Genomic DNA, 50,731 nt, shown 5'->3' on the forward strand with positions numbered 1-50,731 from the left:
TGTCCGGTCCTCGTCGTCCGTGGCTCGGAGCGCAGCCGGCAGGGCCTCTTCGGTCGGATGGTGGTCGGGGTCGGCGACTCGACCACGGGCTCGGGCGCGGTACGGTTCGCCTTCCGGGAGGCCGAGGCGCGCGGCTGCCCCCTTGATGCCGTGCGGGCCTGGCGCCGCCCGGCCCATGAGCACGTGGACCATCCCCTTCTCGCCGACGATGCCGCCGGCGCCCGCGAGGAACGCGCCTCGGCCAACCTCACCGAGGCGCTGCACGAGGAGCTCCGGGACCACCCCGGGGTCGAGGTCCGCCGCAGGCCGGTCGAAGGCCCCGCCCACCGGGTTCTCCTGGACGCGGCAGCCGAAGCCGACCTGGTCGTCGTCGGCGCTGTGCGGCGGCGCGGCCACTTCGGTCTGCAACTCGGCCGCACCGCCCACGCCCTGCTGCACCACTCCGAGTGCCCGGTCGCCGTGGTCCCTCAGCGGGCCTGAGCGCCGTCCTGTGGGCCGCCTCGTGGGAGAGGAGGAGGGAGCGCCGCGGATGCCGGAGTGGACGTGGGAGTACGAGGGGTACGACCCTGCTGCCGAACGGTTGCGGGAAGCGCTGTGCACCCTCGGCAACGGCTACTTCGCCACCCGCGGCGCGGTGCCCGAGAGCAGAGCGGGCGTGGTGCACTGCCCGGGTACCTACGCAGCCGGCTGCTACAACCGGCTGGAGTCGACCGTGGCGGGGCAGCGGGTGGCGAACGAGGATCTGGTCAACCTGCCGAACTGGCTGCTCCTGCGGTTCCGTTGCCGTCCCGCCGACGGACCTTGGGGACCCTGGTTCTCCCCGGACACCTGCGCCCTGCTCGACCACCGGCACACTCTGGACCTGCGCCGCGGCACGCTGACCCGCACGCTTCGCTACCGGGACGACGCGGGCGTCGTGGGTGTGGAGCAGGTCCGCCTCGTCCACATGAGGCACCCTCATCTGGCCGCGCTGCGGACGGTCTTCACGGCCGAGGACTGGTCGGGAGAGATCGAGGTCGAGTCCGCCCTGGACGGCGGTGTGACCAACGGCAACGTGCACCGTTACCGGGCTCTCAACCGCCGTCACCTGACGCGGGTGGCCACAGGGGTGGAAGAGCCCGACAGGGTGTGGCTGCGCTGCCGCACCAGCGCCTCCGACATCACGATCGCCATGGCGGCCCGGACCGCCGTCCCCGGACAGCGGCCCGTCTCCCGGGGATCGCGTCCCGCCCCTCGGCGTGCCGCGCATCGCGTCGTGGTCCGCGTCGCGCCGGGCCGGGCCGTCGGCGTGGAGAAGACCGTGGCACTGCACACCTCACGCGACACGGCGATCTCCAATCCGCTCGATGCGGCCCTCGACCGGGTGACCGTGGCCCCGGACTTCCCCGCACTCATGACCTCCCACGCCGCCGCCTGGGCGCAGTTGTGGCGGCGAGCGGAGGTCGAGGTGCCCGGCGAGGCCGGTCGTGTCCTGCGCCTGCACCAGTTCCACGTCCTGCAGACACTGTCACCGCACACCGCGGAACTGGACGTGGGAGTGCCGGCCCGGGGGCTGCACGGCGAGGCGTACCGGGGCCATGTGTTCTGGGACGAGCTGTTCGTGCTGCCGTACCTGAACCTGCACTTTCCGGAGGTTTCCCGGGCCTTGCTGACGTACCGGCACCGGCGTCTGCCGCAGGCGTGCCGGGCGGCGGCCGCAGCAGGCCGGACAGGCGCGATGTACCCGTGGCAGAGCGGCAGCGACGGCCGTGAGGAGACCCAGGAACTGCATCTCAACCCCCGCTCGGGACGCTGGTTGCCGGATCACTCCCGGCTCCAGCACCACGTCGGCTCGGCCGTCGCCTACAACGTGTGGCAGTACTGCGAGGCCACCGGCGACATCGAGTTCCTCCACACCAAGGGGGCGGAGATGCTGCTGCACATCGCCCGCTTCTGGGCGGACACGGCGGAGTTCGCCCCCGGGACGGGCCGTTACCGCATCCGTGGGGTGATGGGCCCCGACGAGTACCACGACGGCTACCCGGACTCCGTCCGGCCCGGCCTGGACGACAACGCGTACACCAACGTCACCGCTGCATGGGTCCTCGGCCGTGCCCTGGACCTCGTGCGACGGCTTCCCTCGTGGCACCGGGAGGAACTGTTCGACCGCATGGGGCTGGACGGCGACGAACTCCTGAAGTGGGAGGAGGTGTCCCGACGGCTGCGCGTGCCGTACCACCAGGGCGTCATCAGTCAGTTCGAAGGCTACGGCGACCTGGCCGAGCTGGACTGGGACGGCTACCGCGAGCGGTACGACAGCATCCGGAGGCTGGACCGGATACTGGAGTCCGAGGGCGACGCGGTCAACCGGTACAAGGCGTCCAAACAGGCTGACGTCCTGATGCTCGGCTACCTCTTCTCCCCCGCGGAGCTGCGGAAGGTGTTCCGGCGCCTGGGGTACGCGATGGACGACGAGATCTGGCGCAGGACCGTCGACTACTACCTGCGGCGCACCAGCCACGGCTCCACCCTCAGCGGGCTCGTCCACGGCTGGGTCCTCGCCCGGGTCGGACGGGCCGAGGCATGGCGGTACTCCCGGGAGGCACTGGAGTCGGACATCGCCGATCTCCAGGGTGGCACGACCGGCGAAGGCATCCATCTCGGTGCCATGGCCGGGACCCTCGACATGGTTCAGCGCGGCCTGACGGGACTGGAGACCCGTGAGGACGCGCTGTGGCTGGACCCCGTGCCGCTTCCGGCGCTGTCCGAGTACGGGTTCTCACTGCGCTATCGCGGTCACTGGGGTGTCGGTGTGCGGCTGCGGAGCGGACGGTTGCGGATCGACGTGCCCGATTCGGAACAGTCACCGATCCGCGTGGTACTGGCCGACCGGGCTGTCACGGTCGCACCGGGAGAGACCTGCACGCTGGCGCTGCCGGCGGGCTGACCGCCCCGGCACGGACGGGGTGCTGCGGCCCCTGGAGGAGCACGGGATCCAGCGGCTGCCGGGCGTGCGGGGCTCCCGCTTCACCGAGGTCGTCCGCGCGGCGTCCCGACCACTCGGCGGGGTCCGGGCCCTCGGGGGTCCTTTCCCTGTGCCCGCCCGGGTCGCGCGGCCCGGCACCGCGCCGTGCAGATGCACGGCACCGGACCGCGCGACCTGATCGGACGCTCATGAGGAGAGGACCCCTTACTGGAAGGCGGCACGGATTTCCTGCTCGGTTGCGGCGTGGGACACGACGAGGAGTTCGTCGCCGGGCCTCAGCCGCATCTCGGGGGCGGGAACGGTGGGCCGGCCGTCGCGGACGACGGTCGCGACGACCGTTCCCGCGGGCAGGGCGATCCCGGTGAGCGTGTGGCCTGCGGCGCGGGACTGCGGCGTGATGACGGTTTCGATGGCGTCGACGCCCGCCTTGCTCAGGCGCAGCAGGGCGACGGTGTCGGTGGCGCCGGTGGCTTCCTCGATGAGGGAGATCAGGGGGGTGGCGGCGGGGACCGCGGTGTCCACTCCCCATCTCTGGTCGAAGAGCCACGTGTTCTCCGTGTCGTTGACCCGCGCCACGACCTTGGGAACGGCGAAGTGCCGCTTGGCGAGGAGACTGGTCACGAGGTTGTCCTCGTCGTGGCCGGTGGTGGCGATGACGAGGTCGGCGGTGAGTGCTCCGGCGCGCTCGAGGAAGGCGGGATCACAGGCGTCCCCCGCCATGAGGCGTGCGGGCACACGGCCTTCGAGTTCGGCGATCCGGTCGTCGTCGATGTCGACGAGGGTGACGTCGTTGCGGGCTGCGGCCAGGACCTGGGCGATCTGGGTGCCCAGGCGTCCTGCACCGGCGATGAGGGCTTTCATGTGCCCAGCTCCTTGCCCAGGAAGCCGCGCAGTCTGCCGAGGGAGGTGGCGGCGACAGCGAAGGTGACCAGATCTCCGGGCTCGGCCGGGGTGTTGTGCGCGGGGACGAACGAACGGCCCGCCCGGGTGACCTCGACGACGTGCACCTCGCCGTCGACGCCGAACTCGGTCAGGCGCCGCCCGGCGAGGTAGTCGGGCAGCTGCGAGCGGATCAGCAGTGTCTCACCGTTGCCGAAGGTCAGTTCGGGCGTGAGGTGGCGGTGCAGCAGCATCTGGTGGATCCGGTGCACGGTCCAGCGGACGCCGGCGATGGTGGGGATGCCGAGCTCGCCGTAGAGGTCGGCGCGGCGGGGGTCGTGGACGCGGGCCAGGACGATCGGCACCCGATAGGTCTCCTTGGCCGTCCGCGCGCTGACGATGTTGCTGTTGCCGCCCGGGGCGACGGCGACGAACGCGTCCGCGTGCTCGATACCGGCGGCCTCGAGGACCGTACGGCTGTATCCGTTGCCCTCGTGGAACCTGCCCGGGAAGCCGGTGGGCAGCAGCCTGCGGCTCCTGGCCACGCGGTCCACGACGCGTACGTCGTTGCCTTCGGCGGCGAGGCGGGCGGCGAGCAGCGACCCGACCCGCCCGCAGCCGACGATGATCACTCTCATCGTGCCTCTCCTTCGGGGACCGCGGGCCCGCGTCGGCGCAGCCATGCCTTCCTGCGCTCCTCGGCGGCCAGCACCAGCGCGCCGAGACCGGCAAGGACGGCGCCCAGTCGCCCGCGGCCAGCGGGGCGGTGTGGAACAGGGCCTGGAGCGGGGGCAGGTAGCTGATGCCCGCCATCAGGGCGATGCCGAGGCATCCGGCTGCCGGCAGCCACGGGTTGGACAGCGGGCCGACGCGCAGCAGACTCTGCCGGTCGGTGCGCACCGCGAAGGCCACGAAGAACTGGCTGAGCACGATCCCGGCGTGCACCATGGTGACCGCCTTCCGGTAGACGGGATCGTCCTCGGTGAGGTCCGCCCACGGGATGCCCGACGCGTGGATGTGCCAGAAGAACACGGCGGTCACGCCGATGGCCTGGATGCCGCCCAGGAAAAGGATGCGGCCCATGACGGCCGCGGAGAAGAGCCGTTCGCGCCGGGAGCGTGGCGGGCGGTCCATGACGTCGGGTTCCGGTGGCTCGGCCCCGAGCGCCAGAGCGGGCAGAACATCGGTGCCGAGGTCGATGGCGAGGATCTGCACCGCGCTGATCGGCACCAGCGGGAACCCGGCGAGGGTCGCGGCCACGATCGGGCCGAGTTCGCCGATGTTGCTGCTGAAGACGTAGACGAGGAACTTGCGGATGTTCTGGTAGACCGACCGGCCCAGCCGCACCGCTGCGGCGATGGAGGCGAACGAGTCGTCGAGGAGCACCGTCACCGCGGCTTCTCTGGCGACGTCGGTGCCCGAGACGCCCATCGCCACGCCGATGTCGGCGTGCTTGAGGGCCGGGGCGTCATTGGCGCCGTCGCCGGTGACGGCGACGACCTCGCCGCGCCGGTGCAGGGCGACGACGACCCGCATCTTGTCCTCGGGGCCGACCCGGCACAGCAGCAGCTCTCCCGGCCTCTCCAGGAGCAAGTCCAGGCCGTCCTCGTCCAGCGCCTCGACATCGGTACCGGTCACCACGGTGGGGGCGGGGCCGGTGACGATGCCGACCCTGCGGGCGACGGCCTCGGCGGTCAGCGGGTGGTCCCCGGTGACCATCACGATCCGGATGCGGGCCCGTCGGCAGTCGGCGACCGCGCCGCTGACCTCGGGGCGCGGCGGGTCGAGCATTCCGACGAGACCCAGCAGCGTCAGCTCCGATTCGGCCGCCTTCTGCCCGGGACGGGGGTCGGGCACCTGCCGCTGGGCCACTGCCAGGACGCGCAGCCCCTGGGAGGCCATTGCGTCGTTCGCGGCGATGACCTCGGCCCGCAGGTCGTCGGTGAGCAGGCGGCGCTCTCCCGCCCGGTCGGCGGCGCTGCAGCGCTCAAGAAGTTCCTGCGGCGCGCCCTTGGCGTATACGCGACAGCCACCGCCGGCGCTGTCCTGGTGCACGGTGCTCATGAGCTTGCGGCCGGAGCCGAAGGGGTGTTCCGCGACGCGCGGTGCTGCGGCCTCCTCGGCGGCCAGGTCGAGCCCGGCCTTCGCCGCGGCCACGAGCAGCGCCCCCTCGGTGGTGTCTCCGAGCACCCGCCAGCCCGCCCGGTTCGACGGCGGGACCAGCCGGGCGTTGCAGCACAGGGCCGCAGCCCGCAGCAGAGCGCGCACCGGCGCCGGGTCGTCCACCTCGCCGTCGGGCGCGTACCCCACCCCGGTCACGGCATGCGCCACCCCTGCGGACCACACCCGTACGACGGTCATCTCGGCCCGGGTGAGGGTGCCGGTCTTGTCCGTGCACACGACGGTGGTGGACCCCAGCGCCTCCACTGCCAGCAGTTGCTTGACCAGGGCGTGCCGCCGGGCCATCCGCCGGACCCCGATCGCCAGGGACACCGACATGGTCGCGGGCAGGCCCTCGGGGACGCGAGTGCGACCATGACGCCGAGGGCGAAGACGAAGGTCTCCACGAAAGGCTGCCTGCCCGGCAGACGTACCAGGAACAGCAGTGCCCCGATCGCCAGGGCCGTCCCCGCGACCCTGCGCGCCATCAGAGCCACCTGGCTCTGCAGCGGGGTCCGTTGGCGGTGCACTGTGGCCGTGAGCCGGAAGATCTTCCCGAACTCGGTGGCGGTGCCGGTGGCGAACACCACGGCCTTCGCGGAACCCGCCACCACGTCGGTGCCCATGAAAACGCAGTTGCGGGCTTCCAGCACCGGGCCGGCGGCCACGGGGTGGGCTGTGCGGCCGACGGCATCGCTCTCGCCCGTCAGAGCCGCGTTGTTCACGGAGACCTCGTGCGCTTCCACGAGACGGCAGTCGGCCGGCACCGCGTCCCCGGCCTCCAGGACGACGACGTCCCCGGGTACCAGCCGCTGCGAGGGCAACTCCTGTCTCTCCCCGTCGCGCAGTACCCGGCAGGTGTGTCTGACCGTCGCCTGCAACGACTCCGCCGTCCGCTCGGCGGAGTACTCCTGTGCGAAGCCGATGGCGGCGTTCAGCACCACCACGCACAGGATCGCCACGGCGAGCTGCAGGGTGCCCACGTCCCGGGGGTCCTGAAGCCCGTAGGCCAGGAAGGTGACCGCCGAGGCGACGAGCAGGACGACGGCGAAGAGATCGGTGAACTGGCCCGCCAGTTCCCGCCACAGTCGTCTGCGGCTCGCGGGCGGCAGCTCGTTGGGGCCCACACGGCCGTGCCGCGCCGCCGCGTCCGCCTGCGTCAGTCCCCGCGGGGAGGTCTCCAGCGCCGCGAAGACCTCCCCGGTCGGCAGCGTCTGAACCACGGGAGCGTCCACGGTGGTGGGGGCCGTCGGTTCGGCGGGCCCGTCCGCGGGCGTCTGCGGGGGGGGGTGGCACCCGTTGTCCGGCGTCCGGGGTCCCTCATCCTCATGGAACGATCACGCGTATCGCCGTGACCTTGCACTCGGGGCAGGAGGTGACGGTGTCGGCGTGTCCGGAGGTGAGGCGGTTGACCCCGCTCGCGGGGAACCGGATCTCCCTCGTCTCCGTTGACCACCACGGTGCCGGGCGCCCGGCCGGACGCCTCCCACTTCTCCGACACCCGGAACCCCGCTCCCCCGCGTCCGCGCAGCCCGGAGGCGGCCACCTACCTCCGAGTGAACACGGTCGGGGCTGCCCGCCGTCACGGTCCGCGGCCACACCTGCCACGCCGGCTCACCGGCGACCACGCCGGGCAGCAGCACCGGGTCGCCGGTGTCGTCCGTCACCGGGATCCGCGAAGCCGTCGGTGGTTCGCGTCCTCCCAGCTGGGCGGCGAGCGTCGGGCCCGTGCACGGTGTGGTTCCGTCGAGCGCGGCGGGACCGGCGTAGCAGTACCCCAGACAGCGGACGGCCTGCAGCGACGTCTCTCCGTCCGGTGAGGCTGCGGCCGCGGTGACACCCAGCTCCTGTTCCACCTGCGTGAGGTGCCGTCCGGCCTGCGCGGCGAAGCATGCCGTCGCCGCGCAGACACGGACGTGACGGCGCCCGTGCGGGGCGGCGAGGTCCGCATAGTAGGCGGCCGGCCCCAGCGCGGCGGCTGCGGGCAGTCCGAGGACGGCGGCGACGGCCGGAGCCCAGGTCTCGGGGCCGCCCACCGACTTCTCCCCGGTCCGGGCCAGACGCTCGACCAGACGCTCACCGGCTCTTCCACTCCGGTCGGAGAGGGCGCGGAAGGCGTCGAAACGGCCGGCGGGACGGATGGGACCCATGTCTTCATCGTGAAGCCAGGCACACAAGGCCACAATCCGGACATCGGGTCCCTCGGCCCCCGGATCCCGGGACACCGCAGGAACAGTCCGGCCGGGGACAGGAGCGACGGGTCCGGGGTGCCCCCGCCGGTGGGCGGGGGCACCCCGGACCGTGGGGCGCGCGTCCGCCGGAGGACCGGCGGACGGGGCGGCTCCCTCAGAGCAGCCAGCGGTGGCGGCCGACGAGGGGCAGGCGCGCCCAGATCCGGCCCAGGCCCCAGGTGGCGCCGGCGCCCGACGCGGCCAGGGCGATCAGGACCACGGCGTAGATCAGGTGGTAGTCGACGAACGGGTTCGTCGACATGCTCGGCGATCCGTCCGACAGGTGCCGGGCCGGCGGCCATTCCGCGGCCCACATCAGCGCCATCATGACGGTGCCGCCGACCGCGGCGAGCCGCAGGCCGACGCCCGCGGTCAGGGCGGCGCCGATGCCCAGCAGACCGAGCATGAACAGCCAGTCGGCCCACGCCGCACCGGCCCAGTCGTGGAAGACCGACTCCATCGGCCCGACGGCGACACCGCCGAGGAACCCCTGGGTCGGCGAGCCGCCCTCGACCCACGCCCGGCCGGACGCAGTGGCATAGCCGAGACCGAACGCCTTGTCCAGGAACGCCCACAGGAAGACGAAGCCCGTCAGGATCCGGAGCCCGGCCAGCACGTACGCGCCGGCCGCGGCCGACGCCACCACCGCCGCCGTGGTCGTCGGCCCGGCGGACGCGGGAGCCGTCCCGCCCGCCCGGCGCGCAGTCGGCACCCGCACTCCCGAACGCCGTGGAAAACCGTCGTGAACTGCCATGATGCTCATCCCTTCCCGGGGTGACGCGAGGTGCAGGAGGTGAACGACTCTCGTTGCACCTTCAATGTCTCGCGTCACCCGCACCCGCCGCAGGGGCTGCACGGCCCGGCCTCCGGGCCGAACGGCCCTTCTTACGAGACCAGTTGGACGGCACCGGCCTCCTCCGGCGCACGGCGGGAGGGGCACCGCCCGGGGAGTGCGTCAACGCACGGGCCCGGAGCCGGTCGGACCGCTGCCGGACGGGCAGGTCCTGGTCCGGTACGAGCAGCGCCTCATACCGGGGGCACCACGACGACGGGGCACTCGGCCCGGTGGAGCAACCCGTGCACGACGGACCCCAGCCTCATACCGGTGTGTCCGCCGCGCCCGTGGCGCCCCGCCACGACGGCCCGAGCCGTCGCCGAGACCCGTGCGAGTTCCTCAACGGGATGACCACGCAGAACCTCCTGGGTGATCCCCACATCGGGGTACCGCTCCCCCGGCCCTGCCACCGTTTCCGCGAGGAGCCGGCGCCGCTCGAGAAGACCGGCCCGCTCGTCGCCACGACCGGTCGGCCGGGCGACGTGCTCCGGCCACACCCACACGGCGTGCACGGTCGCGCCGCGCGGGCCGGCCTCCTGGGCCGCGAAGTCGACGGCCGACCGGGAACCGCTGCTGCCGTCGACTCCGACGACCAGGGGCAAAGGCGTCCGTCCGGCGTGCTCCGTCTCCCGGACGACCACCACCGGACAGCCCGCACGCGCGCTGACCGGCACGACGACCGAGTCGGCGCTGAACACGTCCTTCGGACGGGTGAGCCGACGGGACCCGACCACCACGAGACGAGCGCGTCCCGCCGCCTCCTGGCACAGCACCGCAGCGGGCATGCCGTCGAACAGGACCGCGGTCACCGCGACGTCGGGGGCAAGGGCCCTGGTCGTCTCCACGGCAGCCGACAGGGCTTCCTCGCCTTCCACCCGCAGTGCCTCGTGGCGGGGCTGGACATCCCCGTGACGCGTGGCGCGCAGGGGCGGTACGGACAGCAGAAGACGCACGTCGCCGCCCCTCGACAAGGCGGCCTGAGCGGCCCACGCGAGAGCCGGACGGGACGGGTTCTTCGGATCCACCCCGACAAGGATCTCGTTGCGGACATCCGCTACCGCCATGATTCCTCCTGCTCCGGCTCACCCGGCCGGGGCACGATCTCGACCGGGCACCGGGCGTGGTGCAGAGCAGCGTGTCCCAGCCGGCCGAGGGCCGGCCCCGAGCCCATGAACCGCCGTCGGACCCCCATCACCAGCAGGTCGGCGCGACCGGAGACGTCCATGAGCGCGGCGGCGGTCGCGGTCCCCGCGCCGGTCGCGGTGGTGACCGTGAGGGCGGGGTGGCTCCGGTGGACCACGGCAGCGAGGGCATCGGTCCTGGCCCGTCCCTGCTCCGTGATGTCGCCCGGGTCGTCGAGCGCGGTGACCATGTTCCCGACGTGGGACAGGGGGTTCCACACGTTGATGAGATGCAGCGTTCCCCCGCGCAGCTCCGCCTCGGCGGCCGCCCTCCGCACCCAGTCGGCGTCCGTCTCGTCCCGAACGGCGGCAGCGACGACTCCGGTGCCGGGCCGGTCGGTCCGGCCCCGTACGACGACCACCGGAACCGAGGAACGCGTGGCGACAGCCAGACTCACGGAGCCGAGCAGCAGAGCGGGGAAGCCCCCCAGACCTCTGCTGCCGACGACGACGGTCGCATCGGGTGCGGCCGCCTCCTGCAAAGCCGCCACCGCGTTCTTGTTGCTCAGCTCGCGCTCCACCGGCAGCCCCGGGAAGCGCTCGTGAACCGCCTCGTGCGCCTCGGCCAGATGTGTGCCCCCCGCTTCTCGCAGGCGCTCGGTCGTCTCGAACGCGGCGAAGCGGCCGAGCCGGTCCAGATCCGCCCCGAGGACGAGCCTCAGATGCTGTCCTCGCCTGTCGGCCTCGCCAGCCGCCCACAGGACCGCCTCCCGCGACGACGCGGAGCCGTCGACGCCTGCGACAACCGGTCCGAGTGCGTTGCCGTGCCGGCTTGTGGGAGTCATGGCTTCTCCTGGGACGCTCGTGCGGTGTCTGCCATGCTGTCGCTGCGGTCACCTCGGGGGGCAGGGCCTCGTACCCACCATCTTGGTGTTCACGGTGCGCTTCGGCACCTTTGTCCTCGAGGGGCCACCTCGGTTGCGCGCCGCCCGAGGCGACGACACCGTCCCCTGGGGGAGCGCCGGGTCGTCGCCGCCCCCGTCCGGGCTCATGACTCTGTTGCTCAATTGCGGAGAGTGACGCCGGCCTGTCGACGGGGCGCAGGCAACGGGCCTCGCGGGGAGGCGGTCCGGCGCCCCGGCCGGCCCCGCTCGGATGCGGTGCGTGACCCTCCCCCGAATTGAGCAGCAGCGTCGCTCATGGCGGCAAAGCGGGCGTCCCGCCGGGCGGCGACGCCCGCTCCGCGGGAACTACCGCTTCTCGTAAGGATTCTCGGGCTGCCCGACGTGCCTGACGTCGGTGGCGGCGAGCACGGGCGGCCACGCCTCGTCGGTGCCGAGCCTGCCCTTGGGGACCCAGGTGCCGGTGACGGACACCCAGCTGTCGACGGCCGGGGCGTCGGCCTCACGTATTTCGATCCTGTCAGCCCGTGCGTCGGCGGCGCAGCAGGAGACGCGGAGCCGGGTCAGATACCAGGCGCCCTCGTCGTCCTTGGTGACGAACCCGGTCATCCGGATCGTGCGGTTCTTCATCGTCCGGCCACTGTCGTACAGGGCGCGGGAGGTGAACTCGCCGAGAGCGAGATCGACCGGGTCGCCCTCGGGCAGGGCGGGGAACGTACCGATGCCCTGGGCGGCGTACCCGGCCGCCTCCCGCTCGGCGCTGTACGAGCCGAGGGCGGGCGGTGGGAAGAGCAGCAGGGCCAGCGCGGGGACGACGAGCAGCCGGGCGACGCGGGGACCACGGCTGTGGTCGTGCCCGTCTGCGTGCTCGTGCCGGTCCTCGTCGCGGCTTCCCCCGCCCACGACGACCGCACCGACGATCCCCAGCACCAGCAGCAGCACACCCGACGCGATCAGGTACGGCCGCAGTCCTTGCTGCACGTACCGCAGGTACAGCTCGCTGAACAGCGAGATCCTCAGCACCGCGCCCCCGCACAGAACCAGAACCAGCGCCGGACCGTAGCGACTCACAGCAGCCACCACCCCACGAGCACACTGCTCACCACCGCGACGACCCATGTGGCCGCCGAGAACCGCACCGCGAAGGCCCGCCCGAAGGTGCCCGCCTGCAACGCCATCAGTTTCAGGTCCACCATCGGTCCGACCACCATGAACGCCAGCCGCGCCGTCGGCGAGAACCCGCTCAGCGAAGCGGCCACGAACGCGTCGGCCTCGCTGCACACGCACAGGACCACCGCCAGGACGGCCAGCAGCAGCACCGACAGCCACTCCGACCCGGTGAAGACGTCCAGCACCGACCGGGGTACGGCGATGTTGAACGTCGCCGCGGCCGCCGCCCCGACGACCAGGAAGCCGCCCGCGTGCAGGAAGTCGTGCTGCAGCCCGGCCCCGAAATCCTGCCAACGGGACCCGGACGCCCCGGACGTCGTACGCGTTGTGGCCAGTCGCAGCCACTCCTTTCGCCCGAACCGCACCCACAGCCAGCCCATGACGACGGCGGCGGCGAGCGACGCGACGAGCCGCGCCAGCACGATGCCGGGGTTGCCCGGGAAGGCGATGGAGGTGGAGACCAGCACCACCGGATTGATGGCGGGCGCCGAGAGGAGGAAGGCGAGCGCGGCCGCCGGAGCCACCCCGCGCCGCATCAGGCTCCCGGCCACCGGCACGGACGCGCACTCGCACCCGGGCAGTACGACACCGGCGGCGCCCGCGACGGGGACGGCGAGCACCGGACTGCGCGGCAGCAGCCTGCTGAAGACCCGCTCGGACACGAAGGCCCCGATGGCCGCCGAGACCAGGGTGCCGAGCAGCAGGAACGGGATCCCCTGTACGACGACCGCCGTGAACACCGTCCACCAGGCGGCCACCGGCGGGGTGTAGAGATCGATGGCGAGCGTCGGCCCGAGAACCGAGGCGATGGTGGCGATCACGACGAGCGCGCCACCGCCCACCACCACGTACACGAGGGTGCGCACGACGAGACGCACCGCGTCCGCAGCCGAGCCCCGTCGGCTCTCCACGTATTCCTGCTTCTCCACGCTTCCGTTCCCCGCCCTCGGCGTCGTCCCGTCCCGTGCGGCCCGGTGCGTCGGGGCAGGGGGGACCGGCGGCTCCGGCGGTGACGTGCGCCGGGGAAGCCCGAGAGCCTTTGCCGCCGGCTGCCACCTGCCGACCCATGGATCAACGCTCAGATGAGTATAGATGTCGTTTTCACTCACGCTGGGCGCACCGGCTCGGCGCACGGCCGGGAGGTGAGGCGCGGGCGGCCGAACGGCCCCACTGCAGAAGGCGGCCCTGCCCTCCCTCGCGGGACGGCCCGGACCGGGCGGAGGGGCAACCGACTGCACGCTGCGCTTCCTGACGGCGGCGGGGGCAGCGGTGGCGGACGGGCCGACGGCGCGTTCGGCCCGTGGCGTCCGCCGGGCCCCACGAAAGGCATCGGCGGCTCGCCCTCGTCCCCCTTCGACCGCGGTCACGCGGAAGCGGTGACACGGCGGCGGAACACTCCGGGCGCGCCGGTCATGGACGCATCAGCGCCTGGCGCCTGCACCGCCCGGGATGTCCCGCACCACCACGTCACGCGAACGAGCCCGGCCGTGGACCGTTCAGATCCAGCCGTCGGCGTCGGCGTATCCGAGCCGGTCGGCGACCTGGATGGTGGGCGCGTCCAGCGTCTGCTTGATCAGGTCCGCACGTTCCTGCCAGCGGCCGGCCCGGGGGCGCGCGGTGGCGACCACGGGTGCGATGCCGTGGTGGACCGCGTGCCGGAACCCGTCCTCCAGCGGGATGCCGAGCCAGTCGCTCAGCCGCTCGAACGACGCGATGCGTCCGTCCGGTCCGCCGATGAGGTCCTCGAACCGCAGGGTGAGGCTGTCGGTGCGGGTGCGCTCGAGATCGTCCAGGATCGCCTGATGGCTGCTGCGCCACTGGAAGGCGCACACCCGGGGCAGCGGCGCGTCGGTGTACTGCTGCCACCCCGGCGGCAGGTCGAACTTCCACCACCAGCGGTTGTCCGGACATCGTTCGACGTAGTCGGCGATGGCCAGGGGCACGGTCATCCGCTGGGCGTGGAAACCGTTGTGCAGCCAGCCGTCGTACATGCCGTTCACCGCGGCGGCCGGGTTGCGCGTCAGGTGCAGGACGCGCAGCCGGGCTTGGGGGAACAGCGCGCGCAGGAAATCCAGCCGGTAGGCGTTGCTGGGCGTCTTGATCACGAGTGTCTTGTCGCGCAGGTCGGCCGGCTCCGCCCGGCGCCAGGGCCGGGCCAGCACGAAGGGGGGTTCCTCGACGAGGAGCCGGCCGGGCGCGCGGGGCGAGGGCGTGCCGAACGCCTCGTGGCGCAGCACGTCCCGTGGCAGGTCGTAGTACCAGGGAGAGACCGGCACGCCTTGCCGGTGCAGGTCGCGCAGCACGGTCATGGTGACCGCCGCGGGATCCCACGGGGGGATGCCCGGCGGCATGTGACGCACCCGTTCGGCCACGGTGAGCGGGTTGAACGACAGCTCCGGCCACTGCACGGCGAACCGCCACGCCACGTCGAGGGAGAACTGCTCCGGGTCGGGCAGGTCGGCCACCGTGCCGATGTCCCGCGCCAGCTCCTCGTCCAGCAGTTCCCGCGCGGCGGGCGTGAGCGCCGCCGCGTGGGACGCGTCGAGCAGGTCCGAGCCGCTGCCGCTGTCGGGGAAACCCAGCCCGGCCAGCCGCAGGAACGGATTGATCTCCGCCTGGAGGTGGACGAGTGCCCGTGAGGCACGCAGGGTCTCGGTGACCATGCTGGACCCTCCGCGCGAGCTGGAGGCGACCACCAGGACGGAGCGGACCTGCGTGGAGAACCGCCGCACGTCGCTGTGGCGCAGGGCGCGCAGCTCCGCAAGCCGCTCGTGCAGTCTGTGGAGCGTGTCGGACACATCGGTGGCGTGCGCGGGCAGGGTCATACGGGTTTCACCACGGCTTCCTGAGCGAGTAGACACACCAACGCCACTGGTCGCGGATGGAGCCGTCGGGCTGGATCTCGAACGGATGCACCTCGCGGACCTCGCGCGGCGCCTCGTAGAACAGCCTCCGGATCTCCTGGCGGTGCGCGGGCGTCGTCTCGTGGGTGTCGATCCACTGGTCGATGGACTCCCACAGCAGGTACTCCGTCATCCGCACGTCGACGAAGCCCGCGTCGACCAGCAGGGAACGGAACTCCGCCTCGCGGAACATCTGGTACAGCAGGGGCTGCTTCTTCTTGAACACGCGGTACATCCAGAAGGCGTCCTCGTCGGCGAACGGGACGATCTGGCCGACGATGAACTGCCCGCCGGGCCGCAGCACGCGGAAGATCTCCGACACCGGGCGCTCGGGCTGGGGCAGCAGGTGCAGCACCTCGCGGGTGACCACGAGATCGAAGGACGCCTCGGGATAGGGCAGGTCGTAGACGGTGCCCTGGTCCACGCGGTCCAGCCGGGTCGAGGCCAGCGCGACCATCTCCGGGGTGAGGTCCAGGCCGATCATCTCCCCGACCCTGCCCTTGAACGAGGCACCGACGACGCCGCTGCCGCAGCAGACGTCGAGCATGCGGGCGTCCGCCGGCACGTCGCACATCTCGGCGTGCTTGGCGAGCAGTTCCTCGTCGGTCAGCCAGGTGCACGAGTCGTGCCAGTTCTTCGACCGGATGCCGAACTGCCGCTGGTAGACGCCGTAGTCGATGTCCAGCTCGCGCCGCTGGTGGCGGGCGGTGCGGCTGGCGAGGCGGGCGGCGAGCCGGGCCCGTGTGGCGTCCAGGGCGCGGGCCACCACGCGGTGGCCGAAGCCCTCGTCCGCCTCCATGATCCGGGTGAATCCGGCATCCACGACGTCCTGGACGAGTTTGCTGACCTCGGGGTTCTGCAGCCGTTTCTTGGTCTGTCCGTCGAACTTGGGGCTGACCATCCGCAGGGAGACCACCGCGGTGAGCCCTTCGAGGATGTCGACCGTGGTGATCCGCTCGCCGGTGCGGGTGTCCAGCAGGTGGTGGGCCGTGGCGTACCGGTTGATCACCGCGGCGAGGGCGGCCCGGATGCCGTCCACGTGGGCGCCGCCCTGGTCGGTGCGGACCCCGTTGACGAAGCTGCGCAGTTCCTCGGTGTAGCCCTCGGTCCACTGGAAGGCGAGGTCGAACGAGACCGTCTCGCCGGTGTGGGACACCACCACCGGCTCGGGGTGGACGGCGAGGGCGTCGGTGTTGAGGTGGGCGAGGAAGGCCCGTACCCCGCCGTCGAAGCTGTACTCGGCCACCGTGCCGCTGCGCTCGTCCACCAGCCGGGCGGTGAGCCCGCTGTGCAGGAACGCGATCTCCTGGAGCCGCTCGCCGATGATCCGCGCGGAGAAGTCACAGGTGTCGAAGATCTCCGGATCGGGGCGGAAGGTGATGGTGGTGCCCCGGCGCTCCGTGGTGCCGACGTCGGTCAGTTCGGTGCGCGCCTCGCCCCGGACGTACTCCTGGGTGTGGTGGACCCCGTCGCGGCGGATGTCCACGCGCAGCGAGCGGGCCAGGGCATTGACGCAGGACAGACCGACGCCGTGCAGACCGGCGGAGTGGACGTAGGAGCTGCCGCCGAACTTTCCGCCGGCGTGCAGCGTGGTGAGCACCACCTCGCAGGCGGGCCGGCCGGTGTCCGGGTGGGGGTCGACCGGGATGCCCCGGCCGTCGTCCTCGACGGCGCAGGAGCCGTCCGCGCGCAGCGTCACCGACAGCGCACGGCAGTGGCCGGCCTCGTACTCGTCCACGGCGTTGTCGAGCAGTTCGTACACCAGGTGGTGCAGACCGTCCGCGTCGGTGGAGCCGATGTACATGGAGGGGTTGCGGCGTACGGCCTGCAGGCCGGAGAACACCACGATGGCGGAGGCGTCGTACTGCAGGTCCGCCGCCGGCGGGGCGGCGGCGAGAAGGTCGTCAGTCATCGGTCGCTCCGTGGGGCGTCGGAAGGGGGGCCGTGCCCGAGGTACCCGTCAGATTCGTCAGCGCCATGTCGAACCGGGCGGTGTGCCGCTTCTTCAGCGCGGTCAGGGTGGTGAGCCAGCTGGCCACGTCGGCGTGGCCCTCCGCGTGGGCGGAGGTGGCCAGCCTCGGATACAGCTCGCCGGCGTCCTGGAGCGCGCCGACCACCGCGGAGGCCACGTTCAGCGGCGTGTCCCCGATGTCGCTCCGTTGGCCGGGGGCGGTGGCGTCGCGGAGCACGTCCAGATGGCCGTGGACGACGCAGCGGGTGCTCTCGGCCAGCTCCGTGAAGAGCTGGCCGATCTCGGTGTGGCCCTCGACCTCGGCGATCTGGGCGAAGTAGGTGTATCGCAGGGCGGCCGTCGCCTCCGCCGCGATGGCCGACCGGAGGTCGGCGGCGAGACCGTCACTCAGATGCGCCATGGATCTCCGTACCTTGTCGGGCGGCCCGGGGGCCGGATGTGGTCCGTGTGGTTCATGTGGTTCATGTGGTCCGTGCGTTTTCCTGTGAGGCCCCCGGTGTGGTCCCCGCACGGCGGCGTTCCCGTTCTCCCGGATGCCGGGAGCGACGGGTACGGCGCCGCGGGGCCGCAGCCGGGGGACGGCCGCGGAACATACCGGTCGGATCGCCGGCCCCGCCCCCGTCACGCGCGGGAGTGCGAGGACCGGGCCGCACCGTGTGGAAGGGCAGCGGCAGGCGGGACGTGCGCACGACGCCCTAGGACGCCGCCGGGGCGGGCGGTTTGGTCCCGGCCGCCAGGATGAACAGCATGTGGTCGACGAACCGGCCGTCGGCCTCGCGGACGGCGTGCAGGGCACGGAACCCGGCCGAGGCCCCTCGGTAGACCGCGCGGATCGCCTCCCGGCGCTCCTCCTCGATGGCGCCGTTGTCCGACCAGACGTCGACGTCCTCCACGGACACGTACGAACGGGTCTCCTGCCGGTCGCAGCCCGCTTTGCGGAGCAGATCGCCCAGGTCGGCGGGGAGGAAGAAGTGCCTGCGCACGGGGTTGCGCAGCCGCAGGATCTCGAAGTACTCGTCGCGGTCCCGCTCGTCGTACGCGCACAGGTTGATGATCACGACGCGGCCGCCGGGCCGCACCACCCGGACCATCTCCTCCACCGCCGCGGGCAGGTCCATGAACTGCACGCCCTGGCGGCACACGACCAGGTCGAACTCGTCGTCCTCGAAGGGCAGGTTCTCGGCCGGTGCCACGACCAGCCGGCTGAGGTGCGGTTTTGCCTGGTCGGCCATCTCCTCGGTGACGTCGACCCCGACCACCTCGGCGACCCGCCCGGTGAAGAGGCGGGACACCAGTCCGGTGCCGCAGGCCACGTCGAGCACCCGGTCCTCCGGCCGGGGCGCGGTCATGTCCAGCAGGACGTCGCCTAGTTCACTGTCGGTGCACCAGGAACTCGACCGGTCGTAGGTGGCGGCCCGCAGGGCGAAGTGGTGGGTGACATCGTGCCGGCTGATCGTCAACGCGACTCCAAGCGGTCGACTCGTGGTGGCTCTCCCCGTGCACGGTCGAGGCGGGGGCAGAACCGGGGAGGGGCAGGCGCGGGCCGGTCTCAGAGCGGTTCGCGCCGCGCGGCGGGGGCGGTGCGGTGCACGGGTGCCCGGAGCCCGCCGCGCATCCGGGCCTTCACCCGCAGCCACCGGACGTAGGCGTCCCGGCGGAGCCGGGCGCGGTGGTTGCCGTCCTCGCGCATCGAGCGGTACTCGATGCCGGCGCGCAGCCACGCCGAACGCAGCGCGAGCTCCGTCCGACCCGGATCGGGGACGGCAGCGGCCCGCGCGTCGACGGGATAGCCGAGCGACTGTTTCACCGGTCCGGTCGCCTTGTCCACCCACAGGCGTTCGCGGGTGCTCAGACCGCGCCGGCCGGCTCCGATCCGGTCGGTGGTGACCGGTTGGCCCGCTCTGCGCCACGCGTCGGCGAGAGCGGCCGTCTGCCGTGCGGCGGCGGACGTGTGGTGCCGCAGCATGTCCGGCTCCGGTTTCTCCCCGAGGAAGTCGCAGAGCCTGCCGATCTCCTCCTGCGGACGCGAGACCAGGTCCTCGTAGCGCAGCAGGTGCACCACGCCCGGACCGTGGGCGTCGAGCGCGGCGCGCGCCGTCTCCTGCTGCGCGCGCCACAGTTGGGCCATCCGGTACGGGTGGCTTGGCCCGAAGACCGCGTGCTTCGCCGAGGAGGCGACGTCGCACGGGTCCCGGACCAGCCAGACGAACCGGGCGTCGGGGAAGACCTCCAGCACGTCCGCGACATGGGCGACCATGAACGTGCTCTTGCATCCCCAGCGCGCCTTGCCCGTGGCGGCCCTGTGCTGCTCGTAGATCGCCGCGACGATCCCGAACAGCCCTGGCCCGGCCGGCTCGGCGACGATCCGGCCGGCACGGACCGGGTGCGGCCACGGGTGGATGTGCCGGTGCAGCAGGCCGAGGGCGTCACCCACGGCCCGCGCACGGTTGTGTGCCCCTGCCAGGTCCCCGTAGGAACCGGCGAGTGGAGCGAGGTACCTCATGAAGTGCGGCGGGTGCGGAACGGTGATCCGTGAGTGCGACTCCAGGATGAGCCGCAGCAGGTTCGATCCGGACCGCTCGGTGCCGATGATCAGGACGGGGCTCTCGGCTCCGGGTGCCGTCATGCCTCACCGACGGTGGTCAGCTTCTCCATCCGCTTGGCACCGCACTCCATCAGGCTGCTGCCCGCCGCCGCGACCTCCGGGTCGGCGCACTTGTCGAGGGTGAACCGGTCTGATCCGGGGGCCAGCGGGCCGGCCGCGGAGCTGAACTCGCTCCGCCACTTCGTGCCGGCGTAGTCGGTGGAGCGCGCCTGACCGTCGTCGGGCTGCGGGTGGAAGTACTGGAAGCCCTCGGGGAAGTGGCGGAACTCCATGACCGGGCCGGGCTGGTAGGCGTCGTAGATGCGCTTGTACGCGTCCCGGCAGACCTGCTCCGGCAGACCGCTGACGTTGAGGAACTCGTCCTCGTGCAGGGCCTGTTCGACGGAGAGCCAGTTGAGGTGGTCGATCTCGGAGCGGATCAGGCCCGAGCCGATCGCCTGCTTGTAGACGGTGGTGCCGGGCATGGCCGAGAGGTACTTCACACGTGTCACGTGGTTGTAGGTCTCGGCGAACTCGACCATGTGGTTGAGCGATTCCTCGCTCTCGTTGGGCAGGCCCACGATGAGCAGGGAGCCGAACCGCACCCCGGCGTCGAACGTGGTGCGCATCGCCCGCACGGTCAGGTTCTCGCTGCTGCCCTTGCGCGCCTCGCGCAGCACGTCGGTGCCGAGCGACTCCACACCGTAGAGGATGATGTCGCAGCCGGAGTCGCGCATGGCATTGATCCTGGGGACGTCCATGTCGGCGCAGCGGGTCAGGCAGGTCCAGCGGATGTCGTGGTCCTTGATGACGTCGCAGATCTCGAGGGTCTGTTTGCGGTGCGAGCTGAACGTCAGGTCGACGAAGAAGCAGAAGTCGATCCCGTACTGGCTCTTGAGCCAGTCCATGTCCCGGTCCATCTTCTCCGGTGACTTCGCCCTGACCTGGGGAGTCGTGCGGTAGCAGAAGGAGCAGTCCATCTTGCAGCCGCGGCTGTAGGAGGAGATGATCTGCGGCTGCATGCCCATCGGGCTGTGGTACTGGGGCCACAGGTCGAGCCGCATCCTCGGCAGCGCGTCGAGGTCCATCATCTGGCCCCGCGGCCGGGTGCGCTTCGGCTCGCCCTCCGGGGTGCGGTAGCAGATGCCGCGGATGTTGGGCAGATCGCGGGACCACTTGCCGGCGGTGTAGCTCTCCATCAGTTCCAGGATGGTGAGTTCGCCCTCGCTGATGACGACGACGTCCGCGTCGGTGTTCTTCATGAACACGTGCGGCACGGAGGTGGCGAGCGAGCCGCCGACGATGATGGGCATGTCCGGCGCCGACTCCCGCACCTTCGCCATCAGTTCGCGGCAGAAGGGGAAGTTGTCCTCGAAGGTGCACACCCCCAGTACATCGGTGTCGCCGATGATCTGGTCGTACGCCGTCTTGAGCGGGTCGAGGTCGTACCGGACGTCGATGATCTTCACCGGGTAGCCGGCGTTGAACAGCACCGTGGAGATGTAGCTGGCGCCCTCGTAGGGCGAGGTGAGGAAGAATTCCCAGCCGCGCGGCATGGTGAAGGGTGACGGGCCTACGACGAGCGTGAAGCGCGGCTTCGACGGATCGGTCGGGACCGGCTCCGCGTCCTGTTCCCGCATCTGGTTCATGAAGTGGTGGTCAACCAGTTCATCGGCATTCGCGTACAGTTCAAGAGCAAGGGATTTGGGCGCCACAGGACACTCCTTCTTCGGCAGGCTTTCCTTGCGTGTTCAACCGCTGATCTGCCGGTCACCGCCGTGTGCGACGGTGTGCGATTGCGCCGCGAACTCATGCCAGAACTTGGCATACTCGTTCGCGAGATCAGCGATGATCTCGGAACAGTGCTGAGGGACGCCATCGACGAGCCTGTCCCAGGTTTGCACGACGTGAGCCTGCGCGTCGAGCAGCCTCAGCAAGGTACGACCGGTCTCCGTCGAACGCAGGGACGGGTCCTTGAGCAACCGGTGCACGAGAACGGCCGGGTTGCGGGCCCGATCGCGCAGCACACCGGGAGAGACGGGGCGGGCAGGCAACTGCTGCACGTTCGTTTCGGTGCGGCCGCGTGCCCGGGCTCCGGCACCCCGCCGCTCCCGGTCGGGCACCGGGTCGCGTCCCGAGGCCAGCCGTTCGCGCACGTCGTGAGCGGTGCCGACGGAGATGCCGGCTTCCTTGGCGACGGCCCGCAGCGGAATACCGGGGTTGGCGGCGATCAGCCGGCCGGCCCGCTCCCGCCCGGCCGCGGCGCTGATCGGGCGCACCCGGCCGTCCTGGCCGACGCGGGTGTTCAAGGGGGGAGTGTCCGCGGTCGAACGCCGGCGGATGGCGGCGACGGTCTTCGGCGACAGGCCGCTGACCCGTGCGACGGCCCGGTCCGACCAGTGCGGATGGGAGATGACGATGCGGGTGGCCGCCGCAGTCCGGTCCGACAGGGTCAGCGGCAGTCCGTGTACCGCGTTGCTCCGCACGGCGAGGACGAAGGCGTCGGCTTCCGATCCGTCGAAGAACCGGACGGCGATCTCCGACTGCCCTCGCAGCAGGGCGACCCGCAGCCGGTGCATTCCGTCGATCACCCGCAGGGTGGGCCGGTGGACGAGGATGGGAGGCAACACGGTTTCGGACGCGAGGAGAAGCTGGGTATGTTGGAGGTCTTCCCCTTCGAGGCGAGGGCAATCCTCAATGGATAACGAATCGACCGGAACCATGTGCGTCGGTTCGTCCAGTACATCGAGTTGAATTTCTGCCTCGGACGACAACGGACCTCCACTCGCGCAGCACTTGTGGACTATTCAGTTGGCGGGGGCATAGCGGAACATCCCCTTCATCAGGCAGGGTACGAGGCGCCCATCAATATCTGATCAATGGCCGATCAGTAGCGAGCGGAAGGGTAGTAAATGCGGAATGTCCTGTTCGTCTCCCTGGATACCGTCCGGGCCGATGTCGCCTACTCGGGCAAGATGCCGGGCGTGGAGTCGCTCAGGCGCCGCGGAGTCACTTTCCGTCAGGCGGTCTCGTCGGCGCCGTTCACCCCGGCCAGCCATGCGAGCGTATTCACCGGGCTGCAGCCCGCCCGGCACGGCATCCGCCACCTCCTGCGCGAGCAGCTCGCCCCGGAGGCGACCACGCTGGCCGAGCGGCTGAAGTCCGCCGGCTACGCCACGGGGGCGGTGGTCTCCTGTCCGGGGCTGAACAAGTGGTACGGAATGGACCGCGGGTTCGACCACTACGACGACGAGATCCCGCGCCTGCCCGACGGGAGCGACCCGCTGACGACCCCGGACGTCAAGAAGCGCGGGCTGGCCCTGAAACGCGCGCCGCTGGTGGTGGAGCGCGCCCTGGAGTGGCTGCGGCATCAGGACGGGCCGTTCTTCCTCTTCGCCCACTTCTTCGACGCCCACTGGCCGTACGAGCCCCCCGAGGACTTCTGTCCCGAGGCGGCCAACCCCTACGAGGGCGAGGTGGCCTACAGCGACCACTACCTCCAGGTCCTGCTGCGGGGCATGGAGGAGATGGGGCACGCTCCGGCGGACACCCTGATCGTGTGCTTCTCCGACCACGGCGAGGACCTGGCGGGGTGGTACCCGAACGACCACGCGGGTGCCCTGGGCCACCCGTACGAGGAGGGCCACGGCTGTCTGCTGTTCGACGCCACCCAGCACGTGCCGCTCGTCGTCGGCGGACCGGGGCTGCCGGCCGGCGTCGAGGTCGACGCCCAGGTACGGCTGGTGGACATCGCGCCGACCGTGCTGGACCTGCTGGGCATGGACGCGGGCGACGTCGACGGTCTGTCGCTCACCGAGTTCTTCCGCCGCGGGACGGACGGCGCCTCCCGGCCCGCGTACTGCGAGACCTACTATCCGGAGGAACGCCGGGCGGACGGGCAGTACCCCGACCTGGCTCCGCTGGCCGCGGTCCGGCTCCAGGACGACTCCTCCGGCAGCCGCAAGAAGGTGATCTGGGCGATCGGCGCGGACCCGGTCGAGCTGTACGACCTGCGGTCCGACCCGAACGAACAGCGCGGGCAGACCGTGTCCTCCGCGGTGGTCCCGAAGCCCTGACCGCGACGGGCAACCGCGTTCGACCTTGCCCGGGGCGTGGAGCAGGCCGTCCACGCCCCGGGCAAGGTCCTCCCGGACCTCGCGCCGGCGGTCGCGTCCGGCGGGGGCCACCTCGCCGGCATCGCCACACTGCGGGTGAGAAGGCACTGGCCGCCATCCGCGTCGCACGTCCCGAAGTCCGCAGGCGGGTCCGGATGCCGGCCTGCGACCGGGCTCCGGACTCCGGGGGGGGCGGGTGACCGTGGATCCGGACGGAGTGCCGGCCCTCGCCCACCCGGACAAGCAGGATGCCGCCCCGGCCCTACGGAAGACCCACGGTCACCGCCCTCCCTGACGGGCTTCGTCGACCACCGTCCGGACGACACCGGGGGTCGGCAGACCCTCATCCGGCGTGATTCCGCGGACGGCACCCACGAGGCGGCACCCACGAGTTCACGGTCCGGCCCGCCCGGCGCGGACGCCGGCTGCCCTGCCCGGTCGGCCTCGGTCGGCCTCGGTCGGCCTCGGTCGGCCTCGGTCGGCCTCGGTCGGCAGGATGATCACCGAGGCCGTTCACCAGCGTGTCCCGAAGATCCCCGCGTCGGCCTGGGCTCCCGCGGCCGAGCCGGACGGCGGAGCGGGGGACGGGACCCGGGCCTGCCCGCCCTCGGCCACCGACAGCGAACCGGGGCCCCGACTCCGCCGGCGGCCCGTCACGGAAGATCGGGGTTCAAGTGAGGAATCTCCTCGTCCGAACGCCCGGATTTCCATGCGGCGGACTTACGTAAAATGTTTCCCATACCTTCAACGGGCCCTCGGGCGATGTGGCCGAAAAGGCTTGCCAGGATTCGTGAACTGGGACGATGGTGGTGGGCGAAGCACTGTTCCCGACCCTTCGGACTCCCGTCAGCAGACCAGCGTGGAGGTGTTTTCCTCGTGACCGGCAGCAACTCGACGGCCCCATCACTTCCTTTTCATCGAGACCATTCCCCGCTCGATCCGCCCTCCATATACGCCGATTGGCGGGCCGAAGGCCCGATTCGCTCCGTCGCTCTGGCCAATGGAGAGACGGCGTGGCTGGTGACCCGCTACGAAGAAATGCGCGCGGTGCTCGGTGACACCCGTATGAGTTCCGACATCACGAAAAAGGGATTTCCCTCGCCCCGCCCCGAGGAGCCGAAGCAGAGCCTCGGCAACTTCACCCAGATGGATCCCCCGCAGTACGGCGCGGTGCGCCGGACGCTGACCAGGACCTTCATGGTCAAGAACATCGAGCGCATGCGCCCGCGCATCGTCGAGCTGACGCACGAGCTGCTCGACGGACTGGAGCGCCGGCCCCGTCCGGCCGATCTGCACGCCCACTTCGCCCGTCCGCTCCCCTCCCACCTGATCTGCGAGGTCCTCGGCATACCGCACGCCGACCGCGACCTCTTCCAGGCCAACTCCGCCACCATCGGCGACATGCGCCTGAGCGAGGGCCAGGCGTACTCCGCGCGCACCGACATCGCCGAATACCTGATGCAGTTCGTCGAGGAGAAGGAGCGCAACCCCGGTGACGACATGCTCAGCGATCTGGTCGTCAACCGCCTGCGCACAGGAGAGCTGACCAAGGAGGAGATCGCCGGCATGGCGGCCCTGCTGGTCATCAACGGGCACGAGAGCAGTGCCAGCATGATCGGCCTGAGCGTGATCACCCTGCTGCGTCACCCCGACCAGCTGCACCGGTTCGTGACGGAACCCGAGGTCGTCCCCGCGGCGATCGAGGAGCTGCTGCGCTACCTGTCGATCGTGCACGTCGGACTGCGCAGGGTGGCCACGGCCGACGTGGAGATCGGGGACGTCACCGTCCGGGAGGGGGACGGCCTGATCCTCCCGATCCACGTGGCCAACCGGGACCCCGGCGCCTTCGACGCACCGGACGAGCTGGACATCGGCCGGGAATCCCGCAACCACCTGGCCTTCGGACACGGCCTGCACAAGTGCATCGCCCAGTATCTGGCCCGCGTCGAACTGCAGATCGCGCTGCCGGCGCTCTTCCAGCGTTTCCCCGGACTGCGCCTGGCCGTTCCTCTGGAGGAGGTCTCCTTCCGTGAGGAAAACGTTGTCTACTCGGTGAACGCCCTGCCCGTCACATGGTGACGGGGTGAGCCGCCCGCTGGCGTCGGACCACGCCACGCGCGACCGACCACGACCGGGAGGAACACGGTGAGGATCGAGATCGACGAGGAGAGGTGCTGTGGCGGCGGGCAGTGCGTCGAGGCCGCTCCGGAGGTGTTCGACCAGCGGGACGATGACGGTCTGGTGCTGCTGCTCGACGCCGTGCCGCCGCCGTCGCAGCACGCCGCGGTACGGACGGCCGCGCACCTCTGCCCGACCGCGGTGATCCGGCTGATCGAGGACGACCGGCGCCCGGACGACCCACGGGAGTCCACGGCCCCACCCGTGCGCCCGCCGGACCGGCCCTGAGCCACGCACACGCGCCCCTCGCCGTCTCTTTCGCGCCGTGTGCTTCCCGAGCAACGGACAAGAGGGAAACAGATCCATGGTGACGGAACCACGCAGACCTTCGGAGGCCGGCGTTGAAGGCTGCTGAAAGCATCGAAGTCCCGGCGAAGAGCCCCGCGGGCACGGACCGAACCGTCTCCCGCCGGGTTCTCCTGGCCAGCACCATCGGCAGTGCCATCGAGTGGTACGACTTCTATCTCTATTCGACGGCTGCGGCCCTGGTGCTCGGGCCGTTGTTCTTCCCCAACCAATCACCCACGGCGGGTGTACTGGCCTCGTTCGCCACCTATGCCGCCGGATTCGTCGCCCGCCCGCTGGGCGGCATCGTCTTCGGGCATTTCGGGGACCGGATCGGCCGCAAGTCCATGCTGGTCCTGACCCTGCTCATCATGGGGACGGCCACGTTCCTCGTGGGCGTCCTGCCGACGTACGAACAGGCCGGCATCCTGGCCCCCGTCCTCCTGGTGCTGCTGCGGGTGGTGCAGGGCATCGGCCTCGGCGGCGAGTGGGGCGGCGGCGTGCTCATGAGCGGCGAGCACGCGCCCCTCCACCGCCGCGGTCTGTTCACCAGTTTCCCCGCGAGCGGTTTCCCCCTCGGACTGTTCGGCAGCACCGTGGTGTTCCAGCTGGTCTCCCAACTGCCGGAGGACCAGATGATGGCCTGGGGCTGGCGGTTGCCGTTCCTCGCCTCCGTCCTCCTGGTGGTGGTGGGCGTGTTCGTCCGGCTCAAGGTGGCGGAGTCGCCGGAGTTCGTGCGCGTCCAGCAGGCCGGGGAGCAGCGCAGGGTGCCGCTGGCCGGTGTGCTGCGGCAGGGCTGGACGCCCGTGCTGCGTGGCGCGTTCGCCTCCCTCGGACTGGCCATGACCGTCAGCATCTACTCGGTCTACCTGCTGTCCTACGCCTCCTCGGGCCCGCGTCAGGGGCACGGCACCGACGTGCTCAACGGACTGCTGATCGGCGCGCTCACGGAGGCGGTGCTGCTCCCGGTCGCCGGTCTGCTGTCCGACCGTCTGGGACGCCGTCCCCTCCTCCTCTTCGGATACGCGGTGTGCGGGCTGGTGGGTCTTGTGGCGCCGCACTGGCTGACCTCGGGCAACCAGACGCTGATCGTCCTGACCTTCGTCCTGGCCATGGGCATCGGACACGCCGCGATCTACGGGGCCATCTCGGCGCTCCTGATCGACATGTTCCCGCCCGAACACCGCTACTCCGCGCTCGCGGTGACCTACCAACTCGGCGCGACGATAGCCAGTTTCGGGCCGCTCGTGGCCGTCGCCCTCGCGGGCTCGGCACACACGGCCGTGCCGGGCATCCGGCTGCTGTGGGGGTGCCTGGCGGCGGCCGCCCTCGCGGTGGCCTTCGGCCGGATCCCACGGCCCGGTGAGGTCTCGGCCCGGTCGGCGGAGTAACCGCGGCTTCCGGCGGACGCCACGAGAAGGCTCCGCCGTCGGCCGGGAACCCGCGGGGTGGCCGGCTCGGTTCCCCGGTTCCGCGGCCTCCCGGCCGAGGGGGCCGGAAAAGACCGGACAAGCGGTAGGGGTCGCGGCCCCCATGGTAGAAAAAAGTCACTTCCCACAGGGCACGTCGCTCCCGCACAAAAACGCTTGAATGACATACGTGGAGGGAATATCCGTGACGCGCACATCCTGTTTTCCCGCAGCCGCACGAGGTACCGTTCTTCGTACGCGCAGCGCATTCGCCGTCGGCGACGGGGCTCCCCAGGAAGAAGACGACTCGTGGAACAGCACGGGCTCCTGAGCACCCGGCCCGTTCGCTCCGGTGAAGTGGCCCCGGCTCGCCGCACCTGACCGTCGGACGTCCCGGGATCAGGGTGTGGTTTCCGGCAGCAGGGCCTCGAAGAGCTCCTTGGCCTCGGCTGCCTCCGGCAGGCCGAGACCTGCGAGGAGCGTCCACGCATGTTTCAGGTGGTGCCGGGCGGAGGCTGTCTGTCCGAGACCGGACCGCACGCGCCCCAGCACCATGAGGGCGCGTGCGTGGTCGCGGACGGAGCCGATCCCGCTGCACAGGTCGACCGCCCTCGCTGCGTGCTCCGCCGCCTCCTCCGTGCGACCGACCGCCCGGAGCGTCTCGGCCAGTTGATAGAGCGTGTACGCCTCCCGATCCCGCGCGTCGAAGGCACGGCAGATCTCCAGACATTCGGTGTACCGCGCCAACGCCTCGTCGTACCGCTGCTGTTCGTGCATGGCCAGGCCCAGCACGTACAGCGCGTAGGCCTCACCGGCGTGGTCCGCGAGACCACGCAGCAGGGTGAGCGCCGTCGCGCAGGCGGAGACCGCCTCGTCCGCACGGCCGCTGCGCAGCCGCGCCAGCGCCGCGTTGACGGTGGTGTTCGCCTCGCCGGACCGGTGGCCCAGTTCACGGGCGAGGGCTATGGCCTCGTCGTAGTACGTGACGGCCTCGTCGTAGCGGTGCGCGTACTGCACGGCGAGGCCGAGGTCGTTGAGCGCCTGACGCAGGATGACGGTGTCGTGGGCCTGCCGGGCCGCCGCCGTCGCGGCTGTGGCGTGCCGCTCCGCCTCGGCCGGGGAACCGGCCTGCAGCGCCAGCGTGCTCAGCAACTGCTGCGCCCGGCCGGTGGTGCGCGGGTCGCCGACCTGTTCGGCCCTGCGCAGCAGCGCGCGGACGGCCGTCAGGAGGTGCCCGCCGCGCACGGACCGGTGGAACGGGCTGACGGCGATGAGCAGGTCGACGGCGAGGCGGAGCAACTCGGTTCGCCGCGGCGTGTGCCGGTCGGCCACACAGAGCGCGAGCGCCGCGATGTTGCCCATCTCCTCGGTGCTCCAGGCCTGTGCCGCGTGCACGTCCGGGAAACGCAGGCCGTTCGTGGGCAGCGGGCCGAGCACCTGAGCCAGGGTGTCGCCCGGCACCATGTGGCCGAAGGCGTTGCACGCCGTGGCCGACAGGAACATCAGCAGCCGACGCAGCGCGTCGTCGCCCGCCTCGGCATCCTGCGCCCGCTGCCGGGCGAAGATGCCGAGCAGGTCCTGGTAGCGGTACCGGCCGGGCCGGGGCGACTCCATCATGGCCGCGTCGACCAGCGACTCCAGCAGTTCCTCCGTCGCGGCCTCTTCCAGTCCCAGCATCGCGGCGGCCGCCGGCACCCCCGTCTCGGGCATCCGCGCCATCGCCAACAGGCCGAAGACCCGCGCCTGTTCGGCCGTGAGTTGCCGGTGACTCATCTCGAACACCGCACTGACATCGATGTCTCCGACGTGCAGTTCCGCGATCCGGGACTCCGTCTCGCGCAGACGGGCGGAGAGCGTGGCGATGGACCACAGGGGTCGGGCGGCCAGTCGGGCGGCGACGATCCGGACGGCCAACGGCAGGTAGGCGCAGGCCTTGACGAGCTTCTGGGCCTGCGCCCACTCCGCCGTCAGGCGCGACTGCCCGATCACCGCACCGAGCAGGTCGAGTGCCTCGCCGGGGGAAAAGGCCTTCAGCCCGAACTGATAGGTCAGGGGCGCTCCGAACAGGGACCGCCGGCTGGTCACGATGACTCCGCAGTCGCCCGGACCGGGCAGCAGGTCCTGGACATGGGCCGTGTCACGCGCGTTGTCCAGCACCAGGAGCACCCGCCGTTCGGAGAGCACGGACCGGAACAGCTTGCGACGTTCGTCGAGCGTGTCGGGGACCCTGTCGGCCGGAACACCGAGCGCGACGAGGAATCCGGCCAGCACCGCGGCAGGTTCGGCGGGGACGTCGTCGTTGCCGTGCAGGTTCACGACCAACTGGCCGTCCGGGTAGGCGTCACGGATGCGGTGCGCGACGTGGAACGCCAGGGCCGTCTTGCCGAGACCGCCCATGCCGTTGATCGCCACCGAGACCGCCGCCCCGCCGCGCGGCGCACTGAGCAGGTCGTACAGCTGGGCGACATCGAACACCCGTCCGGTGAAGTCCGGTAGGTCGGGAGGCAGTTGCGCGGGGACCGGCACCGCGGGACCGTCTCCCTCCCGGCACGCGAGGGCCGGGCCATGGCCGGTCTCCGGCGGCTCGTCCCCGCGCGGAAGGGCCGGACACGCCGCGCCGGACCGTCGCCCGGTGCGCCGGTCGGGGGGCGGATCCCCTTCCAGCAGCGTCGGATCGCTCTCCAGGATCCTGCGTTGCAGCGCCAGCAGGTCGGCCCCGGGGTCGATGCCCTGCTCCGTCACGAGCCTGCTTCTGAAGTCGCTGAACACGGCCAGGGCGTCCGCCTTCCTGCCCGCCGCGTACAGGGCCCGCATGAGCAGTCGGTGCGGACCCTCGTGCAGGGGGTGGGAGGCCGTCAGCTCGAACAGCGAGGGGATGATCATGTTGTGCTGTCCACCGGCGAGAGCGAGGTCGAACTGCTCCTCCTGGATGGCGTTGCGCAGTTCCTCGAGCCGCGCGCGATGCCGTTGGGCGAAGGGGCCGGGAACACCGACCAGCGGGTCGCCGCGCCACAGCTGCAGAGCCTGGTCCAGCAGCCCGACCGCCTTCTCCCGGTCGCCGGCGGCGCGGGCCCGGGTCGCCGTACGCAACAGCGACTCGGCGTGCCAGGTGTCCAGCGCCGTCTGGGGCACCTTCATCTGGTAGCCGTCCCCCACGGACACGATGATCAGTGGTCGCGTCAGGTCGGTCTCCAGCAGTCTGCGCAACTGCCAGACATAGGTCCGTACGGTCGTCACGGCGCGGGCCGGGGGCCTCTGCCCCCACAGGGCCTCGACGAGGGTGGCCATGGACACCGCGTGCCCGTGGCGCAGAAGTAATGTCGCGAGTATGGCTTGTTGTTGCGGTGGGCCCACGGGAATTTCGACGTCACCTCGATAGGCTCGAACCGCTCCCAGCAGGACGAAACGAATACCTTGCGCCATACTGCAGGCCTTCCTCATCCCCACTGCCGCGCCGGGCCCGTGCGGCGGAGATTCTCTCCAAATCGCCCAGCACGAAACGGCCGTTCGCGTGCCACCATCTGAAGGATAGGGCAAGGAACCGCACGGCCGAGCGAAATCCGGCTCCCGGCCGCCCCGGCCACAAACGGGGTCCGTACCGGCTTGAATGCGGGTCAATTCACCTTCGGCGGGTTCGAGATCCCGAACCGGCCCGATGAGGAGGCGACGCCCTGTGCCGGCGTCCGGGGCGGATGAATTCGGTTCGGCGCCGTCCCGGACGCCGGGACGTCACCCGCCGCCCCCCGGGGCGGCCGCGTGCGCCGTCACGGCCCCGCTCACCCGCAGGGCGTGCATGGTGATGCCGTCGGCGGCCAGGGCGTCGCCGATCTCCGCCTCCCCGAAGGAGGCCAGCCCCGCGTCGGTCAGGATCTGCAGGTCGGTCGAGTGCAACGGGAGGTCGCCGAGGCGCGCCTGCCGCACGGCACCCACGTTGTGCCCCTCGAAGCCGTCGGGGACCCGGTGGGTGCCGTGCGCGAGGAAGCCGAACATCAGCAGGTGGTAGCGGCCTTCGGCCCACTGCCCGGTGAACTCGTAGACGGCGAACGGCGAGCAGGACGCCACCCGGCAGCCCGTCTCCTCGTACGCCTCGCGCAGGGCCGCCTGTCCGGCGGACTCGCCGGGCTCGATGCCGCCCCCCGGCAGCAGCCAGTTGCCGGCGTAGGGGCCCTTGAGTTGGTGCACGAAGGTGACGGTGCCGTCCGGGCCGGGCAGCACCATGAGGGAGACGGGCAGGATGCGGGAGAAGCGGTCGGTCACGGTGTGGGGTGTCCTCAACTCGTCGTCAGTACTCGACGGGGCGTCCGCTCGGCGGGATGACCAGCGCGAGGCCCAGTCGCTCACCCTCGATTCTGCCCTTCCGGTAGTACGGTTCGCGGTGACTGACGAATCCGTGGGTGGCCAGGGCCTGCCCGACGTGACCGAGGTCGGGTCCGCACAGGACGAGCTTGCACCGCACGTCGAACCGCATCGCCTCGCGGACCAGTTCCAGGTCGGGGGCGTCGGTCTCGATCGACACGACGAACTCGCCGCGCGCCTCGACCGAGTAGCGCACCGACCGCACCGGCAACCCCTGTCCGGACAGGTGCGCGTACATCAGGTACTCGTTCTGGAAACTCATCAGGGTCAGTCCGGACTCGGCGCCCGCGACGATGCTCGGCCACGGCGCGTCGGGACGGGCGGCGACACCGGTGAGGTCGAGGACGAACCCTTCCCGCTGTTCCACGTAGTAGCCCTTGAACTCGCCGAACGGGCCCTCCGTCTCCCGCTCGTCGCGCACCAGACCGGTGAGGACGTGCGTGGCGTCGCCGGGGACCGGCGGTGCGCCGTGCACGGTGACGTCCTCGCGCAGCAGCCGTGAGGCGATCTGGTAGTCGTCGCCCTCGGCGGGGAGCCGGGAGGCCGCCACGACGGCGTGGACCGGGTTCGCGCCCAGGAACACCGACAGGGGCATGGGCCGGCCGGCCGCCGTCCACTCCCGGAGGTTGCGGTGGGCGTCGGTGCGCGGGTCGAGGAAGATCCGGGCCCGGCGCGGTGAGACCACCTGTACACAGTAGAAGCCGAGGTTGACGCCGGAGCCGTCCGGCCGGGTCGTCACCCCGATCCCGGCGGTGACGTACCGTCCGCCGTCGCCCGGACGGTGCTGCAGCACGGGAAGGTCGTCGAAGCCCTTCAGCTGCTCCAGCCCCGGCGGGGTGCCGTCCGCGGAGGTTCCTCCGCCGGTCGTGGTCCGTACCCGGTGCGGCGCCCCGGCCAGCCGGGCCGACATCTCCGTCAGATGGGCGCCCTCCTGCGCGCCCAGCGCCGCAAGCAGGACCGCCCGCGGATAGGGATGGCCGAGCACGCGGGTTCCGGGACGGTCCTCGATCCGGGTGAAGACGGTGGTGGGCCGCGCGCCGTGCCGCTCCTCCAGCTCGGCCAGGGTGCGGGCCACCTCCACCTCGGCGCTGAGCGGCCGGTCGCAGGTGTAGACGTCCACAGCCCCGTAGCAGGCGGGCAGTCCGGCCTCCGCCGGGGTGACGCGGGTCAGTCCGCTGTCGGTGAAGTCCGGCGGCGGCTGCCCGTTCACCCGGCCTCGCCCAGCGGGAAGGGCCGTACGCCCGGAGTGCGGCCCCAGCCCTGCTCCCAGGGGAAGACGACCCAGTCGTCGACGACCGCCGGACAGTAGTCCGGCACATGGCCGCAGCGGTGGTTGCGGACCAGGCTCGCGAACCGCACGTCGGCGGCGGCGACGCCCGCGGCCGACAGGTGGGAGCGGACCACGTCCCAGGTGGCGCCGGTGCCCACGATGTCGTCCACGACGAGGACGGGGCCCGTGAACACGGGCGCCGGCCCCTCCTGTTCCAGCAGCGGCGGACGCTTGGCCGCGTACTGGCTGTCGTCGCGGGTGCGGCGCACCCGCACCGTGTGCATCACCGGCACGTCGAGAGCGCAGGTGAGGTAGCTCGCTGCGAGCAGCCCGCCGCGCGCGACCCCGAGGACGGCGCCGGGCGTGAAGCCGTCGGCGCGGACCGCCTCGACGATGCGGTCGAGGACCTCCTTCAGGTCGTCCCAGCTCAGCTCGTAGGGCCCCTGCCGGGTCCACATGCCCGGCTGCTCGCCCGCCACGGCGGTGTCCCCCACCGCCTCAGGACTGTTCACTGTTCACCGCCTCGGCGACGTGGTCGATGTCGATGTGCTCGGTGCGGGCGCGCACGTGCGGGGTGTTCTCGACCTGGCCGGCCGGGGTGACCCGGACGAACCGGGCCCGGTCGCGGAAGTCGTCGAGCCCGGCGGCGCCGGAGTAGCTGAGCGCCGACTGCACGCCTCCGGTCAGCTGCCGCAGGGTCCGCGTCAGCGAGCCGGTGTGGGCGAAGGTGGCCTCCACGCCCTCCGGCACGTAGTCGTCCACCTCCTCGGCGGTGATCCGCTCGCCGGCGGCGCGCCGGAGCGTCAGTTCCATGCCGAGCGAGACGAACCCGCGGCTCGTCTTGAACACGCGGCCGTCGCGTTCCACGGGCAGCGCCTCGCTCTCCTCGGCCCCCGCGAGGAGACTGCCGAGCATGACCGCGCAGGCGCCGGCCGCCAGCGCCTTGGCGATGTCCCCGGCCTGCCGGATGCCGCCGTCGGCCACCACCCGCACCCCGTGCCGGGCGCCTTCGGCGGCGCAGTCCAGGATGGCGGTCAGCTGTGGCACGCCCGTGCCCGCCACCAGCCGGGTCGTGCACACGCCGCCCGGCCCGATGCCGACCTTGATCAGGTCGGCACCGGCGTCGGCGAGGTCCCGGGTGCCGGCCCCGGTGGCGACGTTCCCCGCCATCAGGCTCACCCGGGGGTGCGCCCGACGCAGTTCCGCGACGGCCTCGAGGACCTGGTCGCTGTGGCCGTGCGCCACGTCGACCACCAGCAGGTCGGCTCCCCCGGCCACCATCCGGTCCGCCCGCTCCCGCCAGTCCCCCGTGACCCCGACCGCGGCGCCCACCGCGAGCCGTCCCGCCGCGTCCAGCGAGGCCCCGGCCGCCCGCTGCTCGGCGGACGGCTCGTGGGTCTTGACCGCCCGGAGCTGGTCCGCCTGCTGGCCGACGGTCTGCATCCGGTGCAGGACGCCGATCCCGCCGTTGAGGGCCATGCCCGTGGCCATCCGGTCACCGGTGCACCACTGGGTGCTGGCCGACACGACGGGAACACGCAGCCGCAGGCCGGGCAGGAGTTCCGTGGTCAGGTCGGCATGCCGGCGGCTGCGCAGCGACGTGCGCTGCGGTACCAGCAGGACATCGTCGAAGCTGAGCCCGGTCGGGGGCTCCGTGGTGATGTGCATCTGGCGTCGCGGTCCTCTCTGCACCGGGTGCCCGGGTCAACGCGTCCCGGTGACGGATGGCGGCTGAAGTGCGAGGAACTCCGCCCGCACGGCCGGGTCGGCGAACGAGCCCCGCCAGGTGACCGTGGTCATCGTGGCCGGCGTACGGATGCCCCGCATGGCCATGCACATGTGCTCGCCCCGGCACAGCACCGCGACATCGGCGGAGGCGGTGAGCTTGGCCACGGTGTCGGCGATGTCGGCGGTCAGCCGTTCCTGCAACTGCAGGCGGTGGGCGTGCTGGTGGGCGATCCGGGCGAACTTGCTGAGTCCCAGGACCTGCCCCTGCGGGCGGTAGCCGACGGTCACCTTGCAGGAGAACGGCAGCAGATGGTGCTCGCACAGGGACCAGACCTCGATCCCCGAGACCGAGATGGTCTCGGCGCTGCTGGCGGATTCGAAGACGGTCTCCAGGGTGCCGGGCTCGTACCGGATGAACTCCCGCCACCAGCGTGCCCAGCGTGCGGGCGTGCCGAGCAGTCCCTCACGCTCCGGATCCTCGCCCAGTTCGAGCAGCAGTTCCCTGGCAATGCGCTCCAGGGGGTCCGGCTGCTGCCGGCCCGTGTCCGGTGGACGGAGCGGTGTCGATGCGTCGACGTCTTGGCTCATTCATACCCCCCGCTGGTTTCCCCACAGAGTCACGTGCAGCCTCCCGGTCAGATTCCATCGGCGGACGCCGACCGGATCCGCGAGGGCCCGCAGCCCTTCGGCGATCTCCTCCGGCGCGTGTCCGCGCGGCATGATCCAGATGTTCTCCAGTCCGTACGTACGGACCAGTCCTTCCACTTCGGCGAGGTCGTCGGGTCCGGAGCACACGAACTTGAAGCACGTACCGGCCAACGCGTTGAACGCGGTGAGCGGGCCGGGCACGATCCGTCTGTCCAGGGCGACCCCGGAGTGGGCGAGCTTGGGCGACACGTTGAACCGGACACCGGTGGCCGCCCACTCCGGTGCGGGGACGACGGTTCCGTTGGTCTCTATCTCCACATCGGTGCCGGCCGCGCGCAGCGCCCGGACGACGGGCAGCAGCCGCGTCTGCTGGCTCAGCGGTTCGCCGCCGGAGACGACCACGAGCCCGGTGCCGAAGGCGGTCAGCCGCCCGGTCACCTCCTCGACGGTCATCGGATGCAGTTCGTCGGCCGGCCGGTACGCCACTTTGGACTTCGAACTCCCCGTCCAGTCCCAGGTGTAGGGCGTATCACACCAGGTGCAGGTCAGGTTGCAGCCGCCGAGGCGCAGGAAGCAGCACGATCGGCCCGTGGAGGGACCCTCACCCTGAATGGACTAGGTGGGGCCGAAGATTTCGTTGACGACGAGCTTCGGCCTGTCCATGTGCCCCACCTCCTTGGACGTCGTTGGTCCGGTGACGCGTGAGATGCGGTCCGAGTCCCGGCCCGCGGTTCCCCGCAGGTCGTTGCGATTACGGGGTCGGCCGGTACGTGGCCCAGGTCTTCGGTGTCTCGGACACCCGCACCGCCGTCAGTTCCGGGAACTCGTCGCACCACTTCCCGTGGATCCACCGCGCGAGGTTCTCCGCGGAGGGGGGGAGGTCCTTCATGACGTCGTTGAGATGCCGGTGGTCCAGGACCTCGTCCATCCACTTCTTCATCACGTCCAGGTCCCGGTAGTCCCGTACGAATCCCGCACGGTTCACCTCGTCGTCCGCGCAGGAGAGTTCGACGACCACCACGTAGTTGTGTCCGTGCAGCCGGGTGCACACATGGTCGGGCGGCAGGTGTGCCAATTGGTGGCTGGCAGAGAAGTGGAACTCCTTGGCGATGGACAGCATTCGCTACTCCTTTTCACCCGGCACCACTCGGAAGGAAATGAATGGCCCAGGGGATCAGAGATGGTGTGGTGAGACGCCGGAGCGCTACCGGAAAAGGCGTGGCTACAAGATTGAACCCGCCCCGGTTCCCGCTGTACAGCGTGGCGGAGTGAACATCCGGCCGCCCCGAAAGGGCGTTGCGCAGCCGTGTATCCGCAGGAACACTCGACCCGAGCTGCCGGAATCCGGAAGGGAGACCCGGGTGACGAGTGAACCCCCTGAGGTGGACGCGTGGATCGGTGAGGACGGCGAGGACGTGGTGCGGCTGCGCCGCTGGCAGGGCACCTGGTCGCAGGACGACCCGCACGCCAACTTCAAGTCGGACGTCGTGGGGTACGGCCTGCTCGACCCGCTGCACACCGTGCGCGGCATGTCCCGCAACCTGGACATCCCTGTCGGGGCCATCGCCAGGTACGTCCTGGCCCGGTGGGCCACCGGGGGCAGCGGCGGCCTGCTCGAGATCGGCCCCGTGATGGTCCACCGGCTCTGGGAGCCCGTCGCCCGGGCCGAGAGCGCCGGCACCGACGAAGCGCGGCTCGCCGCCTACGACCAGCTCCGGCAGATGCTCTCCTGGCTGAAGCTGCCCCTGGAAAACCCGGAGATCTACCCCCCGCAGGCGGAGGAAAAGGGCGCACAGGCCGCGGCCGGGGACTGACGCCCCGGCCTGCCCTGCGCGCCCCGCGACTGCCGAAGCGCCGTTCAACCGACGGCGTTCCCCGGTCGAACACGGCCGCCCCGTCCCCCGCAGTCCATCGAAGAGCCCACGGAGGCGCATTCCCGTGCATGAGCCGAGCCACTACGACCACGTCGTCCTGGTGTCCGTCGACACGCTGCGCAGCGACGCGCTGTCCGCGCACCCGAACCCGCTCTGGCCGCACACCTACCGGGACGTCCGCCGGGTGGACACAACGGTGCTGGACACGCTGGCGTCCCGGGGGGCGTACTTCCCGAACATGATCAGCGCCGCACCCTACACCGCGGCCTCGCACGGCGCGATATTCACCGGCCAGTACCCGCTGCACAATGGCCTGCACGAGTTTTACAACGGTTCCTTGAAGGCACCCTCGGTATTCACCTACGGTCGGCGCGACGGTCGTCGCACGGTGATGAAGGTCGACTTCCCCATCATTCTGGGGAAGGAGCTCGGATTCACCCGGGACATCGACACGTATCTCATCGAGGACGACGAGGGATTCATCGAGGCCGTGGCATCGGCCGACCGTACCGTCGCGCTCGCCCACTTCGGCAGTGTTCACGTTCCGTACGGATTCCACAATCTGACGCTGGGGGGCGACGCCTACCGGGAGAAAGTGGCCGAGCTGGAGGCCGGGCTCCCGGACGAACTGCCCTTCGTCGACCGGCTGGTGGAGACCTACCGCGATCCCGAGGACGCGGACCTGCTGATGCGGTACAAGCGTGTCACCACGTACCTGCACCAGCAGGGTGCCTACGACCGGCTCTTCCAGCTGTACCTCGACGGAGTCGAGCACTTCCTGGCCACCCGTCTGAGCGCCTTCCTCGACCGGCTCACCGAACGCGTCGCCGCGACCGGCAAGCGGATGCTGCTGGTCCTGTTCGCCGACCACGGCGAGGAGTTCGACGAGCAGACCAACGGGCACTTCAACTCGATGGCCGAAGGCGTCCTGCGGGTCCCGCTGATCATCGTCGGCGACGGGGTCGAGCCGGGCACGCACGAGCGGCGTATCCGTACGGTGGACATCGCGCCCACCGTGCTCGAGCTGGCCGGCGTCCCCGCACCCGCCACGGGTGTCTTCGACGGGCGTTCCCTGGCCTCCGTGGCGCGCGGCGAGGAGGTACTCGGCGGGGACGCACCCGCTGTCGCCGAGTCCTACAACGTCGAACTGAACGACTTCATCGCCTTCCAGGAGCGTCAGCTCAGCGGCCGGACCCCGGGGCCGCTGCCGCACTTCCTGGTCGGGCACGCCGCCTATCTCGGGGACCGCCGGGTGGTGCGGATGGCCCGGCACTACTCCGAGGCGCTCCAGCGGGCGACGCCGTACGACCGTGTGCGCGTCGAACGGTTCGACGCCGACGGTGTGCCCCGGCCGGTCCCGGACGACGACGGCGCGGACCTTCTGGCCATGCTCGACGACTACCGCACCGCCCTGCGGGAGTCCGAGCAGACCACGGTCACCGACGAGATGCGCGGCCAGCTCCGCTCCCTCGGCTACTCGGTCTGACCGGGGCGCCGGCATGGACACCTCCTCCCCGCGGCCGGGACGGTCCAGCACTCTGGGCGGGCCCGGCTGGGTGCCCCGGTCCGGCAGCCATGCGGCCGAGGTCCGCGCGGGCCGGACCTGGGCACGCTGCGGCTACCGCTCGGAGGCCGACCCCCTGCGGGCCGTGCTCATCGCCCGACCGCCCGACAGCATCGGGGCGGTGACCGACGCCGCCGGGCAGTTGATGACGGACCGGGTCGACCTCGGGCGGCTGCGCGCCCAGACGGACGCGGTGGCCGAGGCGTTCCGGGCGGAGGGGGTCACGGTGCACGTGGCACACCCGCCGCCGGACGCTCCGCCCAACGTGGTCTTCCTGCGGGACCTGTTCCTGGTCACCCCCGAGGGAGCCGTGCTGGGGCGGACCGCGTCGGCGCAGCGGGCCGGGGAGGAACGCCACGCGGCGCTGGCGCTGGCCCGGGCAGGGATCCCGATCCTGCACACGGTCCGGGGGACGGCGTCGTTCGAGGGGGCCGACGCCCTGTGGGCCGACGAGGAGACGGTGCTGGTGGGCACGGGGTTCCGCACCGACCCGGCCGGGGTGGAGGCGCTGCGCGGCGTGCTGGGCGAGCAGGGGGTGACGGTGCTTGCGGTGGCACTCGGCCCCGGGGTGCAGCACCTGCTCGGCTCGATGGTTCCCGTCGGCCCGCGGCGGGCGGTCGTCCACGCGGCCGCCGCGGGCGGGGAACTGCGGGCCGCCCTGCGGGCCCGGGACTACGAGCTGATCGAGTTCGAGCCCGACGACGAAGTGGTGCGCTCCCGCAGCCTCAACATCGTCACCCTCGCTCCCGGACGGGTCCTCATGCCGGCCGGGTGCCCGCGCACCCGGCGGCGGCTGGAGGCGGCGGGTCTGGAGACCCTGGTGGTGGACGTCGGCGAGTACGTCCGGGCGGCCGGCGCGTTGGGCTGCCTCACCGGCATCCTGCACCGGTCGGCCGGCCCGCCGTCGGCGGGCTCTGCCCGGGACGTCGGGTCCGAGGCGGGGAAACCCCCGAACCTATAGACTCAACTCCCGCCGTGTGCCCGGTCGGTGGGCTCGGCGCGAGCAGGGCCGTACCGCCGGCGGAGACGTTCCGGGGTGAAAGCGTGGCGGCGAGAGCCGAATCGACCCGCCCGTTCTGCTGCGTGGTTCACCGGGACCGCCTGCGGGCCGGTGACGTCCTGCCGCCGACGGGCGGCGTCACCTCGTTCGGCCGACGGCACCGTCCTCCCCGGCGCACCGAGTCCGATCCCGGGCCGTCACGGCATTCTCCCGCGGCCGCCCCGAAGTTCTGAAAGGAACCCCCCGTGCTGGTCAGTGTCATCATCCCCACCTACAACCGTCCGGAACGCCTGGCCGTCGCGCTGCAGAGCGTGCAGACCCTGGACTTCGACAGTGAGCAGCTCGAGGTCATCGTGGTCAACGACCACGGCACCCCGGTCGATGACGTGGTCGAGGCTGCCGGCCGGTCCCTGAACGTACGCCTCATCGACCAGCCGTCCCAGAGCGGGCCGTCGGGGGCGCGCAACGCCGGGCTGGAGGTGGCCCGCGGAGAGTACGTCGCGTTCCTCGACGACGACGACGTCTTCAGCCCACAGCACCTGAGCGGCACCCTTCCCCTGCTGAAGGGCGGGGCCGACTTCGTCTACGTCAACATCAACATCGCGCGGACGCGGGTCACCGGTACGACGATCGCCGACGCCGAGGTCCTCGTTCGGCTGGAGTTCCCCTACGACCGCGGGCTGCTGGACGTCACCAACCACTTCGCCCCGTCGGCCGTGGTGTGCCGTTCCCCCCGGTCCGCCGGGGCGTTCTTCGACACGGCGCTGGGCGTCGAGGAGGACTGGGACTTCTTCCTGAGGCTGGCACACGGACACAAGTACCGGGTGGTGCACCAGCCGGAGGTCGCCATCGCCCTGCACCGCATCCCCGGCGTCGAGAGCCTGACGACACCGACCTCCGACGACATCGCGGCCCTGAAGGTCTACGAGGACAACTGGCACCTGATCTGCGAGCGCTGGCCGGCCGCGACCGAGCGCGCCGAGCAGGTGCGCCGGTTCATGCCGGTGATGTACCAGATGGCGTACGCCAGCTTCGAAGCGGGCGTTCCGCTGGACCACCACTACTACGAGCGCACGCTCCAGGTCCTCTACCGCGCGCTCGGCGACCCGCAGCCCTCCCCCGCGCAGGTCGAGGACGAGCTGCGGGCGGCTCTGGAGGGCCGCTGACACCCCGTCCCACCCGGTGGGGTGCGGGACACGTTCCCGTGTCCCGCACCCCACCGTCCGCGGGACGTCGTCACACGCGGGTGCGGCCCCGGTAGACGGCGTCGAGGACGCTGTTGTCGATGACCTCGCGCGCGTCCGGCAGGTCCTTGACGCCCGCGGCGCGCAACCCTGCGTACATGGGCCCGTCCAGCCGCTCGGCGTCCATGCGGAAGAGGCCCTTCTCGCGGGTCAGGTCGTTCTCCATGAAGGTGATCTGGACCTCGTTCCCGCGTATCTGCTCCGAGAGGTCGAGGCCGAGGTCGGCGCCGTACTTCTCGACGACCAGGTGCGCCGCGCGCTCGGGGTCCTTGGTGTTGTCCTGCCAGCCGCGGAGGGTGGCGCGCATGAACCGTTCCATGACGTCCCTCTTCTCCTTCAGGAACGACTGCTTGCAGAACACGATGGTCGCGTAGGCGGGCAGTCCCAGCGATTCGTAGGTGACGGCGACGAAGTCCTTGCCGGGTTTCATCTTGTGCTTGGATTCCAGGGTGACCGGCTGTCCCGTCATGTAGCAGGTGAGGACCTTCCCCTTCTTCTGCAGGAGCGGGTCGACGGTGAATCCGACGGGGACGAGTTCGTAGTCCCGCTTCAGGCCGGCGAGGGCGAAGATCGCGTTGAGCTGGGGCTTGGCCCCGACCTGGCCCAGGACCTTGGCCCCCACGAGGTCCTGGGGCTTGCGCACCGGATCGGACGCGAGGGAGAGCAGGCCGCCGGGGTTCGTCTGGAGAGCGGCCCCGACCATCCTGAAGTCGTTGCCCTTCGCGATGGCCTGGAGCAGGATCTGCATGTTCGCGTGCACGCCGATGTCGGCCTGGCCGTTGGCCAGCAGGCCGGTGGCGTCCGGGGCGTTCGGGCCGCCGGCCTGGAACTCGACGCTGAGGTTCTCCTCGGCGTAGTAGCCGGAGGCGTCCGCGTTCCAGAATCCGGCGAACTCTATGTCCTTGAGCCAGCCGAGTGCCACCCGGATCTTGTCGGTCGACGACGACGCCTGAGCGCTGCCGGCGTCACTGCATCCGGCGAGGAGACCGCCCCCCAGAGCCACGGCCCCCGTGGCACCGGCCGCCTTCAGCAAGTGCCTGCGGGACCAGGCGGGCGTGGACTCGTTCTGCCAAGAACTGCGGGCTGTGGGCTTCATGTGCGGCCCTTTCGTGTGGAGCGGGAGGAGAACAACGCGGGGCGCCCGGGGACGGGTCGCCTGCTCGGGGGAAGGTCAACGGAACAGGCCGGAGTAGCGGCGCTCGACGCCACGGGCCGCCACGAACCCGGCGGTGGAGATCACGGTCGCGATCAGCGCGCCGCCCCAGGCGCGCTGCGGTGCCACGAAGATCGTCGCGTCGGCGAAGAGCGTGCCCAGGCCCTCCCGGCCCAGCAGGTACTCGGCCAGCATCGCGGCCAGCACCGCCGAGGGAGCCGTCAGCCGCAGGGCGACGAGCAGCTGGGGAACCGCGTGCGGCAGCAGCAGTCTGCGCAGGACCAGGGTCCGGGAGGCGCCGAGGACGGTGAACATGTCGGTCGTCGCGGCCGGGGCCGACCGCAGTCCGGACAGGACCATGACGAAGGTGGGGAAGAACGAGACCAGGGTGGTGACCGTGGTCACCGCGGCGGCGCCGTACCCGGCGACGAAGGCGATGACAGGGATCATCGCCACGACGGGAACCGACCGCATGACCAGCATCAGGGGCGTCAGCAGGCCCTCCAGCACCCGCGAGGACCACACGGCGACGGCGCAGCACGCCCCGAGCCCCATGCCGAGGGCCAGCCCGACGACCGCGTTCAGCAGCGTGTGCGCGACCGCGCCCGTGTAGGCGGAGGGGTTGTTGACGATGTCGCTCACCACGGAGTACGGGGCGGGCACCACGATCTCGTTCAGGTTCCGGACCCGGACCCAGGACTCCCAGGCGAGCACCAGCGCCAGCACGGTCCAGTACCTGCTGAGCAGCGCTCCCAGCGCCGTCGTCAGGCGCCGCAGCGGCGCGCCGGGGGTGCTCACTGGAACCTCCACGCGATCAGGGAGCGCGCGGTGCCCACCACCGCGTACGACGCCATGGCCAGGAGCGCGGCGGTCGTGCCCGCTGCCCACAGCAACAGGGTCTGGTAGTTCTGCATGGTGCTGACCAGGAGCGTCCCCAGCCCTCGCGGTGCGCCGAACCACTCGCCGATGACGGCGCCGAGAACGGCTGCCGGAGCCGCCTGGGTGAGGCCGTCGAGCGCGGTCGGCACCGAGGCGGGCAGCCGCAGCCGCAGCAGTGTGGTGGCCCGGGACGCACCGAGGGCGGCGAACACGTCGCTGTGCGCCCGACTCGCCGCCTCGAGCCCGGAGGTGAGGGAGACGAACATGACGAACCCGACGGCCAGCGCCGCGACCACCGCCGGGCTGTCCTCTCGGCCCACGAGGGCGATCAGCAGGGGACCGAGGGCGATCAGCGGAATGGCGTTGACGACGGCGGCCAGCCGGTCGAGGCCGGGCTGGAGCACGGGCAGCAGGACGCCGAGCGCGGCGACGGCGGCCGCCGCCAGCGTCCCTGCCAGCAGCCCGATCCCGGCCTCGGTGGCGGTGGCGCCCAGCGCCCTGGCGAGCAGGGCGCGGGTGGCCGGGACGCGCAGGACGTCCAGCACGTCGCTGAGCGGCGGCCAGCTGGTGCCGAAGAGCTGCAGGCGGCCCACCACCTCCATCGAGGCGATCGCCAGGACGGCGCCCGCCGTCACCAGCAGGGCGTCGCGCACCCGGCCGGTCCGTGCGGGTCTCATCGCGGCCGCCGTGGTGCCGGGTGGTGGGTCGGTCCCGGGGCGCCGCCCCTGCCGGGTCCCGTACCGCTCTCCATGTCGCCGTCGAGCAGCTCCGTGAGCCGGTCGACGATGTCGTGGAACCCGGGCTCCCGGGTCAGTCGGCCGTCGCGGGGGCGGGGCAGGCCGATCCGCTCCACGTGCCGTACCCGGCCCGGCCGGCCGGTCAGCACCACTACGCGGTCGGCGAGCAGCACGGCCTCTTCCACGTCGTGGGTCACCAGGAGGGTGGTGATGCGCTGTTCCGACCAGATGCGGGCCAGTTCGACGTTGAGGCGGCGCCGCGTCACCGCGTCCAGCGAGCCGAACGGCTCGTCCAGAAGCAGCACTTCGGGGTCGAGGGCGAGTGCGCGGGCGATGGCGGCCCGCTGGCGCATGCCGCCCGACAGCTGGCGGGGGCGTGCGTCGGCGAAGTCTGCGAGTCCGGTCAGCCGGAGGAGCTCGGCGATCCTGGCACGGTCCACCGGGCGCCCTGCGGCCCGGAAGGGCAGGGCGACGTTCTCGGCGATGCTCGCCCACGGGAGCAACGCGTGCTGCTGGAAGGCGATGCCGAGCCGGTGCTCCTTGACCAGGGCGGCGGGCGTACGGCCGTGGACGTGCACCTGTCCCGCTGTGGTCTCCTCGAGGCCGGCCAGCAGCCGCAGCACGGTGGACTTACCGCAGCCGGATGGTCCGAGCAGACTCACGAACTCGCCCTTGCCAACGGTGAGGTCCACTCCGTCGAGTGCCACGAGGGTACGCCGGCCCAGGGGGAAGTGCTTGACAGCACCGCTCAGTTCCAGTGCCGCCCCTCCGCAGCCGGCAGCGGCGTCCGGCTCGGGGCTCCCGTCGTCGAGGACGGTGAGGGACTTCTCCGTTCTGCCGCCGGTGAACCCGTCTTCTCTCGCGGTGCCGGAGGCGGTCGGCGGTATCGAAGCAGGGGCGGACTCGCCCATCGCATCACTCCCAGGTCAGATGGCAGCCGAGGCACCGCTCGACGGGGTCCGCTGCGGAATCGGTTCCACGGCCGCCCCCTCCATCGAACCGTGAGGGAGTCCGGTGCGGCCCCGGGGACCGGCCGCGTCCCCGGCACGGCCCTCGGCTCGGACGCCCCTTCGCTCGTCCTTCTGAGCACGGTCCGCTCGGCGACCCGTATGTACTGAATGCCCGGCTCCCGTGGGCCGTTCCCGAGCGAGATTAATACAGCGGATCCGTGCGTGACCATGGTGTTCGATCACGCCTGCCAGTCCGTCACCAGCTCTCCCCGCACGCAGAGGTGTCCCGCTCGACGCGGCGGTGACCGCGCCCGGCCCACCGACGGGCCGGGACCGCGAACGGCCGCCTGAACACGTGACGTCTCGGCTAGGGTTGCCACGGGCCCGTCGACGACCGGACGGCTCACGGCAGTCGCGGGCCGCCACGCCACCTGCGGCGTTCCCGTGCTGTGCCTTTGGCGCGTTCCCGGTCGGCGCGGCCACACAGCCGGGGAGGCGTCGCCCCTTGGAAGGGGCACCCCCGGGAGCACTCTCCGCACCTCCCGCCCGGGACACCGGACACGTACGTGTCGCACCGGTGTGCCCGGGGGCGCCCGCGAGGTCCCGCACCCGGCGGGACGTGCGGAACGGGCCCCGCACCGCCTCCGGTGCGGTGACCGGAAAGGCATGCCGGAGGCTCACGGCGTCCGGTGCGGTGCATCGCACGGCGGAGCGTCACCCGCGTACCGAACCGGACGCACTCGGGTGAGGCGACAACGCGGCGAGGTGCCGTGCCGGACGCCGCGAGCCGGTGAAAGCTTCCGGCCGCAGCACTAGACTGCGGCTGCCACTTCCACCTCGACGGCCCACCGGCGTGACCGACACCCCTCACGCATCGGCATGGAGCAGCACCGGGTCCAGGGTCGCCGGTCGGATCCATGCGCCCCGCGGTCGATTGCACAGGAAGAGTGAACGGCATGAGCCTTTTACCCGGAGAACGGCAGCACACGGGACGGGGCGGCCCCGGGCGCGTACCGCCGGTCTGGGCGGTGCTCGCGGTCGTGTGCGGTGGACAGTTCCTCGTCGTGCTCGACGTCTCCGTGGTCAACGTGGCGTTGCCGTCGGTCCGTTCGGACCTGGCTCTCAGCGAGGCCGGACTGCAGTGGGTGGTCAACGCCTACGTGCTCGCCTTCGCCGGCTTCCTGCTGCTCGGCGGCAGGATCGCCGACCTCTTCGGCCGGGAGCGGACCTTCCTGATCGGCCTCGGCGTGTTCACCGTGGCCAGTCTCGCCGGCGGCCTCGCCCAGGGCCCGTGGACACTCGTCACCGCCCGCGCCGTACAGGGACTCGGCGGAGCCGTGCTCGCGCCGACCACCCTGTCGATACTCACCACCTCGTTCCCCGACGGTGCCCGGCGCACCCGGGCCATCGGCACCTGGACCGCGGTCGGCGCGGGTGGAGGGGCCGCGGGCGGCCTGGTCGGCGGGCTGCTCACGGACTACCTCTCCTGGCGCTGGGTGCTGCTGGTCAACGTGCCGATCGGTGTGGTGCTGCTGACGGGCGCCGTGCTCTGTCTCCCCGTGCACCGCGGCGGCCTCGCGCGGCGGCTCGACGTGTCCGGCGCCGTCCTGGTCACCTCGGGCGTCGCCGCACTCGCGTACGGGATCACGGCGAGCGAGTCGCAGGGCTGGTCCTCCGGTCGTGCGATGCTGCCGATCGCCGCCGGGTTGGTGGCCCTGGTGCTCTTCGTCCGGATCCAGGCGCGGACCGCCGAACCCCTCGTCCCGCTGCGCCTCTTCCGCATCCGCTCGGTGTCGGCCGCGAACATGGTTCTGCTGGCCGTGGGCGCGGCGACCTTCTCCGTCTGGTACTTCCTCTCCCTGTACATGCAGAACGTGCTCCAGTACGGCCCCGTGCGCACCGGGCTCTGCTTCCTTCCGCACACCGTCTCGGTCATCGTGGGAGCCAAACTGGCTCCCCGGCTGATGAACCACGTGGACAAGCGGCTGATCGGCGCGGGGGGCGGCCTGCTCGCGGCCTGCGGAATGGCCTGGCAGAGCACGCTCACCGCGCACGGCACCTTCGTCGGCACGCTCCTCGGACCGGGCGTCCTGATGATGCTCGGGACGGGGCTGCTGATGACGCCGATGACGACGGCGGCCACCTCCTCGGTTCCGGCGGACGACCAGGGGGTCGTCTCCGGACTCCTCAACACGTCCAGCCAGTTGGGTGGCGCGCTCGGCCTGACGGTCCTCGCCACGGCGGCGGCCGACCGGGTCTCCTCGCTCCCGGGAGCGACCGCCGACGCGCAGGCGCTCACCGCGGGCTACTCGCTGGCCTTCCAGATCGGCACGGCCTTCCTGGTGGTCGGCACCGTCCTGATCGCACTGCTGCCGAAGCCGGTGGTGCCGCAGCCGTCTCCGGCCGGGCCGTAGCCACGGCTGCGGGGCGGGGCGGCCCTCCGGCGAGGCGCGTCCGCCCTGCTCCGCCCCGCCCGCCTTCCCCTTCGGGCACACGGTCACGGACCGCAGCCCCACCGGTGGCCACCGCGCGGATGCCTTCATTGGTCACCTGCGGAGTTCCGATGGCATGCCCTGGCCCCGAGAGCCGGGGACCCAAGGGAATGATCAAGGAAACGCCGTCCGCGGGACGCGAGGCAGGTGGATGTGGAGGCGCTCGGCCACGACCGCACGGCTCCGGTCCCGCAGGCGAGTCGATCGGCTCTGATCGCGAAGGCCGCGGACCGTCTCTCCGATGTGTTTCAGGAGTCGTCGTCGGTTCGCTCGTCCGGGACTCCCGCCAGGGCCGACGCCACGAGGGCGACTGCCCGGTCCTGGTCGTGGGCCAAGTGGCGCAGCATCTCCTGCGCAGTGGTCCCCTCCAGTTCGACCAGCGCCTGGGTCAGGCGGATCCGCGTCTGCGAGTCCGCGGTGGGCGCGGCGAGTTCGTCGGCCAGGGCAGTCGCGATCCTGGCTCCGCATACGGGGTCCCTGGACAGCGTTCCCAGAGCCTCGGCCGCGTCCACGTCGTTGCGGCCCTCCACCACCATGCCGACGAGCACCGGCCCGGCCGCTGCCACTCCTTGTCCGCCGAGAGCCAGAGCGGCGCGCCCGCGCACCACCGCGTCCGGGTCCCCGAGAGCGTCCGCGAGCACCGCGATCGCCCCCGGGCTGTCCGGCATCTCGGCGATCGCCAGCACCGCGCGCCGTCTGACGTCCACGTCCTCCGAGCATGCGACGGCCGCCAGCGCCGCCACGCTCTCGCCGCCCGCTCGGGCGAGTGCCCAGCGCAACGCGCCCGCGACATGGGGGTCGGATTCGGCCAGGACCGCCCCGACCAGCAGCTCGGCCGGGACCGACACGTCTTCCGGCCGTGTCAGGACGGCCTGTTGCCTGCGCGCGGGGCTGGTCGAGTTGAGTTCCCGCATGAGTTCGACGACGCGCAGCACGTCCTGCCAGCCGGTGGGCGCCGACGCGTCGATCACCCGGAGCCGCTCCAGCAGCTCCTGTTCACGCGCCAGGCGGTCCTCCGTCCACTGGATGAGGTCGCTGACCAGGGCGGACGGCGTGAAGGCCGGATCCTCGAGCGCGCGCCCGACCTGCTTGAGCGACAGCCCGAGGGACCGCAGGCTCTCCACGTGGAAGATCCTGCGGACGTCGTCGGCCGAGTACTCACGGTAACCGCCGACGGTGCGGCCCGTCGGCGGTACCAGCCCGATGGCGTCGTAGTGCCGGAGCATCCGGGTACTCACCCCGGAACGACGGGCCACATCGCCGATCAGCAACCTGCGTTCTCCTGGCTCTCCGCGGACTCGGCGGCCCGGGTCCGGTCGGCCGACCCGGTCTGCTCGGCCCCCGCCGCGGACTCCGTGGTCTCCCCCGCCCGGATGCCCGCCGCCGAGGCGGCCGCGCGGTCCGGGCCGGGCCCGACCGTGCGCTTCGCCTCTTCGATCGCCGCGTCGAAACCGCTCTCCGGGTTCTGCCGGAGCAGCTCGGTGGCACGGGCGTGCGCCGCCACCTCCGCGTCCGGGTGGTTCGCGGCCTTCCCCAGGACGGGCTTGATCACCTCACCGAGGTCGACGAAGGCCCGGCTCAGGCTGAGCTGCACGTTGCGGTTGCCGCGGCCGAGCTGGTGGACCAGCTCCTCGGCCAGACCCTTCCTCTCGTCCTCGGGCACGAGGACGACCGCCACGCGCCACGCGGTCCGCGCGACCTCGTCGTCGGCGTCACGCAGCATGTCGCGGGTGATCCAGGCCCACGTGCTCTTGTCATTGATCTTGGAGAGCGTGTGCAGCGCCTGGCTGCGGGCCTGATTGCGCTCGGAGCCCAGCTCCTTGCGGATCCGGGGCAGGGTGATCTCCGGCGAGAGGCGGATCAGCGCCCAGGAGAGCATGTCCCGTACGAAGAAGTCGGGCTCGACCGCGCACCGCTCGACGAGGGTCTCCAGGAGGACGGGGTCGGGGTCCGAGCCGGCCGCCAGGGCCGCCTGAAGCCGGACCGAGGAGTCCTGGGCCCCCAGAGCGTTGATCAAGCGGGTGTGCTGCGCGGTCACGTTGGTCGTGTCGATCGGGACCACCTCCTGCGCCCCAGTAGAAGGCTTCTCACCGTGTCAAGGTCAAGCCTGTGCTTGGCGAACTCGGAAAACAGCTGGTCACAGGCTCGAAGTCGGCACACCGACAACGGTGGGCGAGAGGTCGGACGCAATGGGTGAGCGCGCAGGGGTGGGCGAGGAAGCAGGCGGTCCCCCGGTGGAGTCCACCGTCCTCGCCACGCCGGTCGGGGTGCAGGGGTCCACGCAGGGCCAGCCGGTGCGCGAAGCCCCCGGCCGGGCCCTCACCGGTGACGGTGGTGTCGCAGACCGTGAAGCCGTGGAGACGCTCGCCCTTCGCGCCGTCGTCTTCGCGCCGTCACCCAGGGAGCGACGTTCCCACCGGTCACGGACCTTTCCTCTCCGGCCCGCTCGGGATGCTCCCCGCGTGACCTTCGCAGCCGCAAGGCAGACACGGGCCTTTCCCCAAGGCCGGGTAGTTAACGTTTTCGCAGGTCACGCAAGCCAGTTGAAGGATTTCCGACGCAGAACAACGGAGCTCGTTGGTACAGGCAGTCGTCCAAGACAGCTTGTACTTGAGGAGCTCCGTTGCCGTTTCATCCTGTCCTGCCGGCCCCGGTGATGGCCATCACCCGTACGGTCACAGTCGCTGCGGGCCGGTTCGCGCCCGGGCATCTGGGCGAGCTGACGGCCGTCGTGCCGTTCGAGTTGGTCGACGCGGTCCTGGCGGAGACCCGCTCGGTACAGAGACGACTGCGTGATCTTCCTTCGCGGGTGGGGATCTACTTCCTGCTCGCGATGTGTCTGTTCCCTGAAGTCGGCTACCGGCTGGTCTGGGACAAGCTGACGGCCGGGCTGGCCGAAGTGCCGGTGGCCTCCCCGACGCCGAAGGCCCTGCGTGATCTGCGCCGACGACTGGGCAGCGCGCCGGTGCGGGCGTTATTCGAGGTTCTCGCGGGGCCTGTGGCCCGGCCGACGACACCCGGAGTGCGGTTCGGGCCGTACCGGACTGTGTCATTCGACGGCTGCAGCTCCCAGAAGGTCCCCGACTCTGGGCGAAACAGGGCCTGGCTGGGGCGAACCTCCCATCAC

41 protein-coding genes and 3 pseudogenes (1 of these 44 running past the window's edge) are annotated in these 50,731 nt (G+C 71.4%); 12 read left to right on the forward strand and 32 right to left on the reverse strand.

Going from position 1 to position 50,731, the window contains the following annotated elements:
- A protein-coding gene (locus tag TU30_RS21720) for a universal stress protein (RefSeq protein ID WP_042172482.1) crosses the window boundary here: on the forward strand, positions 1–480 show its 3' portion. The gene continues 396 nt to the left of window position 1, outside the view; the window shows 480 of its 876 coding nt (coding positions 397–876); its start codon lies off the left edge, out of view; the stop codon is at positions 478–480.
- 49 nt (positions 481–529) lie between these two features.
- Positions 530–2,926, forward strand: a complete 2,397-nt coding sequence (locus tag TU30_RS21725; RefSeq protein WP_042172484.1) for a glycoside hydrolase family 65 protein — start codon at positions 530–532, stop codon at positions 2,924–2,926.
- Between the two features lie 243 nt (positions 2,927–3,169).
- Here TU30_RS21725 and TU30_RS21735 read toward each other — a convergent pair whose 3' ends face one another.
- From TU30_RS21735 to TU30_RS21805, 18 genes and pseudogenes are all read right to left on the reverse strand, one after another.
- Positions 3,170–3,826 carry a TrkA family potassium uptake protein gene (locus tag TU30_RS21735; RefSeq protein WP_042172489.1) on the reverse strand — a complete coding sequence of 219 codons (657 nt, stop codon included), beginning with the start codon at positions 3,824–3,826 and terminating at the stop codon, positions 3,170–3,172.
- Positions 3,823–4,482, reverse strand: a complete 660-nt coding sequence (locus TU30_RS38355) for a TrkA family potassium uptake protein (RefSeq protein ID WP_042172493.1) — start codon at positions 4,480–4,482, stop codon at positions 3,823–3,825. The genes TU30_RS21735 and TU30_RS38355 overlap by 4 nt, the downstream gene beginning before the upstream one ends.
- Before the next feature lie 139 nt (positions 4,483–4,621).
- Positions 4,622–6,310: pseudogene (locus TU30_RS38360) on the reverse strand (cation-translocating P-type ATPase); the annotation flags it as partial.
- On the reverse strand, positions 6,202–7,227 hold the full coding sequence (locus TU30_RS38365; RefSeq protein WP_234307937.1) for an HAD-IC family P-type ATPase: 1,026 nt from the start codon (positions 7,225–7,227) through the stop codon (positions 6,202–6,204). The gene TU30_RS38365 and the pseudogene TU30_RS38360, both read right to left, overlap by 109 nt.
- Positions 7,164–7,550 (reverse strand): hypothetical protein, encoded by a 387-nt coding sequence (locus TU30_RS37525; RefSeq protein WP_370626690.1) that lies wholly within the window; start codon positions 7,548–7,550, stop codon positions 7,164–7,166. The genes TU30_RS38365 and TU30_RS37525 overlap by 64 nt, the downstream gene beginning before the upstream one ends.
- A gap of 265 nt (positions 7,551–7,815) precedes the next feature.
- A pseudogene (locus TU30_RS37530) lies at positions 7,816–8,154 on the reverse strand (NAD(P)H-dependent oxidoreductase subunit E); the annotation flags it as partial.
- A 196-nt stretch (positions 8,155–8,350) separates the two neighbouring features.
- Positions 8,351–8,989 (reverse strand): membrane protein, encoded by a 639-nt coding sequence (locus TU30_RS21750; RefSeq protein ID WP_042172590.1) that lies wholly within the window; start codon positions 8,987–8,989, stop codon positions 8,351–8,353.
- A 272-nt stretch (positions 8,990–9,261) separates the two neighbouring features.
- Positions 9,262–10,134: a universal stress protein gene (locus TU30_RS21755; RefSeq protein WP_042172495.1), complete on the reverse strand. Its 873-nt coding sequence runs from the start codon at positions 10,132–10,134 to the stop codon at positions 9,262–9,264.
- Positions 10,125–11,036 (reverse strand): universal stress protein, encoded by a 912-nt coding sequence (locus TU30_RS21760; RefSeq protein WP_042172497.1) that lies wholly within the window; start codon positions 11,034–11,036, stop codon positions 10,125–10,127. The genes TU30_RS21755 and TU30_RS21760 overlap by 10 nt, the downstream gene beginning before the upstream one ends.
- Positions 11,037–11,441: 405 nt before the next feature.
- Complete coding sequence (locus TU30_RS21765) at positions 11,442–12,164, reverse strand: TIGR03943 family protein (RefSeq protein WP_042172499.1); 723 nt, start codon at positions 12,162–12,164, stop codon at positions 11,442–11,444.
- Positions 12,161–13,192 carry a permease gene (locus TU30_RS21770; RefSeq protein ID WP_234307939.1) on the reverse strand — a complete coding sequence of 344 codons (1,032 nt, stop codon included), beginning with the start codon at positions 13,190–13,192 and terminating at the stop codon, positions 12,161–12,163. Before TU30_RS21770 ends, TU30_RS21765 begins: the two co-directional genes overlap by 4 nt.
- A 567-nt stretch (positions 13,193–13,759) precedes the next feature.
- A complete protein-coding gene (locus TU30_RS21775; protein WP_042172501.1) occupies positions 13,760–15,088 on the reverse strand; it encodes a sulfotransferase in 1,329 nt (442 codons plus the stop codon).
- A 7-nt stretch (positions 15,089–15,095) separates the two neighbouring features.
- Positions 15,096–17,078, reverse strand: a complete 1,983-nt coding sequence (locus tag TU30_RS21780; RefSeq protein ID WP_042172502.1) for a methyltransferase domain-containing protein — start codon at positions 17,076–17,078, stop codon at positions 15,096–15,098.
- The gene (locus TU30_RS21785) at positions 17,071–17,538 is read right to left on the reverse strand and encodes a rubrerythrin family protein (RefSeq protein ID WP_042172505.1); all 468 of its coding nucleotides are present in this window, start codon (positions 17,536–17,538) and stop codon (positions 17,071–17,073) included. Before TU30_RS21785 ends, TU30_RS21780 begins: the two co-directional genes overlap by 8 nt.
- A 295-nt stretch (positions 17,539–17,833) precedes the next feature.
- Entirely contained in the window at positions 17,834–18,598 is a 765-nt protein-coding gene (locus TU30_RS21790; protein ID WP_234307940.1) for a class I SAM-dependent methyltransferase, read from the reverse strand.
- An 89-nt stretch (positions 18,599–18,687) separates the two neighbouring features.
- A complete protein-coding gene (locus tag TU30_RS21795) occupies positions 18,688–19,764 on the reverse strand; it encodes a sulfotransferase (protein WP_042172507.1) in 1,077 nt (358 codons plus the stop codon).
- Positions 19,761–21,437 carry a B12-binding domain-containing radical SAM protein gene (locus TU30_RS21800; RefSeq protein ID WP_042172509.1) on the reverse strand — a complete coding sequence of 559 codons (1,677 nt, stop codon included), beginning with the start codon at positions 21,435–21,437 and terminating at the stop codon, positions 19,761–19,763. Before TU30_RS21800 ends, TU30_RS21795 begins: the two co-directional genes overlap by 4 nt.
- A gap of 36 nt (positions 21,438–21,473) precedes the next feature.
- A complete protein-coding gene (locus TU30_RS21805; protein WP_042172511.1) occupies positions 21,474–22,496 on the reverse strand; it encodes a ParB N-terminal domain-containing protein in 1,023 nt (340 codons plus the stop codon).
- Positions 22,497–22,634: 138 nt separating this feature from the next.
- Between TU30_RS21805 and TU30_RS21810 the strand changes: the two genes are divergently transcribed.
- The 4 genes and pseudogenes from TU30_RS21810 (at position 22,635) to TU30_RS21825 (ending at position 27,691) form a co-directional block, all read left to right on the forward strand.
- On the forward strand, positions 22,635–23,798 hold the full coding sequence (locus tag TU30_RS21810) for a sulfatase (RefSeq protein ID WP_042172513.1): 1,164 nt from the start codon (positions 22,635–22,637) through the stop codon (positions 23,796–23,798).
- Positions 23,799–24,599: 801 nt separating this feature from the next.
- Positions 24,600–25,916, forward strand: a complete 1,317-nt coding sequence (locus TU30_RS21815) for a cytochrome P450 (protein ID WP_360618848.1) — start codon at positions 24,600–24,602, stop codon at positions 25,914–25,916.
- A 66-nt stretch (positions 25,917–25,982) separates the two neighbouring features.
- Positions 25,983–26,177 (forward strand): annotated as a pseudogene (locus TU30_RS21820) (ferredoxin); the annotation flags it as partial.
- 179 nt (positions 26,178–26,356) lie between these two features.
- On the forward strand, positions 26,357–27,691 hold the full coding sequence (locus TU30_RS21825) for an MFS transporter (RefSeq protein ID WP_234307941.1): 1,335 nt from the start codon (positions 26,357–26,359) through the stop codon (positions 27,689–27,691).
- Positions 27,692–28,108: 417 nt separating this feature from the next.
- On the opposite strand, the gene TU30_RS21830 is transcribed toward TU30_RS21825, so the two are convergent.
- From TU30_RS21830 to TU30_RS21865, 8 genes are all read right to left on the reverse strand, one after another.
- Positions 28,109–31,150: a BTAD domain-containing putative transcriptional regulator gene (locus tag TU30_RS21830; RefSeq protein WP_370626689.1), complete on the reverse strand. Its 3,042-nt coding sequence runs from the start codon at positions 31,148–31,150 to the stop codon at positions 28,109–28,111.
- 288 nt (positions 31,151–31,438) lie between these two features.
- On the reverse strand, positions 31,439–31,966 hold the full coding sequence (locus tag TU30_RS21835; RefSeq protein WP_234307942.1) for an NUDIX hydrolase: 528 nt from the start codon (positions 31,964–31,966) through the stop codon (positions 31,439–31,441).
- Between the two features lie 25 nt (positions 31,967–31,991).
- Positions 31,992–33,275, reverse strand: coding sequence for a UbiD family decarboxylase (locus tag TU30_RS21840; RefSeq protein WP_042172518.1), 1,284 nt, complete (start codon positions 33,273–33,275; stop codon positions 31,992–31,994).
- Positions 33,272–33,847 (reverse strand): phosphoribosyltransferase, encoded by a 576-nt coding sequence (locus tag TU30_RS32970; protein ID WP_141713743.1) that lies wholly within the window; start codon positions 33,845–33,847, stop codon positions 33,272–33,274. The genes TU30_RS21840 and TU30_RS32970 overlap by 4 nt, the downstream gene beginning before the upstream one ends.
- Positions 33,834–35,003 (reverse strand): IMP dehydrogenase, encoded by a 1,170-nt coding sequence (locus TU30_RS21850; protein WP_042172520.1) that lies wholly within the window; start codon positions 35,001–35,003, stop codon positions 33,834–33,836. The genes TU30_RS32970 and TU30_RS21850 overlap by 14 nt, the downstream gene beginning before the upstream one ends.
- Before the next feature lie 36 nt (positions 35,004–35,039).
- The gene (folE, locus tag TU30_RS21855; protein ID WP_063837650.1) at positions 35,040–35,651 is read right to left on the reverse strand and encodes a GTP cyclohydrolase I; all 612 of its coding nucleotides are present in this window, start codon (positions 35,649–35,651) and stop codon (positions 35,040–35,042) included.
- Positions 35,652–36,323, reverse strand: a complete 672-nt coding sequence (locus TU30_RS21860; RefSeq protein ID WP_042172522.1) for a 7-carboxy-7-deazaguanine synthase QueE — start codon at positions 36,321–36,323, stop codon at positions 35,652–35,654. It lies immediately after the preceding gene.
- 139 nt (positions 36,324–36,462) lie between these two features.
- A complete protein-coding gene (locus TU30_RS21865; protein WP_042172524.1) occupies positions 36,463–36,831 on the reverse strand; it encodes a 6-carboxytetrahydropterin synthase in 369 nt (122 codons plus the stop codon).
- Positions 36,832–37,072: 241 nt separating this feature from the next.
- Here TU30_RS21865 and TU30_RS21870 point away from each other — a divergent pair, with 241 nt between their 5' ends.
- The 4 genes from TU30_RS21870 (at position 37,073) to TU30_RS32975 (ending at position 41,315) form a co-directional block, all read left to right on the forward strand.
- Positions 37,073–37,525 carry a DUF6027 family protein gene (locus tag TU30_RS21870; protein WP_234307943.1) on the forward strand — a complete coding sequence of 151 codons (453 nt, stop codon included), beginning with the start codon at positions 37,073–37,075 and terminating at the stop codon, positions 37,523–37,525.
- A 124-nt stretch (positions 37,526–37,649) separates the two neighbouring features.
- Positions 37,650–39,071 carry a sulfatase-like hydrolase/transferase gene (locus TU30_RS21875; protein ID WP_042172528.1) on the forward strand — a complete coding sequence of 474 codons (1,422 nt, stop codon included), beginning with the start codon at positions 37,650–37,652 and terminating at the stop codon, positions 39,069–39,071.
- Positions 39,072–39,084: 13 nt separating this feature from the next.
- A complete protein-coding gene (locus TU30_RS21880) occupies positions 39,085–40,110 on the forward strand; it encodes a dimethylarginine dimethylaminohydrolase family protein (RefSeq protein ID WP_063837651.1) in 1,026 nt (341 codons plus the stop codon).
- Between the two features lie 284 nt (positions 40,111–40,394).
- A complete protein-coding gene (locus TU30_RS32975; protein WP_052479882.1) occupies positions 40,395–41,315 on the forward strand; it encodes a glycosyltransferase family 2 protein in 921 nt (306 codons plus the stop codon).
- Positions 41,316–41,385: 70 nt separating this feature from the next.
- Here the strand turns inward: TU30_RS32975 and TU30_RS21890 are convergent, their stop codons facing one another.
- From TU30_RS21890 to TU30_RS21905, 4 genes are all read right to left on the reverse strand, one after another.
- Positions 41,386–42,489: an ABC transporter substrate-binding protein gene (locus tag TU30_RS21890; protein ID WP_078878423.1), complete on the reverse strand. Its 1,104-nt coding sequence runs from the start codon at positions 42,487–42,489 to the stop codon at positions 41,386–41,388.
- Between the two features lie 75 nt (positions 42,490–42,564).
- Entirely contained in the window at positions 42,565–43,344 is a 780-nt protein-coding gene (locus TU30_RS21895) for an ABC transporter permease (RefSeq protein ID WP_052479883.1), read from the reverse strand.
- The gene (locus tag TU30_RS21900; RefSeq protein WP_042172534.1) at positions 43,341–44,102 is read right to left on the reverse strand and encodes an ABC transporter permease; all 762 of its coding nucleotides are present in this window, start codon (positions 44,100–44,102) and stop codon (positions 43,341–43,343) included. Before TU30_RS21900 ends, TU30_RS21895 begins: the two co-directional genes overlap by 4 nt.
- Entirely contained in the window at positions 44,099–45,073 is a 975-nt protein-coding gene (locus TU30_RS21905; RefSeq protein ID WP_078878424.1) for an ABC transporter ATP-binding protein, read from the reverse strand. The genes TU30_RS21900 and TU30_RS21905 overlap by 4 nt, the downstream gene beginning before the upstream one ends.
- A gap of 995 nt (positions 45,074–46,068) precedes the next feature.
- Between TU30_RS21905 and TU30_RS21910 the strand changes: the two genes are divergently transcribed.
- Positions 46,069–47,526 carry an MFS transporter gene (locus tag TU30_RS21910; protein WP_042172535.1) on the forward strand — a complete coding sequence of 486 codons (1,458 nt, stop codon included), beginning with the start codon at positions 46,069–46,071 and terminating at the stop codon, positions 47,524–47,526.
- A gap of 326 nt (positions 47,527–47,852) precedes the next feature.
- On the opposite strand, the gene TU30_RS21915 is transcribed toward TU30_RS21910, so the two are convergent.
- Together TU30_RS21915 and TU30_RS21920 are read right to left on the reverse strand one after the other, a co-directional pair.
- Positions 47,853–48,875 (reverse strand): MerR family transcriptional regulator, encoded by a 1,023-nt coding sequence (locus TU30_RS21915; protein WP_042172537.1) that lies wholly within the window; start codon positions 48,873–48,875, stop codon positions 47,853–47,855.
- Positions 48,869–49,666, reverse strand: a complete 798-nt coding sequence (locus tag TU30_RS21920) for a HEAT repeat domain-containing protein (protein WP_042172539.1) — start codon at positions 49,664–49,666, stop codon at positions 48,869–48,871. The genes TU30_RS21915 and TU30_RS21920 overlap by 7 nt, the downstream gene beginning before the upstream one ends.
- 594 nt (positions 49,667–50,260) lie before the next feature.
- Here TU30_RS21920 and TU30_RS21925 point away from each other — a divergent pair.
- Positions 50,261–50,731: transposase domain-containing protein (locus TU30_RS21925; RefSeq protein ID WP_042172621.1), on the forward strand; the 471-nt coding region annotated here is incomplete at its 3' end.

Source organism: Streptomyces sp. NBRC 110035, assembly GCF_000829695.1.
In the GTDB taxonomy this organism is placed as follows: Bacteria; Actinomycetota; Actinomycetes; order Streptomycetales; family Streptomycetaceae; genus Streptomyces.

Excerpts from the sequence above, each read along its gene's own strand:
- TU30_RS21725 (WP_042172484.1), top strand. The coding sequence starts at position 530 with ATGCCGGAGTGGACGTGGGAGTACGAGGGGTACGACCCTGCTGCCGAA.
- TU30_RS21735 (WP_042172489.1), bottom strand. The coding sequence starts at position 3,826 with ATGAAAGCCCTCATCGCCGGTGCAGGACGCCTGGGCACCCAGATCGCC.
- TU30_RS38355 (WP_042172493.1), bottom strand. The coding sequence starts at position 4,482 with ATGAGAGTGATCATCGTCGGCTGCGGGCGGGTCGGGTCGCTGCTCGCC.
- TU30_RS21750 (WP_042172590.1), bottom strand. The coding sequence starts at position 8,989 with ATGGCAGTTCACGACGGTTTTCCACGGCGTTCGGGAGTGCGGGTGCCG.
- TU30_RS21755 (WP_042172495.1), bottom strand. The coding sequence starts at position 10,134 with ATGGCGGTAGCGGATGTCCGCAACGAGATCCTTGTCGGGGTGGATCCG.
- TU30_RS21760 (WP_042172497.1), bottom strand. The coding sequence starts at position 11,036 with ATGACTCCCACAAGCCGGCACGGCAACGCACTCGGACCGGTTGTCGCA.
- TU30_RS21775 (WP_042172501.1), bottom strand. The coding sequence starts at position 15,088 with ATGACCCTGCCCGCGCACGCCACCGATGTGTCCGACACGCTCCACAGA.
- TU30_RS21780 (WP_042172502.1), bottom strand. The coding sequence starts at position 17,078 with ATGACTGACGACCTTCTCGCCGCCGCCCCGCCGGCGGCGGACCTGCAG.
- TU30_RS21785 (WP_042172505.1), bottom strand. The coding sequence starts at position 17,538 with ATGGCGCATCTGAGTGACGGTCTCGCCGCCGACCTCCGGTCGGCCATC.
- TU30_RS21795 (WP_042172507.1), bottom strand. The coding sequence starts at position 19,764 with ATGACGGCACCCGGAGCCGAGAGCCCCGTCCTGATCATCGGCACCGAG.
- TU30_RS21810 (WP_042172513.1), top strand. The coding sequence starts at position 22,635 with ATGCGGAATGTCCTGTTCGTCTCCCTGGATACCGTCCGGGCCGATGTC.
- TU30_RS21815 (WP_360618848.1), top strand. The coding sequence starts at position 24,600 with ATGTGGCCGAAAAGGCTTGCCAGGATTCGTGAACTGGGACGATGGTGG.
- TU30_RS21830 (WP_370626689.1), bottom strand. The coding sequence starts at position 31,150 with ATGAGGAAGGCCTGCAGTATGGCGCAAGGTATTCGTTTCGTCCTGCTG.
- TU30_RS21850 (WP_042172520.1), bottom strand. The coding sequence starts at position 35,003 with ATGCACATCACCACGGAGCCCCCGACCGGGCTCAGCTTCGACGATGTC.
- folE (WP_063837650.1), bottom strand. The coding sequence starts at position 35,651 with ATGAGCCAAGACGTCGACGCATCGACACCGCTCCGTCCACCGGACACG.
- TU30_RS21865 (WP_042172524.1), bottom strand. The coding sequence starts at position 36,831 with ATGCTGTCCATCGCCAAGGAGTTCCACTTCTCTGCCAGCCACCAATTG.
- TU30_RS21880 (WP_063837651.1), top strand. The coding sequence starts at position 39,085 with ATGGACACCTCCTCCCCGCGGCCGGGACGGTCCAGCACTCTGGGCGGG.
- TU30_RS21890 (WP_078878423.1), bottom strand. The coding sequence starts at position 42,489 with ATGAAGCCCACAGCCCGCAGTTCTTGGCAGAACGAGTCCACGCCCGCC.
- TU30_RS21900 (WP_042172534.1), bottom strand. The coding sequence starts at position 44,102 with ATGAGACCCGCACGGACCGGCCGGGTGCGCGACGCCCTGCTGGTGACG.
- TU30_RS21905 (WP_078878424.1), bottom strand. The coding sequence starts at position 45,073 with ATGGGCGAGTCCGCCCCTGCTTCGATACCGCCGACCGCCTCCGGCACC.
- TU30_RS21910 (WP_042172535.1), top strand. The coding sequence starts at position 46,069 with ATGAGCCTTTTACCCGGAGAACGGCAGCACACGGGACGGGGCGGCCCC.